This window comes from Paenibacillus sp. FSL L8-0641 (assembly GCF_038006265.1).
GTDB lineage: Bacteria > Bacillota > Bacilli > Paenibacillales > Paenibacillaceae > Paenibacillus > Paenibacillus polymyxa_D.
The window spans coordinates 4,645,969-4,703,639 of the sequence record NZ_JBBOUW010000001.1 but is presented as its reverse complement, the minus strand read 5'-3'; the positions used below and the strand labels follow the sequence as shown (position 1 = coordinate 4,703,639).

Annotated in this window: 54 protein-coding genes (2 of these 54 only partly in view); 37 read left to right on the top strand and 17 right to left on the bottom strand. The window is 45.0% G+C overall.

Annotated features, from left to right (window positions below):
• On the top strand, nucleotides 1-2,145 hold the 3' portion of the coding sequence (locus tag MKY16_RS21380) for a pectinesterase family protein (protein WP_340956945.1). 1,164 nt of this gene lie to the left of the window's left edge; 2,145 of the gene's 3,309 nt are visible here — the last part of the coding sequence; the start codon falls outside the window, past its left edge; it ends in the stop codon at nucleotides 2,143-2,145.
• Between the two features lie 191 nt (nucleotides 2,146-2,336).
• The gene (locus tag MKY16_RS21375; RefSeq protein ID WP_340956944.1) at nucleotides 2,337-3,554 is read left to right on the top strand and encodes a macrolide family glycosyltransferase; all 1,218 of its coding nucleotides are present in this window, start codon (nucleotides 2,337-2,339) and stop codon (nucleotides 3,552-3,554) included.
• 8 nt (nucleotides 3,555-3,562) lie between these two features.
• Here MKY16_RS21375 and MKY16_RS21370 read toward each other — a convergent pair whose 3' ends face one another.
• Nucleotides 3,563-4,789 carry a sugar efflux transporter gene (locus tag MKY16_RS21370; protein WP_340956942.1) on the bottom strand — a complete coding sequence of 409 codons (1,227 nt, stop codon included), beginning with the start codon at nucleotides 4,787-4,789 and terminating at the stop codon, nucleotides 3,563-3,565.
• A 223-nt stretch (nucleotides 4,790-5,012) separates the two neighbouring features.
• Nucleotides 5,013-5,786, bottom strand: a complete 774-nt coding sequence (locus MKY16_RS21365) for an alpha/beta fold hydrolase (protein WP_340956941.1) — start codon at nucleotides 5,784-5,786, stop codon at nucleotides 5,013-5,015.
• Nucleotides 5,787-5,971: 185 nt separating this feature from the next.
• Between MKY16_RS21365 and MKY16_RS21360 the strand changes: the two genes are divergently transcribed.
• The 4 genes from MKY16_RS21360 to arsC all read left to right on the top strand — a co-directional run bounded on the left by MKY16_RS21360 (nucleotide 5,972) and on the right by arsC (nucleotide 9,817).
• Nucleotides 5,972-7,564 carry an alkaline phosphatase family protein gene (locus tag MKY16_RS21360; RefSeq protein WP_340956939.1) on the top strand — a complete coding sequence of 531 codons (1,593 nt, stop codon included), beginning with the start codon at nucleotides 5,972-5,974 and terminating at the stop codon, nucleotides 7,562-7,564.
• Nucleotides 7,565-7,645: 81 nt separating this feature from the next.
• Nucleotides 7,646-7,996, top strand: a complete 351-nt coding sequence (locus MKY16_RS21355) for an ArsR/SmtB family transcription factor (RefSeq protein WP_318628112.1) — start codon at nucleotides 7,646-7,648, stop codon at nucleotides 7,994-7,996.
• 86 nt (nucleotides 7,997-8,082) lie between these two features.
• The gene (locus tag MKY16_RS21350) at nucleotides 8,083-9,372 is read left to right on the top strand and encodes an arsenic transporter (RefSeq protein ID WP_245249103.1); all 1,290 of its coding nucleotides are present in this window, start codon (nucleotides 8,083-8,085) and stop codon (nucleotides 9,370-9,372) included.
• Between the two features lie 25 nt (nucleotides 9,373-9,397).
• Complete coding sequence (gene arsC, locus MKY16_RS21345; RefSeq protein WP_340956936.1) at nucleotides 9,398-9,817, top strand: arsenate reductase (thioredoxin); 420 nt, start codon at nucleotides 9,398-9,400, stop codon at nucleotides 9,815-9,817.
• 46 nt (nucleotides 9,818-9,863) lie between these two features.
• Here the strand turns inward: arsC and MKY16_RS21340 are convergent, their stop codons facing one another.
• Complete coding sequence (locus tag MKY16_RS21340) at nucleotides 9,864-10,262, bottom strand: winged helix-turn-helix transcriptional regulator (RefSeq protein ID WP_209949880.1); 399 nt, start codon at nucleotides 10,260-10,262, stop codon at nucleotides 9,864-9,866.
• Between the two features lie 162 nt (nucleotides 10,263-10,424).
• Here MKY16_RS21340 and MKY16_RS21335 point away from each other — a divergent pair, with 162 nt between their 5' ends.
• Entirely contained in the window at nucleotides 10,425-10,985 is a 561-nt protein-coding gene (locus tag MKY16_RS21335; protein ID WP_029519338.1) for an NAD(P)H oxidoreductase, read from the top strand.
• Nucleotides 10,986-11,107: 122 nt separating this feature from the next.
• Here MKY16_RS21335 and MKY16_RS21330 read toward each other — a convergent pair whose 3' ends face one another.
• Together MKY16_RS21330 and MKY16_RS21325 are read right to left on the bottom strand one after the other, a co-directional pair.
• The gene (locus tag MKY16_RS21330) at nucleotides 11,108-11,623 is read right to left on the bottom strand and encodes a hypothetical protein (protein WP_340956935.1); all 516 of its coding nucleotides are present in this window, start codon (nucleotides 11,621-11,623) and stop codon (nucleotides 11,108-11,110) included.
• Nucleotides 11,624-11,646: 23 nt separating this feature from the next.
• Nucleotides 11,647-11,973: a hypothetical protein gene (locus MKY16_RS21325; protein WP_340956934.1), complete on the bottom strand. Its 327-nt coding sequence runs from the start codon at nucleotides 11,971-11,973 to the stop codon at nucleotides 11,647-11,649.
• 89 nt (nucleotides 11,974-12,062) lie between these two features.
• Between MKY16_RS21325 and MKY16_RS21320 the strand changes: the two genes are divergently transcribed.
• A complete protein-coding gene (locus MKY16_RS21320) occupies nucleotides 12,063-13,238 on the top strand; it encodes an alanyl-tRNA editing protein (protein WP_340956932.1) in 1,176 nt (391 codons plus the stop codon).
• 12 nt (nucleotides 13,239-13,250) lie between these two features.
• Here MKY16_RS21320 and MKY16_RS21315 read toward each other — a convergent pair whose 3' ends face one another.
• Nucleotides 13,251-13,952, bottom strand: a complete 702-nt coding sequence (locus MKY16_RS21315; RefSeq protein ID WP_029519333.1) for a YoaK family protein — start codon at nucleotides 13,950-13,952, stop codon at nucleotides 13,251-13,253.
• A 193-nt stretch (nucleotides 13,953-14,145) separates the two neighbouring features.
• Nucleotides 14,146-14,664, bottom strand: coding sequence for a DJ-1/PfpI family protein (locus MKY16_RS21310; protein WP_340956930.1), 519 nt, complete (start codon nucleotides 14,662-14,664; stop codon nucleotides 14,146-14,148).
• Nucleotides 14,665-14,812: 148 nt separating this feature from the next.
• Between MKY16_RS21310 and MKY16_RS21305 the strand changes: the two genes are divergently transcribed.
• Nucleotides 14,813-15,205, top strand: coding sequence for a winged helix-turn-helix transcriptional regulator (locus MKY16_RS21305; protein ID WP_013312050.1), 393 nt, complete (start codon nucleotides 14,813-14,815; stop codon nucleotides 15,203-15,205).
• 148 nt (nucleotides 15,206-15,353) lie between these two features.
• On the opposite strand, the gene MKY16_RS21300 is transcribed toward MKY16_RS21305, so the two are convergent.
• Nucleotides 15,354-15,689, bottom strand: coding sequence for a winged helix-turn-helix transcriptional regulator (locus MKY16_RS21300; RefSeq protein ID WP_013312049.1), 336 nt, complete (start codon nucleotides 15,687-15,689; stop codon nucleotides 15,354-15,356).
• Between the two features lie 266 nt (nucleotides 15,690-15,955).
• Between MKY16_RS21300 and MKY16_RS21295 the strand changes: the two genes are divergently transcribed.
• The 5 genes from MKY16_RS21295 (at nucleotide 15,956) to MKY16_RS21275 (ending at nucleotide 24,487) form a co-directional block, all read left to right on the top strand.
• Nucleotides 15,956-17,053, top strand: coding sequence for an FAD-dependent monooxygenase (locus MKY16_RS21295; RefSeq protein ID WP_208332598.1), 1,098 nt, complete (start codon nucleotides 15,956-15,958; stop codon nucleotides 17,051-17,053).
• An 83-nt stretch (nucleotides 17,054-17,136) separates the two neighbouring features.
• Nucleotides 17,137-17,901, top strand: a complete 765-nt coding sequence (locus MKY16_RS21290) for a GTP cyclohydrolase II (protein ID WP_029519329.1) — start codon at nucleotides 17,137-17,139, stop codon at nucleotides 17,899-17,901.
• A complete protein-coding gene (gene ribD, locus MKY16_RS21285; protein WP_069011587.1) occupies nucleotides 17,898-18,998 on the top strand; it encodes a bifunctional diaminohydroxyphosphoribosylaminopyrimidine deaminase/5-amino-6-(5-phosphoribosylamino)uracil reductase RibD in 1,101 nt (366 codons plus the stop codon). The genes MKY16_RS21290 and ribD overlap by 4 nt, the downstream gene beginning before the upstream one ends.
• A 618-nt stretch (nucleotides 18,999-19,616) precedes the next feature.
• Nucleotides 19,617-22,535: a glycosyl hydrolase gene (locus MKY16_RS21280; protein ID WP_340956927.1), complete on the top strand. Its 2,919-nt coding sequence runs from the start codon at nucleotides 19,617-19,619 to the stop codon at nucleotides 22,533-22,535.
• 833 nt (nucleotides 22,536-23,368) lie between these two features.
• Nucleotides 23,369-24,487 (top strand): slipin family protein, encoded by a 1,119-nt coding sequence (locus MKY16_RS21275; protein WP_029519326.1) that lies wholly within the window; start codon nucleotides 23,369-23,371, stop codon nucleotides 24,485-24,487.
• A 60-nt stretch (nucleotides 24,488-24,547) separates the two neighbouring features.
• Here MKY16_RS21275 and MKY16_RS21270 read toward each other — a convergent pair whose 3' ends face one another.
• Nucleotides 24,548-24,961 (bottom strand): chemotaxis protein CheW, encoded by a 414-nt coding sequence (locus MKY16_RS21270; protein ID WP_029519325.1) that lies wholly within the window; start codon nucleotides 24,959-24,961, stop codon nucleotides 24,548-24,550.
• Nucleotides 24,962-25,236: 275 nt separating this feature from the next.
• Here MKY16_RS21270 and MKY16_RS21265 point away from each other — a divergent pair, with 275 nt between their 5' ends.
• The 15 genes from MKY16_RS21265 to MKY16_RS21195 all read left to right on the top strand — a co-directional run bounded on the left by MKY16_RS21265 (nucleotide 25,237) and on the right by MKY16_RS21195 (nucleotide 40,105).
• The gene (locus tag MKY16_RS21265; protein WP_023990386.1) at nucleotides 25,237-26,172 is read left to right on the top strand and encodes a sugar-binding transcriptional regulator; all 936 of its coding nucleotides are present in this window, start codon (nucleotides 25,237-25,239) and stop codon (nucleotides 26,170-26,172) included.
• A 209-nt stretch (nucleotides 26,173-26,381) separates the two neighbouring features.
• Nucleotides 26,382-27,044, top strand: coding sequence for a deoxyribose-phosphate aldolase (gene deoC, locus MKY16_RS21260; RefSeq protein ID WP_340956925.1), 663 nt, complete (start codon nucleotides 26,382-26,384; stop codon nucleotides 27,042-27,044).
• Nucleotides 27,045-27,074: 30 nt separating this feature from the next.
• Entirely contained in the window at nucleotides 27,075-27,470 is a 396-nt protein-coding gene (locus MKY16_RS21255) for a cytidine deaminase (protein ID WP_029519322.1), read from the top strand.
• A gap of 75 nt (nucleotides 27,471-27,545) precedes the next feature.
• The gene (locus MKY16_RS21250) at nucleotides 27,546-28,724 is read left to right on the top strand and encodes a NupC/NupG family nucleoside CNT transporter (RefSeq protein ID WP_340956924.1); all 1,179 of its coding nucleotides are present in this window, start codon (nucleotides 27,546-27,548) and stop codon (nucleotides 28,722-28,724) included.
• A gap of 32 nt (nucleotides 28,725-28,756) precedes the next feature.
• Complete coding sequence (gene deoB / locus MKY16_RS21245; protein ID WP_340956922.1) at nucleotides 28,757-29,938, top strand: phosphopentomutase; 1,182 nt, start codon at nucleotides 28,757-28,759, stop codon at nucleotides 29,936-29,938.
• Between the two features lie 97 nt (nucleotides 29,939-30,035).
• Nucleotides 30,036-30,743, top strand: coding sequence for a purine-nucleoside phosphorylase (gene deoD / locus MKY16_RS21240; protein ID WP_013312036.1), 708 nt, complete (start codon nucleotides 30,036-30,038; stop codon nucleotides 30,741-30,743).
• Nucleotides 30,744-30,775: 32 nt separating this feature from the next.
• Nucleotides 30,776-32,077, top strand: coding sequence for a pyrimidine-nucleoside phosphorylase (locus tag MKY16_RS21235; RefSeq protein WP_029519318.1), 1,302 nt, complete (start codon nucleotides 30,776-30,778; stop codon nucleotides 32,075-32,077).
• 205 nt (nucleotides 32,078-32,282) lie between these two features.
• Complete coding sequence (locus MKY16_RS21230; protein ID WP_029519317.1) at nucleotides 32,283-32,855, top strand: TetR/AcrR family transcriptional regulator; 573 nt, start codon at nucleotides 32,283-32,285, stop codon at nucleotides 32,853-32,855.
• Between the two features lie 48 nt (nucleotides 32,856-32,903).
• Nucleotides 32,904-34,100, top strand: a complete 1,197-nt coding sequence (locus tag MKY16_RS21225) for an MFS transporter (protein ID WP_069011941.1) — start codon at nucleotides 32,904-32,906, stop codon at nucleotides 34,098-34,100.
• Between the two features lie 131 nt (nucleotides 34,101-34,231).
• Nucleotides 34,232-34,726, top strand: a complete 495-nt coding sequence (locus tag MKY16_RS21220; protein WP_029519310.1) for a hypothetical protein — start codon at nucleotides 34,232-34,234, stop codon at nucleotides 34,724-34,726.
• Between the two features lie 116 nt (nucleotides 34,727-34,842).
• Nucleotides 34,843-35,526 carry a hypothetical protein gene (locus MKY16_RS21215; protein WP_029519308.1) on the top strand — a complete coding sequence of 228 codons (684 nt, stop codon included), beginning with the start codon at nucleotides 34,843-34,845 and terminating at the stop codon, nucleotides 35,524-35,526.
• Nucleotides 35,527-35,879: 353 nt separating this feature from the next.
• Entirely contained in the window at nucleotides 35,880-36,932 is a 1,053-nt protein-coding gene (locus MKY16_RS21210; RefSeq protein ID WP_069011943.1) for a sulfate ABC transporter substrate-binding protein, read from the top strand.
• A gap of 79 nt (nucleotides 36,933-37,011) precedes the next feature.
• On the top strand, nucleotides 37,012-37,845 hold the full coding sequence (cysT, locus tag MKY16_RS21205) for a sulfate ABC transporter permease subunit CysT (RefSeq protein WP_103048302.1): 834 nt from the start codon (nucleotides 37,012-37,014) through the stop codon (nucleotides 37,843-37,845).
• 91 nt (nucleotides 37,846-37,936) lie between these two features.
• Nucleotides 37,937-38,812, top strand: coding sequence for a sulfate ABC transporter permease subunit CysW (gene cysW / locus MKY16_RS21200; protein ID WP_069011947.1), 876 nt, complete (start codon nucleotides 37,937-37,939; stop codon nucleotides 38,810-38,812).
• Nucleotides 38,813-38,974: 162 nt separating this feature from the next.
• The gene (locus MKY16_RS21195) at nucleotides 38,975-40,105 is read left to right on the top strand and encodes an aminotransferase class V-fold PLP-dependent enzyme (protein WP_340956916.1); all 1,131 of its coding nucleotides are present in this window, start codon (nucleotides 38,975-38,977) and stop codon (nucleotides 40,103-40,105) included.
• 85 nt (nucleotides 40,106-40,190) lie between these two features.
• Here MKY16_RS21195 and phnE (MKY16_RS21190) read toward each other — a convergent pair whose 3' ends face one another.
• From phnE (MKY16_RS21190) to MKY16_RS21175, 4 genes are all read right to left on the bottom strand, one after another.
• Entirely contained in the window at nucleotides 40,191-40,988 is a 798-nt protein-coding gene (gene phnE / locus MKY16_RS21190) for a phosphonate ABC transporter, permease protein PhnE (protein WP_013312028.1), read from the bottom strand.
• The gene (phnE, locus tag MKY16_RS21185) at nucleotides 40,985-41,839 is read right to left on the bottom strand and encodes a phosphonate ABC transporter, permease protein PhnE (RefSeq protein WP_340956915.1); all 855 of its coding nucleotides are present in this window, start codon (nucleotides 41,837-41,839) and stop codon (nucleotides 40,985-40,987) included. The genes phnE (MKY16_RS21190) and phnE (MKY16_RS21185) overlap by 4 nt, the downstream gene beginning before the upstream one ends.
• A complete protein-coding gene (gene phnC / locus MKY16_RS21180) occupies nucleotides 41,836-42,606 on the bottom strand; it encodes a phosphonate ABC transporter ATP-binding protein (protein ID WP_029519296.1) in 771 nt (256 codons plus the stop codon). Before phnC ends, phnE (MKY16_RS21185) begins: the two co-directional genes overlap by 4 nt.
• Before the next feature lie 133 nt (nucleotides 42,607-42,739).
• Nucleotides 42,740-43,708, bottom strand: coding sequence for a phosphate/phosphite/phosphonate ABC transporter substrate-binding protein (locus tag MKY16_RS21175; protein ID WP_025722520.1), 969 nt, complete (start codon nucleotides 43,706-43,708; stop codon nucleotides 42,740-42,742).
• A gap of 217 nt (nucleotides 43,709-43,925) precedes the next feature.
• Between MKY16_RS21175 and MKY16_RS21170 the strand changes: the two genes are divergently transcribed.
• The 4 genes from MKY16_RS21170 (at nucleotide 43,926) to MKY16_RS21155 (ending at nucleotide 50,431) form a co-directional block, all read left to right on the top strand.
• The gene (locus MKY16_RS21170; RefSeq protein WP_340956913.1) at nucleotides 43,926-45,836 is read left to right on the top strand and encodes a bifunctional 2',3'-cyclic-nucleotide 2'-phosphodiesterase/3'-nucleotidase; all 1,911 of its coding nucleotides are present in this window, start codon (nucleotides 43,926-43,928) and stop codon (nucleotides 45,834-45,836) included.
• A 246-nt stretch (nucleotides 45,837-46,082) separates the two neighbouring features.
• Nucleotides 46,083-47,489: a DNA-binding protein gene (locus MKY16_RS21165; RefSeq protein WP_340956912.1), complete on the top strand. Its 1,407-nt coding sequence runs from the start codon at nucleotides 46,083-46,085 to the stop codon at nucleotides 47,487-47,489.
• 197 nt (nucleotides 47,490-47,686) lie between these two features.
• Nucleotides 47,687-48,496, top strand: coding sequence for a bifunctional hydroxymethylpyrimidine kinase/phosphomethylpyrimidine kinase (thiD, locus tag MKY16_RS21160; protein ID WP_029519291.1), 810 nt, complete (start codon nucleotides 47,687-47,689; stop codon nucleotides 48,494-48,496).
• A gap of 237 nt (nucleotides 48,497-48,733) precedes the next feature.
• Nucleotides 48,734-50,431 (top strand): M3 family oligoendopeptidase, encoded by a 1,698-nt coding sequence (locus tag MKY16_RS21155; RefSeq protein ID WP_029519289.1) that lies wholly within the window; start codon nucleotides 48,734-48,736, stop codon nucleotides 50,429-50,431.
• A 157-nt stretch (nucleotides 50,432-50,588) separates the two neighbouring features.
• Here MKY16_RS21155 and MKY16_RS21150 read toward each other — a convergent pair whose 3' ends face one another.
• Nucleotides 50,589-51,563 carry a ring-cleaving dioxygenase gene (locus MKY16_RS21150; RefSeq protein ID WP_029519287.1) on the bottom strand — a complete coding sequence of 325 codons (975 nt, stop codon included), beginning with the start codon at nucleotides 51,561-51,563 and terminating at the stop codon, nucleotides 50,589-50,591.
• A 260-nt stretch (nucleotides 51,564-51,823) separates the two neighbouring features.
• Here MKY16_RS21150 and MKY16_RS21145 point away from each other — a divergent pair, with 260 nt between their 5' ends.
• Nucleotides 51,824-52,354: a GNAT family N-acetyltransferase gene (locus tag MKY16_RS21145; protein ID WP_340956911.1), complete on the top strand. Its 531-nt coding sequence runs from the start codon at nucleotides 51,824-51,826 to the stop codon at nucleotides 52,352-52,354.
• Between the two features lie 109 nt (nucleotides 52,355-52,463).
• On the opposite strand, the gene MKY16_RS21140 is transcribed toward MKY16_RS21145, so the two are convergent.
• Nucleotides 52,464-53,024: a thioredoxin domain-containing protein gene (locus tag MKY16_RS21140; protein WP_340956909.1), complete on the bottom strand. Its 561-nt coding sequence runs from the start codon at nucleotides 53,022-53,024 to the stop codon at nucleotides 52,464-52,466.
• A 418-nt stretch (nucleotides 53,025-53,442) separates the two neighbouring features.
• On the opposite strand from MKY16_RS21140, the gene MKY16_RS21135 reads away from it, so the two are divergent.
• The 3 genes from MKY16_RS21135 to MKY16_RS21125 all read left to right on the top strand — a co-directional run bounded on the left by MKY16_RS21135 (nucleotide 53,443) and on the right by MKY16_RS21125 (nucleotide 56,836).
• The gene (locus MKY16_RS21135) at nucleotides 53,443-54,474 is read left to right on the top strand and encodes a S8 family serine peptidase (RefSeq protein WP_340956907.1); all 1,032 of its coding nucleotides are present in this window, start codon (nucleotides 53,443-53,445) and stop codon (nucleotides 54,472-54,474) included.
• A 328-nt stretch (nucleotides 54,475-54,802) separates the two neighbouring features.
• Nucleotides 54,803-55,537: a LytR/AlgR family response regulator transcription factor gene (locus MKY16_RS21130; protein ID WP_340956905.1), complete on the top strand. Its 735-nt coding sequence runs from the start codon at nucleotides 54,803-54,805 to the stop codon at nucleotides 55,535-55,537.
• Entirely contained in the window at nucleotides 55,538-56,836 is a 1,299-nt protein-coding gene (locus tag MKY16_RS21125) for a sensor histidine kinase (protein ID WP_340956903.1), read from the top strand.
• A 123-nt stretch (nucleotides 56,837-56,959) separates the two neighbouring features.
• Here MKY16_RS21125 and MKY16_RS21120 read toward each other — a convergent pair whose 3' ends face one another.
• Complete coding sequence (locus MKY16_RS21120) at nucleotides 56,960-57,580, bottom strand: ABC transporter ATP-binding protein (protein ID WP_340956902.1); 621 nt, start codon at nucleotides 57,578-57,580, stop codon at nucleotides 56,960-56,962.
• Nucleotide 57,581: 1 nt separating this feature from the next.
• Nucleotides 57,582-57,671, bottom strand: partial view of an ABC transporter ATP-binding protein gene (locus MKY16_RS21115; protein ID WP_340956901.1) — the end only. It continues 870 nt past the right edge of the window; only the last 90 of its 960 coding nucleotides appear in the window; the start codon falls outside the window, past its right edge — the gene reads right to left on this strand; its stop codon occupies nucleotides 57,582-57,584.

Sequence of the window (57,671 nt, the reverse complement as noted above, 5' to 3'; positions counted from 1 at the left end):
ACGCTGCCAAGAAGAGATGCGGTGGACGCCCGAATTATGAATGATGTGAAGAATGGAACGGGTGCATTTATTAACTCTCCGCGTGAAGCAGGGTGGATTTATGACGATTCTAACGTAACGACGACGGAGCTTTCTGACAGTGACCATGATGGAATGCCGGATGAATGGGAACGTGCCCATGGGCTGGACCCCAATAATGCAGATGATCGTAACGGTCAGGGGCTTGCCGGCACAGGGGCGTATGCTCATTTTGCCAAGGGTTATACGAATCTGGAGGTCTATTTAAATGATCTTATTGAGAAGCTGTCGAATGGAAATGAGGTGAATAATCCAGAGGCTGTCGTTCAGGTGTCGGATGCAAACGGACGTTCACTAAAGCATAACGATATTTTGGAAGCAGGCCGGGATGCGACCATAACAGCAACAGCCAAGGACAAAGATGGTATTGCTCATGTTGAATTTATCATTGACGGCAAACTCGCTGGAAAAGTAGAGACCGCACCTTATCATCTCGATTGGAATCATGTAACAGACGGTACCCATTATATTATTGTACGGGTGACCGACCGCAAGGGGAATGCTGCATTTTCCAATCCTGTTACCATTCACGTCAATACGACTGCGCCGTCGGGAAGTTGGCTCAGCGAAGAGATTGGCTCTGAGGGCAATGATGGTTATATAAAAGGGCATACTCAGGTCTTAAAAGAAGATGCAAGCGGCAGCAGTATAAGACTGAAGTCAGCGGGAGACGTTGACGGTAAGGCAGATATTTTCCATTATGCTTATCAAAAATGGGAAGGTGACACTGAAATTACAGCCCGTGTGGAACATATTACCCCAGTGGATGATAATGCCGAAGCGGGTGTAATGATTCGTGAATCGCTGAAGCCTGGATCAAAAATGGCTTTTATGTCTTTAGCATTTGTTAAATATGGCAAACAGGGTATTCTTATCAGTCGTGATCAAACGGAGGGTAAGACGAAACGTGCGTCAATGGAGACGTTTATTACAACGCCATATTCGGTTCGTCTGGTACGACAAGGACCAAAGGTTACCGGCTGGGTGTCCGCAGATGGTGTGACGAACTGGGAGAAGGTTGGTGAAACGGTTATAGATGTGCCGGATCATCAACCGCTATTGTTCGGGTTGGCTACTGATGCATCCAAACCACAAAACGATGTATGGAATTACAATACGTCGGAATTCAGCCATGTCACCATCCGCAACCTGACAGACTCAGGAGGAACTCGTCCTACTAGTGTGGTGGTAGCGACCTATGGTCCTGCTGACTTTACATCTCTCCAGGCAGCTATTGACGCAGTCCCTGACGACAGCAATACAAGGACAGTTATCCATCTCAAAAACGGTACGTATCGTGAGAAAATAAAGGTGAATTCCTCTAAGAAAAACCTGAGTATTATCGGAGAAGATCGGGATAAAACGATCATTGCTTTTGATGATACGGCCAAAACCGTGGTGGATGGAAAAGAATTAGGAACAAGCAACAGCTATACCATGCGTGTGCAAAGTCCTGATTTTGTGTTGGAGAATGTCACGGTTGCCAATACAGAAGGAACCGGGCAGGTGCAGGCTGTAGCGTTATATGCTGAAGGCGATCGTGGTAAGTATCACAATGTCAAAATTACCGGTCTACAGGATACGTTGCTTGTGAACCGTGGCAGACAGTATTTCAAGGACAGCTACATCAGTGGCAGTGTAGATTTTATATTTGGCAATGCACCCGCTGTGTTTGATAATTCGATCATACACAGCCTGCGTGCCGGATATGTGACAGCAGCTTCAACAGAAGAGAACAAGCCGGGCTTTGTATTTATTCAATGTCGTCTGACAACAGAAAATGGCTTAACAGGCAAGGTGGATCTCGGACGGCCATGGCGCCCTCACGCTCATGTTACTTTTTTGAAGACCTATATGGATGACCATATCAAGCCGGGCGGCTGGAATAATTGGGGCAAGGAATCCAATGAGCAGACCGCAAGATTTGGAGAGTTTGATAACTTTGGACCAGGTGCAGGAAGTAGCGAACGTGTACCTTGGGCCAAACAGCTTACTGCCGATGAAGCAAGCCAGTACACCGTTGAAGCTGTTCTGAGTGGACCAGATCATTGGGATTGGCGTCTTTAAATTTGATGTTCAGTGGTTAAGCGGGGCAAGCGCTTCTAGCGTTCAGCCTCGCTTATTTCTATCGTTTGAGTGGAGGATACATATTTAATTTTTAGGTATTGAAAATACTTGTTTATATGGTAAATGTTTGCTATGTTTAAAGTGTATTTATTTCAAATTGTAATTTATTTTTGATTTTGGAGGTGTAACGTATGGCACGTGTGTTAGTAGTGATCACGCCTGCTGAAGGCCATGTTAATCCGACACTAGGATTAGTGAAAAGGTTGGTAGACAGTGGGGAGGATGTTGACTATGTGTGTACGGAAGAATATCGTACGAGAATTCAACAGACAGGAGCGCAGATGATCACCTACCCTTTTGTGGATGATGCTTTTTCCAAAGACTCTGATTTAAAGCCAGCAGAATACAAACATCATTATCAATTTGTATACATGATGGTAAAAGGTATGATTCTTCCGATTATTCCAGAGGTTTTGAGAGTGATCGAAAACAGAACCTATGATTATTTAATCTATGATTCATTGATGGGCTGGGGAGGCACGATTATTGCAGAGAAGCTAGGAATTCCTGCTGTATGCTCTATCGCTTCTTTTGCTTTCGTAGAGCCATTGGGATCGGGGCAAGGCATGAATGACAATGATCCGGAGGTAAAGAAGTTATACACGGCTACGATGCAAATAACGCATCAACTAGCTAATGAGCTTCAGGTTGACACTCCGGCTATAGAAGAGATTGCTCCTCATGGCGGGGACTTAAGAATCGTTTATACAAGCCGCTATTTTCAACCGCAAGCCGAAAAACTGGATCACAGTTTTATTTTTACAGGTCCTTCTATTGTACCGCGTAAAGATGCTCCTTCTTTCCCGTTCGAACAACTTCGTGTTCTGCATCCACAGGTGGTTTACATTTCTATGGGCACTATTTTGAATAAAGACTTGGAATTTTATAAGCTTTGTTTTGCAGCATTTCGCGATTTGCCTGTGCAGTTTGTGCTGTCTTCAGGCAATTATACAGATATGGAGCCACTGGCCCCGTGTATCCCTGACAATTTTATAATCAAACCTTATATTCCGCAATTGGAAATGCTCCAGCATGTGGACGCTTTTGTTACACATGCGGGGATGAACAGTACAAGTGAAGCACTGTATTACAATGTGCCGCAGGTCATGATTCCTTTAACATCGGATCAGCCCATCGTAGCTAGTCGGGTGCAGGAACTGGGAGCGGGTGTTGTTGTGGATAAAAATGAGCTTACACCCGCTAGTTTGAGAGCTGCCTTATTAGAGGTATTGAGTCATCCAACCTATAAAGAACAGGCTCATGTGATTGGCGAATCATTACGCCAGGCTGGTGGGTACAGTCATGCGGCAGATACAATCATGAGCCATTTCTCTACCATAGAAAAATAAGCGGCAGTCTATATACTGTGATTCCTTTCTTTTAAAGTAGCAGATTTTTCAAACTCTAGTTTCTTTGAAATCGCCAGAAGACCAAGGGAGCAGATGATCAGGGCCAAACATACCCAATAGCTGTTTCGGTAACCAATCCATTGAGCGGTTAATCCGCCCATCAAGCTCCCCACCAGTCTTCCGATGGTTGTCGCATTGGAATATAGCGTCGATGCGTACCCTGGAAGAGAGGGCAACAAATCCTGCATGTAACTAATGCCAATGGCAGAAATCACTGCAACAAAGAAGGCTAGAAGAAGCTGCCCCACGAATAGCTGCCACATCTCCGTAGACATAAGGACAAGGAGATAATAGACAACTCCAGTTAATGCTCCTAAAAATATAAGCAAACGGTTGGAGTATTTAGCTGCTAGTACGCCTAACATGAGCATCAAGGGGATTTCTACAATTGCGCAAATACTGGATACTAGAGCAACGTCACTCGTGTCGCCTTGTAAATTGTGAATGATGAACAAGGAAATATTCAAATTATTCATCCAGTGAGACGTATAGAGCAGAGTAAGAACGGAAAAGGGAATCAGAATCTCAATATTTTTATGTAATGTAATGTGATGAAGTGAAAGTTGATTGTTATGTTTAAGTTGAGCGGGAGGCTGCTTGATAAAAAGGAATAGAAGCACAGCAATGAGAACAAAAATAGAGGTCGTTCCCATAAAGATACCCTTAAAGCCCGTATGTGCAATCAAAAAGGAACCAAAAAGCGGCCCGGTAATAAAGCCAAGAGAAAACATAGACCGAAGCGTTGAATTCGCAAAGGCGTGATCCGCAGATTTACTGCGATTTACTGCTTCACGTGCACTGGCAAATAACTGCGGCATCCCAGGAGCACCAATGGCCGTAAAGATCGTCATATAAACAAAAAGCACATAAAAATTTTGGATTACAAGATATCCTGCAAAGGCTACGGCATTAAATAACGTACAAATCACCAAAATTTGTTTGCGATCTAATCCGGTATCAGAACGTTTGGCAATCAGAGAGCTTATCCATATGCCACAAATCAAACTCACCGCTGTAAACACACCAAAGGTTCCTACAGATACGCCAAGTGTACTTGTAAAATATACAGCTAAAAAAGGTGCGCTGATGGATATAGCCATGCCTTGCAATAACATGCAGATCATGAACAATGGGTAGTTAGGTATAACAAAAAGATTTTGAATACGCTTTAGCATTTCATTTTTACACCCCTTCAGATTTAGAAGCAGAATAATACATACCTATCCCATCTAAACTATATATGAACTTAGCATAATTTGTATATTTACATGGTATAAAATATTATATATTATTTTTTACTTATTTGAGTAGGTCATATGCAAGGTCATATACAGGCAAAGATACAGTATCAGGAGTGGGGTGTAGATGTGTATGCGGAATTCTCCTGTAGAATTTGCCTTAAAGACTGAAGCGATCTACGAACTGCTTAATCAGTTCATTCAATGATCCGGCGGCCTTCGTAGGAAGGCGGTGATCGACTTTTTCGATGAAAACAAGCTCACTCTTCGGTAATTGTTGATGCAATATTTTGGCATAGGGATGAAAGTGCTTATCCGCTTCACCATAAACGAGCAGGACAGGAAGGTGGATTTCTCCGAGCCGTGAGGTACAATTGTACTTCAAGCTGTAACGGTAATATTGTTCGACATTCCTAGGATTTCCCTGTTTCGCATCGTTGAATAACTTACGGAACAAAGATAGCTGTTTCGTTTGTGACCAAGCATTAGAGAGCGCAATCGTACCGACTGCGCCGATCTTGGAAAGAGCAATGCCCAAAGAAATTTTGTTTTTTAGCCGCCATTCGTTGACTTCCGACATTCCACTAATAACAATGCCTCCCCATGCCCGATCCGGATAAGTCAAGAGAAATTCAAGTACTATCGAACCTCCGGTAGAATATCCACATAAAAACACTTTATCCAGGCTCAACCGGTCCATCAAATGTTTAATATCCTGGGCGATGAGAGGATAAGTAACCGTTTGTTCGGAAGGCTGACTTTTACCGTGTCCTCTGATGTCAAAAGCTATGGTTCGAAAATGGGGCGATAGCCCTTGGATTTGGTATGTGAAATTTAAGCTTGTGAGTACTGGAGGGTGAATGAATAGGATGGCCATTCCTTCACCGGAATCCATATAATGCATGGAGTATTCGTTTATGTTTGTAGTCGTCATGGTTATGTTCCCTCCCTGAATGGTTTGATCTTAAATTTGGCCTATTAGATCCAAAAAATTCATGGAGGTGTAACTTTAATTGCTTGTATGAGATACCTTTGTCCCGATGATCCAATGCAGGAATAATTTTTTTAGTACAAGAAAAAAATAAGAGGATCAAGTTTTTCTAAGAAAGGGACACATACATGGGCATGAAAAATAAAGTTACCATAGCACTAGTGCTAGGTTTATTGTTGTTGGTCTTGGGGTGTAGAGCGGACTCCAGTCAACAGCTAAAACAACAAAGTGTGAAGCCACCTATCACAGTAAATCAAATGGGCAAAAAACCTGTCATTGTGATCTTGATTGATTCTTTAATGGATAAGCCTTTGCAAGATGCAATTCAAGAAGGCCGTGCACCCGCAATGCAATATCTCTTAAATCAAGGGCAATATTTTCCGCATGTAGTGAGTTCATTTCCCACGATGTCTGTGACAATCGACAGTACATTATTAACGGGAACGTATGCAGACCAACATCATGTGCCCGGACTCGTTTGGTACAGCAACCAAAGGAAACGCATGATTCTCTACGGCAATGGTGCCAAAGAAGCCTTAAAGATAGACCAACTACAAGTATTCTTAGACGCAATTTACCAATTAAACCAAGTCCATTTGAACAAAAAAACGAAAACCATACATGAGGAATTGGCTGACAAAGGAAAAGAATCCGCGTCCATCAATGCTATTGTCTTTAGAGGGAAAACGAAACATGCCTTAAAAGTGCCTGACTTCATAGCGAATAGCAACAGGGTGCCAGAAAAAATGATAGTAACAGGGCCTAAATGGTTATCTTATGCAGCTCTGGCACAATTGAATCCGAAAAATAACTGGAATACTCCTTTGTGGAAAAAATTTGGGATGAACGACGAATTTTCCGCAAAAGATGCCGCTTTTCTAATCAGCCAGAAGAAACTTCCAGACGTAACCATCACATACTTTCCAGAGAATGATAATTTGGCGCATAGAAAGGGCCCGACTCAACTGGAGGGAATCGAAGAAGCAGATCAAGCACTGCAAACTGTGTTGAACGCATATGGTTCGTGGGAACAGGCTGTAAACAATGCGATATGGATTGTCATGGGTGACAGTGGACAAAGTGCGGTTTATGATGATCGACAGGCAGCAACGGTTGATATAAGGCCTCTTTTGAATCATTACCGCATTGCAAAATTAAATCAACCCGTAAGAACTGAAGACCAAATCGTGATTGCCGCTAATGAACGAATGGCGTATATCTATGCGATTAACGATAAGGTGGAGTTATCTGACGTGGTGAAGTTTTTACAAAATGAGGACAAGCTCGACATTATCGCTATGAAAGATGGTAAAAACAATATTCATGTTACAAAGGGGAAAACGGGTAAGCTGTTTTCTTATCATCCCGGTGGAAAATTCATCGATGAATATGGACAATCGTGGACCTTGTCGGGCGAAGAGGACCTTGTGGATATTAAGGTGAATAACAACCGGATCAAGTATGGAAAATATCCAGACGTTTTGGCGAGGTTACACGGGGCAATGAATTCACATGAAGGAAGATATGTTGTCGTCACGGTCCAACCCGGATATGAACTCGTCGGTGAAAGTTCTCCCACCCACATCGGTGGAGGTGCTCATGGATCGCTGCATGAAAAGGATTCCCTTGTCCCATTAATTATTTCCGGAACGAATACACGCCCCAAAACACTGCGAATCGTTGATATAAAAGACTGGATTCTGCAATTGGTAAACGAATAAGTATTATTCGGTTCTTGATATTAAGATTGAACTCCATTAGCATATAAGCATGTAGTTATATAAGCGGAAGGAGGTCACACATTGGAGCAACTTGGTTATGTAGCCGATCATTTAAAGCTACTGGGGGATAAAACCCGGTTGGCCATGCTTTCCCTGCTAAGAGAAAGAGAATGGTGTGTTTGCGAATTTGTAGATATCTTTGATATGTCGCAGCCAGCAATTAGCCAACATTTGAGAAAACTAAAGTCGCAAGGGATTGTAAAAGAAGAACGACGAAGTCAGTGGGTATACTATTCCTTAAACGTAGACGACAAGCCGCATATTCAAGCTGTTCTTGAGCGTATGCCAGACTCCAAGCAAATTTTAAAATGGCTGAATAAAGAGGAGCCGATCACATTTTGTGAACCGGATTCCTCAGCTTGTTCATCCTAAAGAGAGTTCCGTGTATCTCCTTGAGGGATAACGGTGCTATTATATAAGTATATGTTTATAAGGTAATATATTGGAGGTTTAGAACATTGATTTTGTTGGCATGCATTATATTTTTAGCCACTTTAGTATTGGTGATCTGGCAGCCTAAAAATCTGTCCATCGGATGGTCTGCCTGTGGCGGTGCCATACTCGCCTTGCTGGTGGGTGTCGTCGATTTGCATGATGTTTGGGAAGTTACTCATATTGTCTGGAATGCGACACTGGCTTTTGTAGCCATTATTCTGATTTCGTTGGTACTTGATAAAATCGGCTTCTTCGAATGGGCGGCGCTTCATATGGCACGAGCTGCGCGAGGAAGCGGAACCCGGATGTTTGTTTATGTGACCATTCTTGGCGCCGTTGTTGCTGCTTTTTTTGCGAATGACGGTGCGGCCTTAATACTGACACCGATTGTACTGGCGATGGTTCGGGCACTTAAATTGGATGAGAAAATGATTTTTCCTTTTATTATAGCGAGCGGTTTTATTTCAGACACGACCTCGCTTCCGCTTGTGGTCAGCAACTTGGTCAACATTGTGTCAGCCGATTTCTTTGGGATCACCTTTATGGAATATGCGAGTCGCATGATTGTACCTAATTTATTTTCTTTAGCAGCCAGTATAGGAGTACTGTATCTTTTTTTCCGTAAAAGAATTCCGAAAACGTTTGATACGGCACAATTAATCACGCCTGCGGAAGCGATTAAAGATCCAAAAATGTTCCGTATGTCTTGGATCGTTCTCGCGGTTTTGTTCGTTGGCTACTTTGCATGCGAATTTTTTAACATTCCCGTTTCGGTGGTGGCTGGTATTATTGCTATCTTTTTCTTATTGATGGCGCGTAGAAGCCCTGCAGTGCCGATGAAAGAAGTCATCAAGGGTGCTCCATGGGCTATCGTATTTTTCTCCATTGGGATGTATGTTGTGGTGTACGGTCTACGTAATGCGGGTTTGACAGATCTTCTGTCTCATGTGATTCAGGCGGCTGCCGATCAAGGTATGTTTGTGGCCACCATGGGCATGGGTTTTATTGCGGCGATTATCTCGTCGGTCATGAATAACATGCCTACGGTCATGATTAATGCGCTTGCCATTGATGCTACCCATGCAACCGGTATGGTCAAAGAGGCGTTGATTTATGCTAACGTCATTGGTTCTGATCTGGGACCGAAAATAACTCCGATCGGTTCATTAGCCACGTTGTTGTGGCTGCATGTGCTCCGTTCGAAAAACGTAAAAATTTCTTGGGGTACTTATTTTAAGACAGGTATTATCTTAACCATTCCTACACTTTTTATGACCCTACTGGGCTTATATCTATGGTTAATCATTTCATAATGGAACATTGAAGGAGACGGTAATGATGGAAAAAAAGACAATTTACTTTTTATGCACTGGTAACTCTTGCCGCAGTCAAATGGCAGAAGGCTGGGCCAAAAAATACTTGGGAGACCGTTGGAATGTATACAGTGCGGGTATTGAAGCACACGGCCTTAACCCTAAAGCGGTGCAAGCGATGAATGAAGTAGGGTTGGATATTTCCGGTCAAACTTCAGATATTATTGACTCTGTTTTGCTGAATGGTGCGGATTTAGTTGTGACCTTGTGCGGAGATGCTGCTAATAAATGTCCTATCACACCTCCGCACGTTCGTCGCGAACATTGGGGATTTGATGATCCGGCTAAAGCACAAGGAACAGAAGAAGAGAAATGGAGCGTATTCCAGCGTGTACGGGATGAAGTAGGGGCTCGTATTCGGAAATTTTCGGAGACTGGTGAATAAACAAGGTACACAGCTTAGGTATAGTATTTCAAACAAGCACGCCTCCTTAAAGGGGTGGTGCTTGTTTGGCGTTTTTTTCCTCCCTAGCAGAATACTCTTCCAGTACCTTTGTTTTATCTCCATAGATCCTATCCAAATGATCCTCTCCCCATAAGCAAAAACGATCAAGCAGATCTTTAAAATCCCATCCATATTCACTAAGCTCATATTCCACTTTGGGGGGAACTTGGTTATAAATGATGCGGTGGATGATTCCATCCTTTTCAAGCTCTCTAAGCTGTTGGGTGAGCACTTTTTGGGTGATTTTCGGAATGAGTTGACGAAGTTCGTATGTACGTTTTCTGCCGTTGGTTAAATGGTGTAGGATAATGCCTTTCCACTTTCCACTGATGACCTCCAAAGTTGCCTCGATCCCGAGCATATAGGTTTTGGCTTTGTCTTCCATAGACTTTTCCCCCTCTCCGATCTGTAGTACAAAAGGCACTAAGGAACCTTAAAGTACCTACAGTACATTGAAGTGCGTACTTCACACTTTAATGTATAACATCCATAATAGCATCTGTAGACAGGGTTCACCAATTATGAGGAGAAAGAAGGTTTCGGATACATGAAAGTTCTATTGGTCGTCACGCATCCTAGAGAAGATTCACTAACCCTTGCGGTCATGAATCGTTTTGTAGAGGGATTGAAAGAGAATAAGCACGAGGTAGATATTTTGGACTTGGATCGGGATGGATACAATCCAGTGTACAGCGCTGCAGATGAGCTGGATTGGAATACGACCCATAAACAATATGCTCCTGAAACACGGAAAGAGATGGATAGAATAGTGGCTGCGGATGCTCTGGTCTTTGTGTTTCCATTATGGTGGTATAGTGTCCCGTCCATGCTAAAAGGGTACCTGGATAAAGTGTGGAACATAGGTTTACTTCAGGAGTTCACGTCAAAGCAGGTTCTGTGGATGTGCTTGGCGGGGGGGACGAAAGAACATCTGATCAAGTATGAATATCACGATTTGGTTACTAATTATTTGAATAAAGCCATTGCTGGTTACGCAAGAGTAAGAGAGTCCAAGGTGGAGTTCTTCTATGATACTTTATCCGAATCGAAAGAATACATTGAAGGTTTACTGGAGCACGCTTATCAATTAGGTCGGGCATATAAGTGAATTTTATTCTGATAACAATGATAATTTAATATTATTGAGGATTTTACAAAATCCTGATTATTGAAAAAGGGTTAAGGATCGTTAGACGGCACTTAACCCTTTTTTATTTTGTAGACGAGACTCTATCCTTTTATAGGCTCGTGCATAGGTGCTGATGGTGCCCCTTGCATAGATAACCCGCCGCCAGTTGTGCTTGCTGGAACAACGGGATGTGGTAATCCCTTTTCAGAAGCAGTGCCCGCAGTCTGCTTGGCCAGCTTCTGTTTCTCCCATAGGGCTCTGGCGATCACCAGCAAGGAGAGTACACCCACATATAGTAACATAGAACCGAGTTCGGGAAGCATCTCCTGCAAAGGTGCACCACGCAGACCCATAGTGCGCAGGAATTTATACATCCATACAAAGGGGAAGAAATCACCGATTTGAATCGCTAAAGGTGGAAACAGTGATCTGGAAAGAACAGCCCCTGATAGAACAAAAGCAGGCATGAGTATCATCACCATTCTGCCAATGGCTATTCCCGGATGTGCAGCGCCCCATGCAACCAGGACATTGATACAAACGGTACCGAATACATACAGGACAACTGGAATTATAAAGAGAATTGGATTGGCCTCGAAACGGCCTCCCCCAAACACTTTAAGCATCCCGAGAGAGAAGATTAAGCCAGCCTTTTGGAAACCCTGAGTCTAGCGACCAGAGGTAAGCTATTTATATTCAGTATCATAAAAGAGAACATACAAGTGAAGGCAAGTATCGTCGTATTCTGATAGTCATTGGTTGGGTTAAACAGGGAACGCACTTCCAAGGCGATACCATTGAGGGCCCCTTGGGCCTGGTCTGCGTTCATCCCGGTTTTCAACATAGCTGGAACAGACAGTTCCATATTCTCGGAAACGCTAATTTCCTGCATAGCTGTACGAATCGAAGTAATAGATTGAACATTGGTATTATCGAGAATGAGACCCACGCGGCTAGAATGGTTCAAGCTTTTCCCTACATTGATATTTACAATGAAGTGCTTGATAATAAGTGGATATCGCACGAGACCAAAAACCCAAAAGTGAGGAACCTGGAATGACGACAAAATTATACTACACTGCTCCAAATCTTACGGAGTGGGACACTCATATTACACAGAGCATGGAAAGAGACGGAAAATATTTGGTTACGCTGGAGGAAACGGCCTTTTATCCGCATGGTGGAGGCCAGCCTTGTGATACAGGAACAATTCAGGGCGTCCGTGTATTAGATGTTGTTCTCGAAGAAGGGGATATTTGGCATCAGGTAGAGCGTTTGCCGGAGGATCGGAAAGTAGCCTGCCGATTGGATTGGGAACGCAGATTTGATCATATGCAGCAGCATAGCGGGCAGCACTTGCTGTCAGCGGTTTGTCTAGAGTTGTTGGGTGCCCGTACGGAAAGCTTTCATCTGGGACAAGAATATGACACGATTGATGTGAACTGTTCGGATATAACGCCTGCGCAGCTATCGGCAATCGAGCAGGAAGTAAATCAGCAAATCTATAGTAATCGCAGCATAAAAAGTTATTTTGTAACCCGTGAGCAATTGAAGGACATTCCGCTTGTGAAAACGCCCAAAGTGACAGAAAATATTCGGATTGTCGAGATCGAGGGCATTGAATATAATGCTTGCGGCGGCACACATGTAGCTCAGACCGGGGAAATCGGGATCATTAAATGCTTAAAATGGGAGAAGCAGAAGGGGATGGCAAGAATCCATTTCAAATGTGGCGTTCGCGCACTCCAGGATTTTAACGATAATGTTCAGATATTGGACGTGTTATCTACGAAGTTCAATACCGGGCGAAAAGATATTTTGACCCGATTCGAAAAGTGGGAGCAGGAGCATAAGCAGCTTAAGGCGCAAGTGGAGCTCCTACAAGAGGAAAATGCTTCGTACCAGGCGAAAGAGTTGCTATCTGCTGTGCAGGGGCATGTTCTTGCTCATGTATTCGAACAAAAATCCCTGCAGGACATGCAGCAATTGGCTACCAAGCTGACAGCTGAGCATGATTTGCTTGTTCTATTTGCCACAACAGCAGAAAACAAAATCCTTCTGGCACATAACGGCACCCAGTCTGTTAGCTGCGGAGCATTTTTGAAAGAGAATCTGGGGGCATTTCACGGTAAGGGGGGCGGTAGCAACCAATCAGCTCAGGCTGCATTCCCGTCCCGTGAAGACCTTTTGAATTTCTTTGAAACGGCCCAGCGCCAGTTCGTTCAGGGCTGATGTAATGGAGGATTAGTGGCGTAGGGGAAGCTTCCACTTTTCCTTTTCCGTAAATAAAATAAAAGAAAAAATAAGTGCAACAACAGCGCCCCAAACGGCTTTATCCCCAATTGTCAAAGTTAGAAATCCCCCCAGCAAGGCTCCTACCAAGAAGGCTGCCAGGATGACACCATAACGCATCGCTCGAATGGCAGCGTTCGTGTCCTTGGTCGTTACGGCGACATACACAGCCTCGATAGCTGATCGGAGGTTACCGGTGCTGACCGTGGAGGTGTACGGCACATCAATGAGCTTGCGGAAGGAAGTCATTTGCACGGAAGCGACGAACGAGACGATCACCACCACTACCGTATTGGGAACTCCTTGCGGAATCAATCCCACGATGAAAAAAATCGCAATTTCCAGTAAAAGAATTGCGCGGGTCCAGTCCGGAGTTAAACGGTGGGTTGATTTTCGTTTAATCCCTTCAGCAACAAAAACCCCCAGTGAAAAGGCGATCAGGGGCGGGATATAGGATAACGCCTGAATCCAGTGCCCCTGAATGACTTTGACAGCCAGCAGCACGATATTGCCTGTCTGTGCGTTGGCGAAAACACCGCCTCTTCCAACAAAGGTATATGTGTCCAAAAAGCCCCCTACTAATGATAGTAAGGCGCCCAGTCGCAACGATTCGGACGTTACCTGATGTAAATGTATTTTGCCTTTCATAAACACGGCATATAAGCCTCCTATGCTAAACGTCGATTGTTTAAAGCTAACACGAAAATCCAGGACCATACAATTAAATTAATCACTTAAGCATGAAAATGACACAAAAAAGCCACATCAGGTCCCATACAATAGAAAGGACGTGATGCGGCTTGTTGGAGTGCTGTTTAAAGTGTCATCTGGAACTTCGAGAATGTGCTTATTGCAGAGCTTGAACGAGGGCTGCGCCGAATTCCTGTGCACCATCTGGGCCATCGGCTGTAATAATGTCGCTATGCGCAACGACATGCTGAGCGAGATATTCGGCTTGATGCACTTGAAGCTGATCCTTTTGTACATCCACTGGATAGCATGTAGCCGTTCTACCAGAGAGTAGTCCGGTTTGAGCCACGGCTACAGAGCCTGCGCAGATGCCAGCCAATAAAGTTTTTTGCTCATGGGTTTGTTTCAGCACAGCTTGGAGATCCGCGTTATTCCACAGATGGTCATTCGTTCCTGAGCCGCCGATCACAGACACCACATCATAATCAGCCAGCACAGCGTCTGTAAAAATAAGATTAGCGGTTGCTTTACCGTTGTAGTCACCGATGATTTCGCCTGTTTTTGTACTAGCTAACATCACAGTAACGCCTGCTTGTTCCAGCGCTTCCTTCGGTTTAAACAATTCATCCTCATTAAAGCGCTCTGGGGGTATAATAAAAAGAGCTTTTTTACTCATACTTTATTCCTCCTTGAATGTGTAACGTTATCTACTATTGTAGGATGGCTTCGTCAGGCTGTGAAGAATGCACTTTCAAGTACGGAGGTTACCTGCAGGTTACTACTAGAGTGCAAGACCATGATGATTTAGAAGGAGTTAATTATATATGTCTGATACGCTAAGAGAAGAAATACGGGAGAAGATCGTTAACGGAGACTATAACTGCGAAAAGGAACTAACCTTGTCAGTGTTAAGCGGAAAATGGAAGGTCGTCATTTTATGGCATCTGGGTGTGGAAGGAGCGCATCGTTTCAGTGACCTGCAAAGGCTGTTTCCGAAGCTGTCGCATAAAGTGCTGACCAATCAGTTGCGGGAGTTGATGGAGGACGGTATTGTGCACCGGGAAGTGTATCCCGAGGTACCTCCAAAGGTGGAGTATTCGATGACCGAGCTGGGGATGACGATTTTACCCATTGTGGAGATGATGTATGACTGGGGGAAAAAACGGGTGCAATCCATACGTGAGGAAATGCAACGCAGCGGTGAGGGAAACGTTTAAAGTTCCTTCATATGAAAAATAGAACGCCTTGCACTATGAGTACAATTGTACTTAGAGCAAAGGCGTTCTTTGGCATGTTAGCAGTCTGTGTTTTTATCATATTAGTCTAGGAACAATAGCGGTAGACGTGAAGCTGCTTCAATAAGAATCATTGCTGTTCAAGTGCTGGTAGAACCTCAATCCAGCGTGTAGCCCAAGTACCGATATGGTCAAACAAAGGAGCTAAATCGCGTCCTTTATCCGTAAGAGAGTATTCAATCCGTACGGGCTTCTCAGGATAAACCATACGTTGTATGATTCCTTCTTCCTCCAGCTCTTTCAAACGGTCCGAAAGGACCTTTCCACTTAAATTAGGAATTGAATTCTCAATAGCGACGAAACGTTGCGGACCATTCGTTAGTTGAAATACGATCAATACCGTCCAACGCTTACTCAGTAGTTCCATAGCCTTTTCAAACCGTGGACACATCTGCGGAATGTTCATGTGATCACCTCATGCTTATTATTAACGATTCACTGTTAAAAGTAAATGATTTTACTTTACATAAATTTATTACTTGACGAAATGATATGATATAAATATACTTTGTTACATAAAGTAACTTGTTAGCTTTGAGACGGAGCTTAAGATATGAATACTTAAAATTTAAACTTAATTTGATGTTATTTTTGATATTATTAATGATGTAATTAAATGAACAGGTACGAACTAATCGTTGAGGTTATGGTTTGGGTGTAGGGGGAAGTCGGATGAAGCTGGAATGTGAAGTGTGCGTAGTTGGAGGGGGACCCGCAGGGACTTTGTTGTCCTGTCTACTGGCGGCGCAGGGTGTATCCACGATATTGATTGAGCGGCAGAGCATAGCGGGAAAGGCCTTTCGCGGTGAAATCTTGAATGATGAGGGTCAGGAAGTGATCCAAAGGCATAAGCTGCTCGAAAAAATTCATGAGAACTATGTTCTCGCCTCCACAAGGATCGAATATTGGGGGCATCAGCGGCAAGTGAAGACGGTCAAGCCAGTATCAGTTGATGGTAATGTGGGGGTTCATATTCCACAGCCTCGATTTTTGGAGGCTTTGCTCAAACAGGCGTCAACCTACGAGTCCTTCCGTTACCTGGCGGGTACAACTGTGACTGCGTTGGAAGGTAACAGCGAGCAGGGGTACACGGGCTTGACCGCCCGCGATAAGAACGGTCATGAGATCACGATTCACAGTTCGTTGATTGTAGGGGCAGATGGTCGCTATTCGACTGTGCGCAAGCTGGCGCAGATGCCTGTGACGAACATTCGACACGGCTATGATCTGCTATGGGCGAAAATTACGGCACCTGCTGGGTGGGAGCCCGTCACTCGTCTGGCATGGGTCAACGGAGGACAATTGGCTTTATTCTCGCAGGCTGAGGGCTATATTCAAATTGGCTGGAATGTGGAGGAGGGTAGCTTTCTAACCCTGTTTAAGCAATCCTTTGAACCATTTATACAACGGTTTACAGAGGCTTTTCCAGATTTGAAGCATAGTGTGCATGATCATATTCGTTCATGGAAGGACTTCGTACCGTTGGATATTTTCAGCAGTCGTAGTGACACCTGGACGCAGAACGGACTGGTCCTTATTGGAGATGCGGCGCATACCATGACACCTACCGGAGCTTTTGGCTTGAACGCAGCTTTGAAGGATGCCGATGTGCTAGCCAGTGAGCTTCTTCGTTTACGACAGAAGAGCTATACCGCCGGAGACCTAAAGGCGTTCGAAGACGGACGACGGCAGGCTGTCACCGAGCTTCAGGAACGGCAACTGACGATGGAATCCACGTTTCATGAACATTTCTTACACAGAGTTCAATGATTTATGACCCTAACAATAACGATTAGCCTTTGAAGAATTAGGCATTTTCTATATAGAGCTTATATAAAGGATGGTGCAAAGAGATGAACCAAAAAGATGTAGCTACGCTACTTAACGATAAAATTCAAACCGTTCGTGGAGAACAATCTTCGACGATTTTGGTTGGACCGATCAAGCTGCCAGTTAATTTGGAAGGGGAAACGGTTGTTTTTCAGTGGTACTGCTGGTTGCCTGTACGGGATGAGGAAGATCGTCAGGACTTACTGAATGCCACCGCTGAGACGATTGTGAAGCGATTGTCCACACTGGATTTGGCAGAGGGACAACAGTCAAGCGTTTTGGTGTACGGCGATCTCGAGCAGTCGGAAAATGCATTAGTTCGCATGCATAGTATTTGCCATACTGGAGATATTTTTGGTAGCAAGCGTTGTGATTGTGGATTTCAACTCCACCAGTCCATGAAAATGATCGTGGAACATGGAACGGGTGCATTGTTCTATCTGGCTAACCATGAAGGCCGCGGAATTGGTTTGTTTAGTAAAGCCATGGCTTATATTCTGCAGGAAGAAGGCATGGATACCGTGGAAGCCAATCATCAATTGGGTTTTGAAGATGATACACGCAACTATGCGGATGCCATTAGTGTGCTCCGTCACCTGAGACAAAAGCCGGTAACCCTGATTACAAATAATCCTAAAAAACTGGATGCCTTGAAAAAATCGGGTATGAATGTGGCGGGTCGTATGCCGCTCTGGGGCGATGTGTCGCAATATAATGAACGGTATTTGAATACAAAAGTGGAACGATCCGGCCATTTGCGGGATTCCGATCTCAGGGAGGTTCTATGACCACTCACGAAAAATATATGCGCCTGGCACTGGAAAATGCCAGAAGTGCTAAAGGGCAAACAGAACCGAATCCGCTCGTCGGATCAGTCATTGTCAACAACGGCCGTATCGTTGGGATCGGCGCTCATCTGAAGCCCGGCGAGCCACATGCCGAGATTCATGCGTTGCGTATGGCGGGTGAACACGCTCAGGGAGCGACGATTTACGTAACGCTGGAGCCGTGTTCCCATCACGGCCGGACAGGCCCGTGCGCGGAAGCGATTGTGAAGGCTGGCATTCGTCGAGTGGTGATTGCAGCGCTGGACCCGAACCCGCTGGTTTCCGGCAGAGGGGTGCAGATTTTGAAAGATGCAGGCATTGAGGTCATTGTCGGCGTATGTGAGCAGGAATCCATCCGCATGAATGAAGTGTTCAATCAATATATCGTGAGCAAGCGTCCTTTTATTACGATCAAATCAGCAGTAACGCTGGACGGTAAAATTGCAACTCGAACCTCTGAAAGCAAGTGGATCACATCTGAGGCTGCACGGGAGAATGTGCATCGTCTTCGTCACGAGCATGTAGGAATCCTGGTCGGTGTACAGACCGTGATTCATGATAATCCTCAGCTTACGACTCGTCTACCAGAAGGACGGAATCCGATTCGTATCATTCTGGATAGTAAGCTTCGAATTCCATTGGATGCTCGTGTCATTACAGATGGGGAGGCTCCGACCTGGATATTCACAGGACGGGCCTACGATGAAGGCAAGCGAAGCCAGCTGGAACAGCTGGGTGTAAAAGTATATCCGACACAGGATGAAAACAGCGATCGGGTTAACCTGCCGCAAATGTTGGATATTCTGGGGGCAGCGGAGGTGTCATCGGTGTTCGTGGAAGGCGGAGCCGAAGTGAACGCTTCGTTCGTGCAGCAAGGGCTGGCAGACAAGCTGGTGCTGTATATGGCGCCGAAGCTGGTTGGAGGACGTGCAGCCCCGGGATTTCTCGGGGGAGAAGGCGTGTCTGCGATGAGCGATGCGGTGGCATTGCATGATTTGAGCGTGACACAGGTTGGTGTAGATTGGAAAATAGAAGGGTATTTTGAGCGGGGAAAATGAGTGAGTTGTTTTCGGGTGGAGGAGGCGCTTCGCGGAGAGGTTGATCTTCCGATCGCTGTTGCAGTGGGATTCTTCGGATTGTATGAGAGATTTAAAGGTAAGAATCCCACTGCAAAGGCGAACGCTTCCGCTTCTCCAGATGCAACCCCTTCGCTCCGCTGCTGCCCACCGCAAAGTCACTCTTTTTCCGAAATGTTGTGGAGCATGGGAAGGGCATAAGAAACTAAATACTCAAAAACTCAAAGGCTCAAAAACTTATAAATTCAAAACAGAGGATCTGAAGGGCTAAAAGGCCTGGAGGATTCTTTTTTTATATACTAAACGTTTATTAGGGTGAATGGTTAATGGGATGAATAACTTATAGGGTGAATGTCTTATGGGGTGAAGAGAATCCTATTAGTCTATTAGTTTGTATAACATAATTACGCATATTCGGGTTTTTCGTACTGGTTTCTTTTGTGTTTTTTAGGGACTTTCGCCTCGTTTAGTTGAAATATAGAAATGAAAGGATTGACCTGGAAATTGGGATCAAGCACAATGAAGTTGAATTCAGCTTGGAAGAAAAGGGAAAAACCTTGCAGTGAAAGGGATTTGAGAATTCAAAGGAGGATGTAGGTTGTGAAAAAAATGATATTATGCTTGTTAAGTGCCAGTATGATGTTTTTAGCTGCACCGGTCTCTACTAAAGCCTTTTCGGGTGAGGTCACACAAGGCACAGGCTCATATTCAACCACACTACCTGCCGGAGCAGCAACACCGCAAAATGAGATTTACAAAACAGCGAATGTAACCAGCCCAATGCCTACCAATGACTGGTGGAGCAGCCTGGCCTGGGTACCATACTCTGAGGCTCAATATCCGCATCCACTTGCCTTGAAAAATCAGCAAAAAGGTTTACGCATCTTTAACCCGAGTGGGAAAATTACAGTAAATCCGGGATACATCGCAGGCTGGATGGATGATGTGAACGATTTTACCATCGGCCATTCTGTAAGCGCTTCATTTCCGGATGCCAAGGTGGATGGTTTCAGTGATTGGTTTGTCAAATCATTATTTCAAAGCGGTAGCAATAAAATGAGTGCTACCTACGGACACGGCTCCCCCTATGTATTTTTTGAGTTTGGCGGCGGCAATCCCAAGCTTTCATTTAATGGGGTGCCAGAGGTTTGGTCTGGGTCAGCTAGTTCCTCTGTGCTTGGCATTACGGTCAATGGCTCACACTATGGTCTGTTTGGCCCGTCTGGCAGCACCTGGTCTGGTCTCGGGACGAGTACGCTGATCAATCAATTGAACGGGAAAAGCTATTTTACAGTGGCGGCTTTGCCTGACAAAACAACCGCGACCTTGGACAAATTTCAGCAATACGCCTATTCTTTCGTTACAAACTCCAAAGCGCAGTACAGCTACAACGAAGCTTCTTCCGAGGTAACGACCACCTTTACTGTTGCAACAACAGCGAAGGAAGGCGCACAAAGCGGCACTATTTTTGCCTTATACCCGCATCAGTGGAAAAATTCACCACAACCTCTGCTGGGCTATACGTACAATTCCGTACGCGGTCTGATGAAAACAGCAGAGGGTGCGTCTTTTCAAACGAAAATGAAATTTACAGGAGTATTACCTTCCTTGCCCGACTTGGGGTCCTACGATAAAAATACACTCAACAATTATATAAACGAAGCGAAAGCAGAAGTCTACTCCGGCGATAGAGATACGTACTGGACTGGAAAACGTCTGGGCAAGCTGGCAGCGCTGGCGCCGATTGCCGACCAGGCTGGCAATACCACAGCAGCGACCCAGTTCCGCAATGAGATCAAAAGTCGGTTGCAGGACTGGTTTAAGGCTAGTGACAGCTCGGGGAATCTGAAAAGCTCCAGTCTATTTGTGTATAACAACAATTGGGGAACATTGATCGGTTATCCCGACAGCTTTGGCAGTGCAATAGAGTTAAATGACCATCATTTCCATTATGGATACTTTATTAAGGCTGCGGCCGAAATTGCGCGTGTAGACAAGAACTGGGCATCTGAATCCCAATGGGGACAAATGGTACAACTGCTCATTCGCGACATCGCAAATATCGACAGGTCTGATTCGAAATTTCCGTATTTGCGTAATTTTGATCCCTATGCCGGACACACTTGGGCTTCCGGCCATGCCAAATTTGGCGACGGCAACAACAATGAATCCTCCTCGGAGGCGATGAATGCTTGGGCCGGTCTTATTTTATGGGGCGAGGCGACGGGAAATACTCAAACTCGTGATCTCGGCATTTATCTATATACAACGGAAATGAATGCGATTAACGAATACTGGTTTGATGTGCATGGCACAAACACCCCTGCAGGGATGCAAAGCGCGACGGCCAGTATGATCTGGGGAGGTAAAACGGTGGGGGATGCAACCTGGTGGACCAATAATCCCGCAGAGGTGCACGGTATCAACTGGCTGCCAATTACCTCGGCTTCCTTGTACCTGACACAATATCCGGAATATGCGGCTAAAAATTTTAGCAATCTGCTGCAAAAAAGCGGAGGGAACTTCAGTCCGTGGGAAGATATTGTGTATATGTACAGGGCGATTTCAGACCCGTCCGATGCCAAGGCCAAATTCAGTGCACGCGTAGCGACGATGACACCGGAAGCTGGGAATTCCAAGGCGAATGCCTACCACTGGATCTATAATTTGGATGCTGTAGGCAACATCGACCGCAGCATCACCGCTAATTCACCTATTTATGCCGTATTTCATAAGAACGGTGTAAAAACTTATGTGGCCTACAATTTTACAAACCAGGTCAAAACGGTAACCTTCTCAGATGGGCACAGTATTACCGTGCAGCCGAATAGCTTTAATGCCGGAAATGGAAGCGGCGGTGGCAATCCGCAGCCTGATACGGAGGCTCCGTCCATCCCGACGAATGTACGAGTTACGACCAAAACGGCTTCGACAGTCACTCTGGAGTGGGATGCAGCTACAGACAATGTTGGCGTTACGGGGTATATCGTTTATAAGGACGGGGCTCAGGCGGCAGAGATAAGCGGTATTTCCGCATCAATTACAGGGCTGCATGCAGCTTCCACTTACAGCTTTACCGTTAAGGCTCGCGATGCAGCTGGTAACCTATCTGCAGCAAGCCATGCTATATCGGTAACTACGGAGGCAGCATCTGGCGGTAATGAGGGTGGCGGAGAAACGGAGGATTATAAAGCAGGAGCTCGTTTTGTCAGCGATCGTGAAGCATTGCTTCAATTTACACCTAAAACAGCCTCGGCCTATGTTGACGTGCATTATACTTTAACGGATGGACAACAGCTCAATTACCGAATGACCAACAACGGCGGTGTCTGGGAGCAGCGGGTAACAGACCTCGATATCGGGAAGGGTGTCAGCTATTGGTTTACCTATGAAAAGGCGGGATTGCAATACGAGACCCCTCCATTCAGCTATACACACCAGCAGATTGCCTCAACAACGACAGACGTTCCAGAACTTCCAACACCAGGCGCTGATCCCGTTTTCGAAAAAACATTCTAGTGGATCAGGCCTAAGATACGAACGCGACTAGTTAACTATAGAAAGAAAGACACGAGGGAAGCACATATGCTTCTCCTGTGTCTTTTTCGTTTTTTATAGGGTCGTAATACTTTCGCCATGTTCGCGAGCTCTAGATTACGCGATAATGATAAAGGCTGATACAGGAAGATATTACCGAGGCGCGGATTTCCAAAGGTCCCGCAGTGCCTGCCCTGATGGGGTCAGGTATCCTGTAATCTTGTGTATCCACCAACAATTAGGGTTCGATTCCCAATCGCCTTCCACGCGACTTCTGGTAGAGTATTCGAATGATCGAATAAAAACAATGAAAAGACCCGGATAAGAGCATCCCATGTCTGGTCTTGATGACAGATACCGGGGCGATGGCTATGTGGCCAGCGGATACCGGAGAGAGCAAGCACCGACAGGGCTCGAGGCTTCGGGGATACAGATTCACAGTCGATGTTGGGCTGATGAATCCCATCCCTAGAACACGAAAACAGGCGGTATCTTTCTTTTTCCTCAAGCTTGACCCCGCCGTTCACACCGGAGGGATGCTCTGTAAGGGTCCTAACCCTACTACAACAAATAAAAATAAAAAAATCCTCATTTTAAAAATGTGTTTTGACTCAACGTGCGAATAAGCGGAGCGGTCCGTTTGAATCTGGAGAAGCGAAGCGTTCGCCTTTGCCCCTGAAGTTTAACCCTATAAGGGGTTCATCAAATCCAAAAATTCAGGGGCAACAGCGATCGGAAGATCAAATGGATCGCGGAGCGCCACAAGAAAAAAACACTCTTTTAAGTTGAGGATTCTAAATACTAGGAGTGATACGATGTTTAAGAAGATAACAATTAAATCCGATGAGCGCGGATTACTGTTCAAAAAAGGAAGCTACCACAAATTGTTGCAACCAGGAACTTACCTATTGAAGACATTTCAGCAGGAAGCGGTTGAAATTTTGAATGTAGCCGAACCATTTTTTGTACCTGACCATGATATTCGTTTGTTTTTGACAGATCCCCTATTGCTTGAGCAATTGAATGTCATTGATGTAGAGGACCATGAATATGTGCTGCATTATGAGGATAATCGGTTTGTGGAGCTGCTGACGGCTGGGAAATATGCTTATTGGAACGTGCTCAAGGAACATCGTTTTGTTCGTGCAGATACTCGGCAGCCTGCAATTGATAAGGCATTGGGGCAAGCATTCTTGTCCAAGACACCGGGCTTCTGGAAGGCGCTTCAGGTGGGCAGCTATGAATTAGGATTTTTGTATTACGATAATGTGTTGCAGGGTGAGCTGAAACCGGGTAAATATTATTTCTGGATGTCCACGGTGAATACAGAGATCAAAACGATAGATATGCGCCAACAGCAAATGGACTTGATGGGACAGGAAATCATGACAGAGGACAAAATTACGCTGCGCCTCAACTTCGTCTGTCAGTACCGTATCATCGACCCATTGCGGGCATTAGAATTCCGGGCATACGAGGAGCAAATGTACATTATGCTTCAACTGTTGTTACGCGAATACGTTGGCACGATGAAGCTGGATGATTTGCTGAAAATGAAGCAGGAGATTGCGGTATATGTTTTGACTCGACTGAATGAGCAGAGCGACGAATATGGAGTGACTTTTACGTCAGCAGGGGTGAAGGATATTATTTTGCCGGGGGATATCAAGGATATTCTGAATACGGTGCTGTTGGCAGAGAAGAAGGCACAGGCCAACCTCATCACACGACGTGAAGAGACGGCATCCACTCGTAGTCTGCTCAATACGGCCAAGCTGATGGACGAGAACGCCACTCTCTATCGTCTCAAAGAGCTAGAATTCATGGAAAAAATCTGCGAGAAGATTGGCACGATTTCGCTAACTGGCGGGAATACGTTGCTGGAGCAGCTGAACACGCTGGTTCACATGAAAGAGGGGCAGGGACTCCAATAACTGAAAATACTCCCGAACGATGAGTGCAAGCCGCCTCAAGGTTCGGGAGTATTTTGCGTTTTAGTTCGTCTTGGTGGATGCGAGAAAAGCGTCCATATCGATCACCGGAATGAGGGTACCCTGATGCTCCATCACGGTAGGGAACAACTCGCGCTGCCACTCTTCCTCATTGCTTTGTAGCTGACTGTCCTCGGCAGAAGCCGTGTCCTCCACCTGATCGACAAGCAGAGCAATCTTCGCACGGCTGAGCAAAATCATTTTGTCCTCGGAGGAATCGCTGGATGCAGGAAGAAGCAGTTTTTTGCGTAAATTAAGGATCGTAAATACATTGCCGCGAATAGTCACCATTCCTTCATGCCATGCTTCGGAAAAGGGAAGCGGAGTTCCCTTCTTAGCATTCATGACTTCTTCTACTTCCACAAAGTTTAAAGCGAACTTTTTGTCCGCTAGACTGCACACAATAAATTCAGACATAACAATTCTCCTTATCTATTCAGATGAGCCATCACAGGTTGTGATTGAGCGGTAAAATGGGTTAACTATTGCGTTTTGACAGATGGAACGATAAAGTTGAGGATGCGGTAAAATGGTTGTAGTTACTCACAGAATATCACAAACGAGCAGTTAAATCTTCCAAAATAACAACCATACGGCCAAGGCGTGGCTTCAAGTTTCCCTTCATATATAATGTTTGGGACTAAAGCTGTGTCCGATGGCACTACATTTTAAGATAAGCGGGTTGAGGTAGAGTGGATCATGAAAAGCAGCGATTAAGTATCGAAGCAGCCAGATTATACTATCTAAACGACTACAGCCAGCAAGATATCGCGGTCAGACTCGGGGTTTCGCGTCCTACGGTATCGCGGTTACTTCAGGCTGCCAAGGAACAAGGATACGTGCGGATTAGTATTGTGGACCCGATGGAGGATATGGACGCGCTCGGAGAGCAGGTGAAGAAGAAATACGGACTGGATACTGTGTTAGTCTGTTATTCGCCGTTAAATGAATATCAGGAGATCAAGAAGCATATTAGCAAAAAAGCAGCCGATTATTTGCATGAAACGGTACAGGATGCTGATATTATTGGAGTGACATGGGGAACAACCATGCATGCCGTGGCGCTTCATCTCCAACAAAAGCAGGTCAAGGGAGTTGAGGTGGTTCAGCTCAAGGGAGGCGTGAGCCATTCACATGTCAACACATATGCTGTGGAAACCGTGAATTTGTTCGCAGAAGCCTTTCATACCATAGCAAGGTATTTGCCGCTGCCTGTAATTTTCGACAGTCACGCCGTTAAGAAAATGGTCGAGGAGGATCGGCATATCCAGCGTATCATCGAACTTGGCAAGCAGGCGAACATCGCGGTGTTTACGGTGGGGACGGTCAAGGAGGATGCGTTGCTGTTCCGATTGGGTTATTTTAACGGGGAAGAGCAGAAGCTACTGCAAAGAATTGGCAAGGGCGATATTTGCTCACGCTTTTTTGACGCTGAGGGCAACATATGCAGTCAGGAAATTAACAGCCGTACCGTTGGGATTGATTTGCCTGATTTGCGAAAGAAGGAGAAGTCCATTCTCGTCGCTGGAGGCCAGCGCAAAGTGGAGGCCATTCGGGCATCGCTGCGTGGCAAGTATGCGAATATCTTGGTGACGGATCAGTTTACGGCACAAGCCCTTTTACAATAGAGCAAGTCGCCTCCATCCAGCAAAATACACGGTTATGGCGTGTGCCTACAGGGTAATATGAATGGTAGGTGAACGCCTTATGTACAAGCGTGAACATAATTTCAAAATGTGTTTTACATATGTTCAAAGCCGTGCTATGATGATCTCATCACAGAGAAATAAAGGACTTTTGTCTTCACACTATTTATCTAATGAAGGAGCTTTTAGATATGAACATTGCAGCATTAATCGACCATACATTGTTGCGTGCAGATGCGACGAAGGATGAAATTACGAAATTGACTGCCGAGGCAAAAAAATATCAGTTTGCTTCTGTATGTGTAAACCCGGCGTGGGTAGCTTATGCAGCAGAACAGCTCGCAGGCACAGGCGTAGCCATCTGTACAGTTATCGGTTTCCCGCTGGGAGCGAGCACGTCCGCAACGAAAGCATTTGAAACGAAAGATGCTATTGCTAACGGAGCGACTGAAATTGATATGGTTATTAACATAGGCGCTTTGAAGGAACGTGATGTACAGCTCGTCGAGCAGGACATCCGTGCGGTCGTGGAAGCAGCTGCTGGTACACTGGTAAAAGTGATTATCGAGACCTGCCTGCTGACTAACGAAGAGAAGGTACTGGCATGTGAGCTGTCCGTCAAAGCGGGGGCGAATTTTGTGAAAACCTCGACAGGCTTCTCAACAGGTGGAGCTACTGCGGAAGATGTGGCTTTGATGCGCAAAACGGTAGGACCTGAGATTGGTGTCAAGGCTTCAGGCGGTGTACGCAGTCTGGAAGACGTGCAAAAATTAGTAGAAGCTGGCGCAAGCCGGATCGGTGCAAGTTCCGGTGTGAAAATCATCGAGGGCGAGCAGTCTACATCTTCCTACTAAGTTTATTTTAAAGTCATGGAGGGATTCGCAATGAAGGATCAATTGATTCAGAAAGCGCTTGAGGCGCGTAAACAGGCGTATGTTCCGTATTCGAATTTTCAGGTGGGTGCTGCGGTTCTCGGAAGCGATGGCACGATTTATCACGGATGTAATGTGGAAAATGCCTCCTACGGCTTATGCAATTGTGCAGAGCGGACAGCGATTTTTAAAATGGTATCCGAAGGCTGCCGGAAAATTGATTCGATTGCGGTTGTAGCTGATACGGAAGGGCCTGTGTCTCCATGTGGGGCCTGTCGTCAGGTCATTTCCGAATTTGCTCATCAAGATACCAAAATTTATCTGACAAACCTTCATGGCAACACGGAAGAGTGGACGGTGGATCAATTACTGCCGGGTGCCTTTCGACCTGCGGATCTGGGGAAATAAAAAAAAGAATGCCTCTTTGGGGCGCGTTCTTTTTATGGGGAATGTAAGCGCTTAATGTAATAAGGGGGAAATTAAATGAAATATGTAATCGCTCTGGTAGGACTGCTTGTTGTATTTGCACTTACTTACGTTGCCAGCAGTGACAAGCGCAAAATCAGGTATCGTCCGCTGGTGGTTATGGTTGTGTTGCAGGCGGCGCTAGCTTTTGTATTGCTGAATACAGGGATTGGCGAAATTCTAGTCAAAGGTTTTGCAAAAGGGTTTAAAAGTCTGATTGATTATGCTATGGAAGGGATTAACTTTGTATTTGGCGGAATTGCGAATGAAGGAGCAGCACCGTTCTTTATCGGTGTACTGCTGCCAATCGTGTTCATATCCGCGCTGATTGGTATATTGCAATATGTAAAAGTGTTGCCTTTTATTATTAAATATATCGGGCTTGTCTTGAGCAAAGTAAACGGAATGGGTAAACTGGAATCCTACAACGCTGTAGCTTCGGCTATCTTGGGTCAATCCGAGGTGTTTATTTCCGTTAAGAAGCAAATTGGTCTGCTGCCAAAACATCGGTTGTATACGCTGTGTGCGTCTGCGATGTCTACGGTGTCCATGTCGATTGTGGGAGCTTACATGCAAATGTTAAACCCCAAATATGTGGTCACAGCTTTGGTATTGAACCTGTTCGGCGGCTTCATTATCGCTTCTATTATTAATCCGTACAAGATTGAGAAGGAAGACGATTTACTGGAGGTTCAGGAGGAAGAGAAGCAGTCCTTCTTCGAAATGCTCGGGGAGTATATTATGGACGGTTTCAAGGTTGCGATTACGGTAGCTGCGATGCTGATCGGTTTTGTGGCGCTGATTGCCATGGTTAACGGGATTTTCTCCTGGTTGTTTGGAATCAGCTTTCAGGCGTTGCTTGGATATGTGTTTGCGCCTTTCGCTTTTGTCATGGGTATTCCGTGGAACGAAGCCGTTCAGGCGGGCAGCATTATGGCTACCAAACTCGTATCCAACGAATTTGTGGCTATGCTGGATCTGACCAAGCAAACAGGATTGTCCGAGCGTACAATCGGGATCGTATCGGTATTCCTCGTATCCTTTGCTAACTTCTCATCCATCGGTATCATTTCCGGGGCTGTGAAGGGTCTGCATGAAAAACAGGGAAATGTGGTGGCCCGCTTTGGTCTGAAGCTGTTGTACGGGGCAACGCTGGTTAGCGTGCTGTCGGCAACGATTGCAGGGTTGTTTTTGTAAAAAAAACAGCGAGTCAGGAAAGGATTTTTATAATGTCTAAATTTAAACGGATTCACTTGGTCGTTATGGACTCGGTTGGTATCGGCGAAGCGCCGGATGCTGCCCAGTTTGATGATTATGATGTAGATACACTCGGTCATATTGCGCGCGAACGCGGCGGTCTGAACATGCCGAATATGGGTAAGCTCGGTCTGTCCAACATTCGTTCCATAGAAGGGGTGCCAGCGGCCGACAAGCCGCTCGCGTATTACACTAAGATGCAGGAAGCCTCCAATGGCAAGGATACGATGACGGGTCATTGGGAAATTATGGGCTTGAATATTGCAGTTCCTTTCCGTGTATTCCCGGATGGGTTCCCGGATGAGCTGATTCAACGCATTGAGGAGCACACAGGTCGCAAAGTGATTGGCAATAAGCCTGCCAGCGGAACGGAAATCATTGATGAGCTGGGCGAAGAACACGTGAAAACTGGAGCGCTCATCATCTATACCTCGGCGGACTCTGTACTGCAAATTGCGGCGCACGAGGAAGTTGTACCTTTGAAGAAGCTCTATGAAATTTGCGAGTTCTGCCGTAAAATCACGCTGGAAGATCCGTACATGCTGGGTCGCATTATTGCCCGTCCGTTCGTAGGTGAGGCAGGGAATTTCTCTCGTACCTCTAATCGACATGATTACGCGCTCAAACCATTTGGTCGCACTACAATGAACGAGCTGAAGGATGCAGGCCTGGATGTGATCGCCTTGGGTAAAATCTCTGACATTTATGACGGCGAGGGTGTAACGAAGGCGGTGCGTACGGTGTCCAATATGGACGGCATGGATAAGCTGGTGGCCACGCTCGACGAAGATTTCACCGGATTAAGCTTTCTGAATTTGGTGGACTTTGACGCTGTGTACGGTCACCGTCGTGATCCACAGGGATATGGTCAAGCTTTGGACGATTACGATGCGCGTTTGCCAGAGGTTTTTGCTAAAATGACCGATGACGATCTGCTGATCATTACTGCAGACCATGGGAATGATCCGACATATCGGGGAACGGATCACACCCGCGAATATGTACCTTTGCTGGTATATTCCCCGCGTTTTACAGCGGGGGGCAAGGAACTTGCGGTTCGTAAAACCTTTGCTGATATTGGAGCGACCGTAGCGGATAACTTTGGTGTAAAACTGCCTGAACACGGAACGAGCTTTTTGGCAGAGCTTCAGTAATCCAGGGCCCGCAAGAGTACAAGCAAGATTACAAAGATTAATGTAACGGTATAAATAACGATACAAGCACGGACAAATGGGACGGAGGAATAAAAACATGAGTGTACACATTGGAGCCAAACCTGGAGAGATTGCAGAAACGATTTTGCTGCCAGGAGACCCGCTACGGGCAAAATTTATTGCTGAAACATATCTGGAGGACGTGACCTGCTACAACGAGGTGCGCGGAATGCTCGGATTCACGGGTACGTACCAAGGCAAACGCCTATCTGTACAGGGAACCGGGATGGGGCTGCCGTCTATCAGTATTTATGTCAACGAACTGATTAGCGAATACGGTGTGAAAAACCTGTTCCGCGTGGGTACATGCGGCGGAATGAAGGAGCATGTACACGTTCGTGACGTCATTTTGGCACAAGCATCCTGTACGGATTCCGGTATGAATCGCCATATTTTTGGTGGCTACGACTACTCGCCGATTGCCAGCTTCGATCTATTGAAGGGCGCTTATGATCGTGGTGTTGCCAAAGGCTTGAACATGCATGTCGGCAATGTATTCAGCTCAGACAGCTTCTACCGTGATGATAAATCAGTGGTACAAAAGCTGATGGAATACGGCGTGCTGGGTGTAGAGATGGAAACTTCAGCTTTATACACGCTCGCAGCCAAGTTTGGCGTAAACGCACTGACGATTCTGACGGTAAGCGATCATTTGTTGACGGGGGAAGAAACGACCGCAGAAGAACGGCAAACGACCTTTAAAGAAATGATGGAAGTTGCACTGGATACAGCAGTATCTCTGTAAACGATCATACGCACAGTGAGGAGAAATGACATATGAGAATGGTAGACTTGATTGAGAAAAAACGTGACGGAAAAGAACTGAGTACGGAGGAAATTAATTTTATTATCCAAGGCTACACTCAGGGTGAAATTCCCGATTATCAAGTCAGTGCATTGGCGATGTCCATTTTCTTCAAAGATATGACTGAACGCGAACGCGCTGATCTGACGATGGCGATGGTTCATTCGGGTGATACCATTGATCTGTCCGCGATTGAAGGTGTAAAGGTCGATAAGCATTCTACTGGCGGCGTGGGTGATACAACAACGCTGGTACTGGCTCCGCTCGTAGCGGCCTTGGACATTCCGGTAGCCAAAATGTCAGGACGCGGCCTCGGACATACCGGAGGAACGATCGACAAACTGGAAGCTATTGCAGGCTTCCACGTCGAAATCAGCAAGGACGAATTTGTGGATTTGGTGAATCGCAGCAAAATTGCGGTCATCGGACAAAGCGGTAACCTGACACCTGCGGATAAAAAATTGTATGCCTTGCGTGACGTTACGGCGACGGTCAACTCGATCCCGCTGATTGCCAGCTCGATTATGAGTAAGAAAATCGCTGCTGGCTCCGATGCTATCGTGCTCGATGTAAAAACAGGTGCAGGCGCATTTATGAAAACTGTAGATGATGCCAAAGCACTGGCACATGCCATGGTGAGCATCGGTAACAATGTGGGTCGCAAAACGATGGCAGTCATTTCCGATATGAGTCAGCCGCTGGGTCTGGCTATCGGGAACTCACTGGAAGTGAAAGAAGCAATTGATACGCTGCGCGGCGAAGGACCCAAAGATCTGGAAGAACTGTGCATGGCTTTGGGCAGTCAGATGGTATTTTTGGCAGGGAAGGCAGATTCCCTCGATAACGCCGAAGAGAAGCTCAAAGAAGTCATTCGTAATGGCAAAGCACTGGAAAAATTCAAAGAGTTTATTGCGAATCAGGGCGGTGACGCTTCTGTAGTGGATCATCCTGAACGCTTGCCGCAAGCACAGTATCTTATTGAGGTGCCTGCGAAGCAGGACGGTGTGGTAGCTGAAATCGTGGCTGACGAAATCGGTACCGCAGCGATGTTGCTTGGAGCAGGACGTGCGACCAAAGAATCCGAGATTGATCTGGCCGTCGGCTTGATGCTGAACAAAAAGGTCGGGGATGCTGTTCAAAAAGGCGATTCGCTAGTTACTATCCATGCGAACCGTGAAGATGTAGCCCAAGTGCTGGAGAAAATCTACGCGAACATCCGTATTGCAGATCACGCGGAAGCGCCAGTGCTAATCTACGGAACAGTGACAGAGTAAGCGATAAGCCCTACTCATAAAGTCGTATTAGTAGCATGCATATGAAGCCGGAGGCCCTAAGTTTAGGGTGCTTCCGGCTTTTCTGTTGTCCTCGTTCTCAGACAATTGAACGGCAGAATTTAAAAATGGGGTTGTCAATTTCAAGTGAGGGTAATATACTGAACCCATAAACTGACGACCGTTCGTAAGGTATTGGAGGAAAAGCATGACACTACAGAAAATTAAAACAGTTAGCTTGCAGCAATTTGCGAAAAAGGGATACGATGCGTCCTCTCTGCAACTGATAGCTGATGAGGTAGGGATTAAAAAGCAGTCCATTTATGCTCATTTTAAAAGCAAAGATGATTTGTTTTTAGACATATTTAAGGATGCGGTGGATCAAGAGATTTTGGAACTGGATCGTTATTTTCAAGATCAATCCGAACAATCACTTGAAGTTGTCCTGCGCGGACTAATCGTTGAATTTAAGGAACGCTATGAGAGTGCTATGAATTTGCGTCTGATTCTGTATATCGGCTTTCTGATTCCATCTGCACTGGAAAGCCAGGTTCAGGCTTTGGTCACACGCTACGTACAGCATAAAACCAGCTTGGTACACGGGCGACTGGCAACTGAAACATCGGTTAAACTTCGTGTTCCAGCTCAATCTGCCGCGACAGCCTATATGAATTTGATTGAAGGCATGCTGGTAGAACTGGTGTACAACGGCACCGACGGTTTTGATCTGCGTCTGGAAAGCTCTTGGGATATTTACTGGCATGGCTTGATTCGGGCCTGAACAACTGAGCAGTCGAAGTAAACATGATTGTATTGGGGGAAGAGAACAGTGTCTGTGAAAGAAAGCTTTTGGTCCAGAAACTTTATTTTTTTGATGATATCCAACGCTTTATTGTTCATGGCATTCGAAATGCTTATGCCTACGCTGCCGCTGTTTGTGGAAAGTCTTGGCGGCAGCCCATCCCAGATTGGATTGGTGACTGGCGTGTTTATGTGTTCTGCTATATTGATTCGTCCATTTTCAGGTACGCTGATCCAGCTCTTGGACAAGAAGTATGTTCTGATTATCGGAGTTGTGATTTGTATGCTGGCAACGGGAAGCTACATGCTTTCCAGTAGTTTGGTACTGCTGTTAGTATTTCGGCTGGTACATGGCTTTGGATTCGGCATTGCGAGCACGTTGTATGCTACCTCAGCCTCAGATGATTTGCCGCCTCATCGTATGGGGGAAGGAATGGGCTACTTTGGCGTAGGTGAAACCGTAGCGATTTCAGTGGGGCCACTGATTGGTATATGGATGCTTCACGCATCAGGTTTTAACGGACTGTTTTCCACGGGAGCTATAATTCTACTGTTGTCGCTCGTGATGAGCGTATTGGTTCGTCGCCGTGCTCCGAAACCTATGTCGGCGGATACAGTGCAGGGCAAAAAGAAGGTTCCTTTTAAATTATTTGAAAAAAGAGTGCTGCTGCAATCCTGTCTTGCGTTGCTGGTTGGCGTGGTGGCAGGTGGAGTGATGTCTTTCGTGGCTTTATTTGCCAAGGAGCAGGGCTTTACCAATGCAGCATGGTTCTTCTTTACTGTGGCTATGGCAAGCTTCCTCGTCCGACTGGTGTCAGGTAGAATTTTCGATACCAAAGGCCCAGCTTATATCCTGATTCCTGCAGGGATTGTGCTTATCGCCGCCATCGTTATGGTGGCCTCATCGCGGACCGAGTTACAATTTTTGGTTGCTGCTGTGATGTATGGTTTGAGCTTTGGAGCTATTTTCCCAGCTTTGCAGGCTTGGGCAATCAGTGTGGTCGGAGAAGATGAGCGAGAGGACGCTGTAGGCTCCTTTTATAATTTCTTCGATTTGGGCATTGGAGGAGGCTCTTTGGTTCTGGGGATGGTTGCTGGATTAACCTCTTATAAAACAATGTATTTGTTCTCCACTTTGCTGATTGCGGCTTATCTAATTATATTTGTGACGTATATTGTATTGGATAAGAAAAAGAAAAAGTCCCATAACACGTTGAACGTATAAGCTATGATTACGGAATACGAAATATATGATGGAGCGCTTGCGTTTGGGTGCCTTTGATCAAGTTTGAAAAAAATGACAGCCGGACTCATAATAGATATGAGTTCGGCTTTTTTTACGAAGGAGGAAATCAAATGGTGGAGAAATGGGTTTGGGTTGGGGTTGCCGGAGCAATCGTGGGTTATGTCACTCTTGCCAATATATCGACTACCATGCATAGTACATCATCGGTGAGTCAGGCGCACTCGGCTGCTCCGTTAAGTGCACAGAGTGAGAATGGGAGCGCAGCGAAGCGTATCGTACATGATCAAAGAATGCATTTTGAAGGACAAGGCGGAACGAACTTTAAATTTGAAGAGGGGCGCAAGCTGTACATCAGTATCAAGAATGTTGGAAAGCAGCCCATACAATACAAGCTCAACAGTTCGAATGGATCGGACTTGCAAGGTACAACGAGCGGATTTTCCAGTCGAACGTTGCAGCCAGGAGAACGCCATGATCTGCTGTTTGTAAAGCCAGAAGGGCAGGATGAAGCAGCAAATGACTCCTTAAAAGAGCTGATTTTGAAAGTAAGTACGGACGATGGATCGCAAGGAAGCGTTAAAACCTTCGCCTATATCACACTGTAAGCTCCTTCCAGAAAGGGCACGACATGCGGTCATTAGTCTACTTATGTTACAATAGAACGGTTGAAGACTTAATGAACAGAATAGGTCAGAGCAGAAAGCAGAAAGGATGACCCGTTGTGCCCATAAACCATGAATTCGGTAATCAAAAGATGTCACGGAGGCTGTCACTCACAGCTATTTTACTTACACTTACTTTTGTGGCACTTACTGGCTGTGGTCAGGATAAGAATGCTGAAACCATTGATACTGGAAGCAGTACAAGCGTGATCGAGAATGGAGCCGGTGGTAATCGTAGCGGTTCAGCCCAAAATGACAAAGCAGCGAAAGAGAGCGAGAGTGCAGAAAACAGCGATACTGATGCACAAAAGTTAGCTCCTTCGGCTCCAGCTGCTTCATCGGATACTTCTTCTTCTCCGGCAGCCTCCAATCCATCGCAAAATCCATTTGAGGTAGCAGGTATTCAAGATCCTAAAGCGTTTTTGAACACGTTCAAAGCGCTGCAGAAGGCAGTTGCCGACAATGACAAGGAGAAAGTGGCCGATTATATTTTGTACCCTCTGCGTGTTAATGATAGTGAAAAGTCGTTAACGATTCCGAATAAGAAAGATTTTATTGCCAAGTATGATCAGATTTTTACGGACGCGATTCGCGAGGCGCTTGTGAATCAAAAGACAGATGATTTGTTTGTTAATTATCAGGGAGTCATGGTGGGATCAGGTGAACTGTGGTTGAGAAGGGCTACGGACAATCCGAAGCTTTTTGGAGTCTTTTCGATTAATCTTGAAACGGTTGCCAACTAAGTCGTACCCCGTGTGTAAATGACCTCTAAACGGTCGGAAACATATACAATGTTTCTGACTGCCCCCCTTAAAGAAAGAAAAGTACAGATAATGCATACCAAAAAAAGGTTTGACATCACTCCTAAACTCTCGTATTATATCCGTATAACTCATTAAACAGGTAGGAATTAAAGAATTAAAGTTTGATCTCGCCATTTTGGCGGAGAACCTCTAGGAACAGCAGGCAGACACTGTCCACACGACAGGTTTGACCTAACAGGGCTGCATCAGGGAATTCTCCGCTCTTTTTTTAATTATGTCTGTAAATAACAGGCGTAAATGAATACAAATTACATAGAATTCGGGGTGTCTTGATGAAGAGGCAATGGAAAAGTGGACTTATTCTCGGACTATCTTTGGTTTTAACGATGATGCTAAGCGCTTGCGGGGCAAGCAAGGGAGGGACGGAGGTAGATGGTAGCTCTGCTGCCGTGGAGTTGCTCAATGTTTCTTATGATCCGACCCGTGAGCTGTATGAGGCATATAATAAAGCATTTGCCGCCCATTGGGAGAAGGAGAAAGGACAGAAGGTTACGATTAAGCAATCTCACGGAGGATCTGGCAAGCAAAGTCGTTCTGTGCAGGACGGGCTGGATGCGGACGTGGTCACTCTGGCTCTGGGCTATGATATTGATGCGCTACAGGAAAAAGGACTCGTTCAAGAGGGATGGCAAAGTAAATATGAGCATAACAGCGCCCCGTACACTTCAACCATCGTGTTATTGGTACGCAAAGGGAACCCGAAAGGGATTAAGGACTGGGACGATTTAATCCGTGGCGATGTGCAAGTCATTACACCGAATCCTAAAACTTCGGGTGGAGCACGTTGGAACTATCTTGCAGCCTGGGCTTATGCGCTCAAGAAGAACAATAATGATGAAGCCAAGGCCCAGCAGTTTGTACAGGAGCTGTATAAGCATGTGCCGGTATTGGATAGCGGAGCACGTGGAGCGACAACGACTTTCGTAGAGCGTGGAATTGGCGATGTGCTGATTGCATGGGAAAATGAAGCACTGCTCTCGGTGAAGGAGCTGGGTGCGGATAAATTCGATATCGTATATCCATCGATCAGTATATTAGCTGAACCTCCGGTAGCAATAGTCGATAAGGTGGTAGATAAAAAAGGTACACGCGAGGTAGCGGACGCGTACCTGAAATATTTGTACAGTGAAGAAGGGCAGACCATTGCTGCTGAAAATTATTATCGCCCAACATTGGAGAGTGTGACGGCAAAGTTCAAGGATCAATTTCCTAAATTGGAGCTCGTAACCTTGAAGGATGTATTCGGGACATGGAAGGAGACGCAGCAGAAGCATTTCAGCGACAAAGGCATTTTTGACCAGATTTATGTACCCGGCAGTTCATAAAATAGGTGGACTGTGTAGACGATTGGATTGGTAGCCGCGAGTGTCATAGTGAATGAATTCAGAGAGGGATGGACAGAACATGAGTCAAGTGCAAGCCACTCGAAAACGCGTACTTCCCGGGTTCGGGTTAACAATGGGTTATAGTGTGCTGTATCTCAGTCTGGTGGTGCTGGTGCCTTTATCGGCACTGCTTCTGAATTCAACTGGACTGACGTGGGAGAAATTTTGGGACGTGGCGACTGATGTCAGGGTGCTGGCTTCCTACAAGGTTAGCTTTTTGTGTGCCGCGGCTGCGGCGCTGATCGACCTGTTTCTCGGTTTATTGATAGCCTGGGTGCTGGTGCGTTATGAATTTCCGGGGAAACGAATTTTTGATGCGGTGATTGATCTGCCCTTTGCTTTGCCTACTGCGGTAGCGGGGGTTGCTCTAACTGCCCTATATGCGCAGAACGGCTGGATCGGTTCGTTGTTCGAACCGCTTGGATGGAGGATGGCGTACTCACAGACGGGGATTACGCTAGCATTGATGTTTATTGGCATTCCGTTTGTCGTACGGACAGTTCAGCCGGTGCTGGAGGAACTGGACAAGGACGAGGAGGAGGTCGCTGCTACGCTGGGAGCTGGCAGATGGCGTATCTTCTGCAGCGTTATTGTGCCGGAGCTGGTACCACCGCTGCTGACGGGTTTTGCGCTCGCCTTTGCCCGTGGCATTGGCGAGTACGGCTCTGTCGTCTTCATTTCTGGCAATATGCCGATGAAGACGGAAATTGCTCCACTGCTCATAATGTCCAAGCTGGAGCAAAATGACTATGCAGGAGCTACGGCGGTAGCATTGATGCTGTTGGTGATTTCATTCGTGCTGTTATTCGTGATTAACAGCATTCAGCGCTGGTCACGGCGCCGTGCAGTTTAACGTAACTGCCTAAACGCAACTGTTAATATAATTGTTTAACGTTAATATGCAGGGCTGCGCATAATACCCGCGTTCTAAGGAGGGATACACCATGTCACAAGCAATAACTGGGCAGGAGCTTGCTTCTGCACCAGTGCCTTCATCTGCACCGCCCAACAGGGTCACAACCGAAGCCCCTTGGGTGAAGTGGACGCTGATTGGTGCTGCTTTTTTAGCTTTGCTCTGGGTACTGGTATTGCCGCTAATCGTCGTGCTTACCGAAGCGCTCAAGCAAGGATGGGGCGTATACGTCGAAGCGCTACGAGACCCAGATGCCATGTCTGCATTGCGGTTGACGCTGCTGGTGGCAGCGATCACTGTACCGCTGAATACGGTATTTGGTGTAGCTGCCGCTTGGCTGATCACGAAATTTCAATTTCGCGGCAAAGGCTTGCTGGTCACCTTGATTGATTTACCCTTTGCCATCTCTCCTGTCGTCGGAGGACTGATGTATGTATTAGTGTTTGGTGCACAGGGCTGGCTTGGACCGTGGCTGGACGAGCATGATATTAAAATTATATTTGCTTTGCCTGGTATTATTTTAGCGACGCTGTTCATCACCTTTCCATTTGTGGCGCGAGAACTCATTCCAATGATGGAAGATCAGGGACAGCAAGAGGAAGAAGCAGCGGTCACGCTGGGCGCGCGCGGTTGGCGTATTTTCTGGAAAGTGACGCTGCCGAACATCAAGTGGGGTCTGCTGTATGGCATCATTTTGTGTAATGCACGAGCCATGGGTGAGTTTGGTGCGGTCTCCGTTGTCTCTGGACATATCCGGGGAGAGACGAACACACTGCCGCTGCATGTGGAAATTTTGTATAACGAATATCAGTTCTCGGCATCTTTTGCGGTGGCCTCGTTATTATTGTTACTTGCTCTGGCAACCTTGGTGCTTAAAAGCTGGTTTGGACGCAAACGCGTGCATTAATTTATGATTTTGTATATGATCCCTCAGGGCCTCTCTTTGCATCTATCGTCTGTTAACGGCGAGAAGATGGGAAGAGAGGCCCTTGTTCTAAGGTGGCTGATATGGATAATAAAATGATCATATCAAGGCACGTTGGTGTGCCCAGGAGGAGCGAAGGGAAAAATGAAACATCCGTTTCAGTCCTACCGTCAGCTGTTTCCAGTGCTGTCCTCACATATCCATGTAGGGAGCTGTTCCCAAGGGGCCGTATCGAGGCCGGTTTCCGCTGCCATTGAGGAATATCATCGAAGTTTGCTGCAACACGGTCATAACGGTGATCTGTCTATGGCACGTTTGGAGGAGGCTAGAGGGCATTTTGCCAAGCTCATCGGGGCGGAGACTGACGAAATTGCGGTCCTGTCCTCAGCCTCTGAGGCGATTGCCGGGGTGGCCACAGCCCTTCCTTATGTATCGGGAAAAGAAGGCATTGTGTATGCGGACACCGACTTCCCGACAGTGGGACACATCTGGCAGGCACAGGAGATGTTCCGTGATCACATCTGTTGTATCCCCTCCATCGAGGGAGAAGTGATAATAGAACAGTATGAGGAGCATGTTACGGAGAAAACTGCGCTCGTTATGGTGTCACAAGTGAACTATACCAACGGATTTCAGCAGGATTTAAAATCCATTGCAGATATAGCTCACCGAAATCAGGCGTTGCTGTTTGTGGATGCCTATCAGTCAGTAGGGATTATTCCAGTGGATGTAAAGGCAATGGGCGTAGATATTCTGGTCGCTGGAGCACGCAAATATATGCTTGGAATTCCGGGCGTGGCTTTTCTTTATGTAAGCAAGGATCGAATAGACCGCTTCAAGCCCCGTCTTACGGGCTGGCTTGGGCAGGAGCCCGCTTCCCGGTTTGATATTGCTCACCCGGTTCCGGCGGCGGGAGCCCGACGCTTTGAGACGGGATTGCCTTCTTTCATTAGCATTTTTGCCGCCAATGCGGCCTTAAAGCTGCTGCTGGAGATTGGAGTCACGAGTATTCAGGCCTATATGAGTGAGTTGTTGGATTTTTCCGTTGAACATGGACGGCGCAAAGGGTTACACATACGTGTACCTTACAGGGGAGGCACATTACCAAGCCTGCTCGCTGTTGAAGTAGCCGACGTGTCGGCTGTAGAGAGGCGATTGAGAAGCCAAAATATGATCGTTTCAGCACGAAAGGATGTTATCCGTGTGGCTCCGCATTTTTACAATACGGCTGAGGAAGTCCGACGGATCATAGATGAATTGGCAGAGAGATGTTGAACGGCAAAAGCCTCTTCCGAGTGAATGGGAGCATAACGTGTCCCTTTTTACACAGGAGAGGCTTTTTGGGTGTTTAGAATTCTAATTATACGATCCGTTTGCGCAGCCAGCCGGAAATCAGATCCGTCAAAATGATCAGGACTACAATACCGAGCAAGATAACGCCTACACGGTTCCAGTTGCGCATTTGGAGTGCAAATAGTAGTGGAGTACCGATACCGCCTGCACCGACCAGACCGAGCGTGGTAGCGGAACGGATGTTAATTTCAAAACGATAAAGCGAATACGAAAGAAACTGTGGAATCACCTGCGGTAGCACGGCGAAGAAAATCACCTGCCAACGGTTGGCACCGCACGCGATCAAAGCTTCCTGGGGCCCGTGATCGACACTTTCGATCGTTTCCGAGAAAAGCTTCGCCAGCATGCCTATGGAGTGAATGCCGAGGGCAAGCACACCCGCAAATGAACCGGGTCCAACGGCTTTGATAAACAAGATGGCGACGATCATTTCGGGAAATACCCGGATGACACTAAGCACAAATTTTCCGCTACCTGACAAGGGACGCAGACGGGTCATATTGCTGGACGCCCAAAAGGCGAACGGAAGACAGACAAATGCGGACACGAAGGTTCCGAGCACTGAAATGACCAGCGTATCCAGTAACCCGCGCAGTAAATCCTCTCCCTCAGGAATGTAGACGAACGACCAGTCGGGATGAAGGAAGCCGTCCAATATAGCGACAGAGACACTTTTGGCCGTTCCCTGTAATCCTTCAAACTGCATCCCGCGAAAAGCCCAAATATAAATGATGATTAGCAGAATAGCTATCGCCCATAGGCGCAGGCGGGAGCCAATAGGTCTGCGAAGCGTAGGATCATTCATAATAATTTCCTCCGTAGCAGGTTACTGCCGTAATCAATCGCAAGGACGATGACGAGGGTCAGTAGAATAATGATGCTTGCCCGATCATATCGGAACAGCCCCAGAGAACGGTCAAGCAACAGACCGATACCGCCAGCGCCAACCAGGCCCAGAACGGAAGCCGCGCGCACATTGACCTCAAAGGTATACAGCAAGTACGACACAAAATAAGGCAGAGCCTGCGGAACCACACCAAAGGCGATGACTTGGATGCGGCTCGCCCCAACAGCAGTCATGGCCTCCAGTGGTCCGGGATCAATGGCTTCAATCGCCTCAAAGGTCAGCTTGGCTATAATGCCAAAGGAGAAGAAGAGCAGGGCGAGCATCCCTGCAAACGGCCCGATGCCGAATACCGCCACAAAGATCGAGGCGAACAGCAAATCGGGAATCGTCCGTACTAGATTTAGGATCGTGCGCATCGGCAGCGAAATCAGCTTGCGCGGCATTACATTATAGGCACACAGCAACGCGACAGGGATCGCCAATATGGCTCCCAGTGTCGTGCCGACAATAGCGATCTGGATCGTTTCCAGCATCGGTTTCCAGATGGTAGGCAAGTAACTCCAATCAGGAGGAAACATTTCCTCCAGCAATTTGCCCATCTCCGGTAAGCCAACGATCAATTGGTAAGGCGTGGCATCCGTATGAATGGAGCAGGCTACCAGCACTACGATAAAGATTATCCAGGTGGCGTAACGCTTATAGCGTCCTGGCAAAGGTGGCCCTGCGGGCGGCTTACTTGGCTGCGGCGGTCCAGCATGCGGTGACGGTTGCGTCGAAGAGAGCGGCTGGGCAGTAGAGTCGGGCTTCATGATCCCACTCCCAGCAGCTCATCATGCTTGATGGCCCGGCCGTAGATCTCCGCAAAGGCCTCATCCGTAGCCTCCTTCGGTGTGCCGTCAAAGACCACTTCTCCGGCGCGCAATCCGATGATCCGCGTTGCATATTCGCGCGCGAGATCAATGAAATGCAGATTGACGATGGTCGTAATCTGCATTTCACGGTTGATCCGCTGGAGGTCATCCATCACCTGGCGGGTGGTCAGCGGATCCAGCGAAGCGACAGGCTCGTCCGCCAGAATGATTTTAGCCTCTTGCGCCAGAGCGCGGGCGATGGATACGCGCTGCTGTTGGCCACCGGACAGCTCATCTGCCCGGCTGTAGGCTTTTTCGCGGATGTTCACGCGCTCCAGCGCTGTTAGTGCCAGTTCGATATCCTCCTTCGGGAAGAGGCCGAGAATGGTTCGCAGCGTCGAATGATAGCCGACACGGCCGGAAAGTACATTGCGGAGCACCGTCGAACGCTTAACCAGATTGAAGCTTTGAAAGATCATGCCGATATCACGGCGAATGCGCCGCAGCTCGCTGCTTCCAGCAGACGTGACGGACCTGCCACCCACGATAATGTCGCCGGACGTAATGTCATGCAGTCGGTTAATGGAACGCAGCAGGGTAGACTTACCTGCACCGGATAAGCCGACGATGACGACCATTTCTCCCTCCTGAATCGTCAAATTAATATTGTTCAACCCTTTGGTGCCGTTCGGGTATGTTTTCGATACGTTTCGAAATTCGATCATATGCTCCCAACTTTCTCCCCCGATGGGGTGGAATGAAAACAACACCGCCATGAATACATGGACGGTGCTGCCCTGTCATTCGTAAAGCCTGTTTCGTAGCTGTTACTTCATTACAGTACCTTGCTTGCTCCGATTACTTAACCGCTTGACCAACAGCTTCGGCGTATTCACGCACGGAGTCGAAGTTTTTATCGTCGCCCTTTTCATAACCTACATGGGTGTAAATCTCTTTAATGATTTCGCCGCCTGCTGGGTCTTTGGCAATGTCAATAAAGGCTTGGCTGATCTTGTCTCTCCACGCTTGATCCATATCAGAACGTACGCTGACGGTGTCATTTGGAATTTTAGCTGTGTAATGAATGACGCGAGTTTTTTCAAATACATCCGGGATTTCCTTCTTCACCGTGTTACGTGCATCTTGGAAAACAGCTACCGCATCAACCTGACCGTTCAGCAACGCCAGAATAGCAGCATCGTGGCCTTTGATTGTTACACCCTGCACATCCGTGTCCGGGTCCACGCCAGCTTTTTTCAGCTCTGCTGCAGGGTACACGTAGCCTGCGGAGGAGGTTACATTTTGCCAGCCAACCTTCTTGCCTTTCAGATCAGCTAGACTTTGAATCGGAGAATCCTTTTTCACTACGATCATGGCTTTATAAAAGTTCACTTTTTCAGTCGTGTCCTTGCCTGTGGCATCTTCAATTCCGTAGCGTTGAGCTTGCAACAGCAAGTCGGCTGCTTTACGGTTATCGTGGGCCAGTACATAAGCATTCGGCGGAAGGAATCCTACATCTACCTGTTTGGAAGACATGGCTTCCACAATCGTATTGTAGTCAGGAGATACGGTTACTTTCACCGGGATTCCAAGCTTGTCACCCAGTAGATTTTCGAGCGGTTTGGCTTTGGCTTCGAGCGTATCTGCATTTTGAGAAGGAACGAACTGTACCTTTAACTCCTTAGGAACATAGGCTGTGCTTTCGTTTTTAGAACCATCTGTACCCGGAGTGGACGCGCTGTTGTTATTGCTTGCATTGGAGCCACAAGCGGCTAGACCCGCTGCCAGTGTGAAGGTCATGCACAAGGTCAGTGCTTTTTTGAACAAAATAATTTCCCCCTAAACATCGTAATAACGAAAATAAAATTAAAAACCTGTAAATGCTGTGACAAACCAAATCTTAACAGCTAGTCCCGCTGCTAGGGTAAAAACCACTCCTGACTTTGGTAAAAATAATGTAAAATTTATCATATTAACATTCTCTTAACAGTGCTCTGTTAGACTTGTTCAAGCTCTATGACCGAAGCTGAGGGAGAGAACAAGATTGAATGTTTTGGATATTAACGAAAAGGCAGGCCATGAAAATGTAAGTCCTGTGAGAGTGAAATTCCGTATTATGGTTACAACCGATTTGCATGTCAGCTTGTGGAATTACGATTATTATACGGATCAGGAAACGCTGCATTACGGTCTGGCGCAAACAGCCAGCTTGATTCAAATAGCCCGGGCGGAGGCACCCAATCACCTGCTGCTGGATAACGGAGATGTGATTCAGGGGAATCCAATGGGAGATTATGCTGTACAGCGACTCCGACTGGACCCGAGCGCGGTGCATCCCGCCTATAAAGCCATGAATCTGCTTGGGTACGAGGCAGGTAATATCGGGAATCATGAATTTAACTACGGACTGGAATACTTGCAGACTTGCCTTCGAGGAGCGCAATTTCCATATGTGAATGCCAACATTTATATAACGGGAGAACAAGAACAAAACTACTTTACACCTTATCTATTGCTGGATAAGACGGTAGAGGATGAAGCAGGTGGTAAGCATCTGTTGAAGGTAGGGGTCATCGGCTTTGTCCCTCCGCAAATTATGCAATGGGACAAGGCGTGGCTGGAGGGGAAAATCATTGTCAAAGATATGCTGGAAACAGCAAGACGGTTTATTCCAGAAATGAAGGCAGCGGGAGCCGATCTGATCATTGCCATGCCCCATGCTGGCTTCGAAGATATTCCCGAAACACTTGATATGGAAAATGCGGTGCTGCATCTGAGCAGGGTGGAAGGGATTGACGCCATTGTGTTTGGTCATGCCCATAAAGTATTTCCAGGATCTTCGTTTATGGGAAAAACAGGTGTCGATCTAGAGCGAGGTACCATCCACGATATCCCAGCAGTGGAGCCGGGCTTTTGGGGGGATCATCTGGGGATCATTGATCTGGAGTTGACCTTTAGTGGAGGAAAGTGGCAGGTGGTTGCATCTGCTGTCGAGGTACGCCCGGTGTATGATCCGATACGCAAGGAGGCGCTGGTACAACCGGATACTGCCATTCAGCAGTCGGTAGCAGAAGAGCACGCCGGAACACTAGAGTATATTCGTGCACCTGTAGGTCAGACGACGGTGGCGGTGAACAGCTTTTTTGCTCAGGTGATGGATGATGCTTCGGTTCAGCTCGTGAATGATGCGCAAATGTGGTATGTGAAGCAGCAGATGCAAGGGAGCGAGTACGAAGGATTGCCCGTTCTGTCGGCAGCAGCTCCTTTTAAAACAGGCGGCAGATATGGCCCATCGTACTATACCCATATTCCGGTGGGAACGTTGGCGATCAAGCATATCGCCGATCTGTACAATTTTCCGAATACGCTGCATGTCGTTCGACTGACCGGAACGGAAATCCGGGAATGGCTGGAGTGGTCTGCTGGACAATTCCGGCAAATTGATCCTTCAGCAGAACAAGAGCAAGGGCTGATTAATTCTGATTTTCCAAGCTTTAATTTCGATATCATCGACGGTATCAGGTATCAGATTGATGTAACACAGCCAGCCAGATATGATGCTGACGGGGGCCTAAAGGATCCAGATGCACACAGAATCATTCAGATGTCTTTTGATGGCGAACCGATGGATATGCAGCGACATTATCTGGTTGTTACGAATAACTATCGCGCGTTTTCCTCTGCGCTGGTCAATCCGGGTGGAGAGCGAATTATACTTGCTTCACCGGATGAAAACCGTCATGTGCTGACCGAATACGTGCGGCATATGAAGACGTTGACGCCAAAAGCTGACGGCCATTGGTCCCTCGCCCCATGGTCAGGGCGTCCGCATGTGACGTTCCTGACCTCACCGCAAGCAACGGATGCCGCTAATGCCTATTCGGAGTTGCTTTATGAAGGGTTAACGGTAGAAGGGTACGCTAAGTTTGCCGTCGATTTCGGACGTTCACGGTAGAACTGCTAACTAGTTTTTGTCCTATAAGTCCACAGCATCAAAATAATAGAAATAGACTGTCCCGCAGAGGACGGTCTTTTTTCATAAAACAGATTTAAAATCGTACAAAACTCGTGATTTTATATGTCCTGAGTCGTGTTTAAAGTTATTGACCTCTCGTATAAATAGACATATACTTTGATTAAACAAATTTTGGTTTAAAAGGTAATGAAAAAGTCACCATCATTCGTTTGAGGGGGTGTCCCTTTGGAAAAAAACACCACGATCCGCGCAGAAATAGAAAAGTATATTCAAACTGAAGGCATTTCAATGCAGTCTTTTGCAGATGCTTCCAAGGTAAATCCGGGTACACTTAGCGGTATACTTAATCGGAACCCACCACGGCCGATCTCAGTCAATCAGCTTGATCTGATTACCGAGGCCATGGGATTGGAAGAAGGATCTTTGTTCGAGATGTATGTTGATGAATGTTTTATTCATTCCTTGCCGCACTGGAGGAGGTTGCGTCCGTTTCTCCTGCGTTGTTCAGAGTTGAACAAGCTGGAGTGTATACGCAGTGTACTTGCCTATTTGATGGACGATTTATCGAACGTTCCTGCCATTTTTGAGACCGCAGAAGCGATGTTTGAGGATGGCAGACATGAAGCCGCCATGCTTCTGTATGATTGTGTCATCGAAAGTGAGAAGTATACCCACTCTGAACGATTGGCGATCAGCTATTTCCGTATATTCCAGATTCAGATTAAGGATAACCAACGGAACTTGAAGGCTGCTGTACAATTCCATTTGTACCGTAGTCGTCTACCGGAAATTTACGCATTGGAAGGCTTACATATGCTATCTCAAGTGTTTGCTTTAAAAATGCAATGGTCCGAGATGGAAATGTATGCGGACGAGCTAAGAGAGCTGGCGCAGGCATTGTATCGCAATCGGAACCGTTTCGGAGATGAGCACCTGGAGCTGCTTAAGCCGCTCGTTTATTACTATGCTCAGGGGCATCTGCTCAAGGCCAGTTGCTATGAGTTTCAGGGTAGATATGAGGAATCCAAGCAATGGATTGAAGGTTATGCAGATTTGAGCTGGTTTGAGGGTTTAGACGAAGAAGGCTGGAAAGTGGTCAACTTGCATCGTGTATATGCACAGGGCAACCGACTTTGTATTGAAATTAAAATGGGCAACACTTCTGCAATCTATGAATATATTACTTACCTGCGCGAGCATCCGGATGAGACATTGGAAGGCTTGAACACCTTGCTCGAATCGGCGAACCGGTTCGGTTATTTCTTGGATGCCGAACTGGGACTGTTTAGTCAGCAACTCAAGAACTTCTGGGAGCTTGCACCGGAACGATGGGACACTCATTATCGCAAGCACTTTAATGCATTTCGTTTTGCATCCTTTTGTAAGGTGTTTGCAGAATATTATTTCCGAAAAGGCGATTACCCCGAGGGAGTGGGACAAACACTGCATTGCTTGCAATTGTCTGTTGATAATAGCTATACCGAACATATCATTGGTTGTATGGCTTTATTTGAGCAGCATCGGAATTTTGCTACACCGGAACAGCAGCAATTGTATCAGAGCCTATGCCTGGGCGTACGTGCAAATGAAAAGAATCATGCCTATGATCACAGTACCGGCGGATATTTATAATTCTAAATTTCCTTCAAATTCTTCATATAACACGTTATTGCGAGGATATTCCCGTTTCAAAAGGGGATGTTCTCGTTTTTTAGCTGCTGCCGTCGCTTGTGACTTTTAGCATAGAGAGGATCGTATTGCGCGTTGACAAGTTTCGCAAGCGGGATTAGGATAAATGCAGCACAGAAAGTGAAGGAGAGCATGAACAAATGACGATTCCCAAAACATTAACGATAGCCGGCTCCGACACAAGCGGTGGAGCGGGTATTCAGGCAGACCTGAAAACCTTTCAGGAGCTTGGCGTATATGGTATGACCGTATTGACAACCGTAGTAGCGATGGGGCCTAAAACCTGGGACCATCTTGTATATCCTGTTGCGTTGGATGTGGTAGAAGCGCAGCTGCGTACTGTATTGGAAGGTATCGGCTTTGATGCGATGAAAACCGGCATGCTTGGTTCCGTTGAAATTATCGAGCTGGTAGCCAGCCATTTGAAAAAGCATGATTTGAAGCGGATCGTAATTGACCCGGTCATGGTCTGCAAAGGCACGGATGAAGTGCTTCAGCCGGAAAATACAGAGGCGATGCTGGAATTGTTGATCCCTGGCGCTGACCTGGTAACACCGAACTTGTTCGAGGCTTCGCAACTGGCGAAGAATGGACCGATCACGACACTGGAGCAGATGCAGGAAGCGGCTGCGATTATCCATGAGCGTGGAGCTAAGCATGTACTGATCAAGGACCGTGGCAAAATTCGTGCAGGTAAAGCGATGGATCTGCTATATGACGGAATCACTTTTGACTGGTTTGAAGCCGATGTTGTAAAAACAAACTTTACCCACGGTGCAGGCTGCACCACTTCGGCAGCGGTAACGGCTGGTTTGGCACAAGGGCTGACTGTACGTGAAGCAGTGGATCAGGCCAAGAAATTCATTACACAGGCCATTGAAGGTAGCTTCAAGCTGAATGAATTCGTCGGTCCAACCCTGCATGCGGCACATCGTTTGCAAAACCAATAAAGCATGAAGGTCTGCGACATTAGGGAGACTTATAAATCCCCACCAGGCTGTATATATATTTAGGTTGCTTTAGGCAGCGACATCTATGATATATAAGTTAGATTAGGCTCAAAAGCCGCAATACATAGTATTGCGGCTTTTGAGGTTGTATTTTATTGGAATTTCAGCTTCCAGTTTGGTCTAATCGTACTGTATAATAGGCATCAGATTTATTACATTTAAGGAGGAACCGAAGCAATGACATTATTCAGCCAAATGGCTTACAGCCGACCAGAGCAACCTGAAATTGAACAGCGGTTTAAAACACTGTTGCAGCAGTTTCGTGAAGCGGACAGCGTAGAACGTCAAAATGAAGTGATTCATGCGATTAATAAGCTGCGCAGTAATGTGGAAACGCAATTGCAATTGGTGGAAGTTCGGCACTCCATTAATACGGAGGACGCCTTTTACAAAGCGGAGCAAGAGTACGCTGATGATTTCATGCCGGTTATTCAGGAGTATGTAACCGATTACTACCGGGCATTGGTGGATTCTCCATTCCGCAACGAGTTGGAGAGTCTATGGGGCAGCCAGCTTTTCAGTATTGCCGAGGTAGCCCTCAAGTCGTTCCATCCGGATATTATTGAGGATTTGCAGCAGGAGAATAAGCTGACTTCGGAATATGCTCAATTGATTGCTTCAGCGAAGATCCCGTTCGAGGGGGAAGAACGCACATTGTCACAGCTCCTGCCATTTGAAATGGCTACCAATCGGGAGACACGCAAACAGGCCTCCGAGGCTAAATATCAATTTATGAGTGAGCATGAGGACGAGCTGGATCGAATTTATGATGAATTGGTCAAGGTACGTACGCGCATGGCACACAAGCTGGGCTATGACAACTTCGTAGAATTGGGCTATGCCCGCTTAGGACGTACAGATTACAATGCCGAGATGGTAGCCAATTTCCGCGAGCAGGTGCTCAAGCACATCGTTCCTTTGGCAACCAAGCTGAAGGAGCGCCAGCGCGAACGGATTGGAGTAGATCAGCTTCGCTATTACGATGAAGGCTTCAACTTCCTGTCAGGCAATCCTACGCCTAAAGGTGACCCGAAGTGGATCCTTCGTAATGGAGCACGCATGTATGAGGAGCTTTCAGCGGAAACACATGAATTTTTCAGCTTTATGATCGAACGTGGATTAATGGATTTGATCAGCAAAAAGGGAAAACAAAGTGGAGGCTATTGTACATTTTTGAGCGAATATGGCACGCCGTTTATTTTCTCCAATTTCAATGGTACGTCCGGTGATATCGACGTATTGACGCATGAAGCAGGTCATGCCTTCCAGGTCTATGAAAGCCGACATTTTGAAATTCCCGAGTACCATTGGCCAACGATGGAGGCGGCTGAGATTCACTCTATGAGCATGGAGTTTTTTGCATGGCCCTGGATGAATCTGTTCTTCGAGGAAGATACGGACAAATATCACTTTGAACATCTATCTTCATCGTTGCTGTTCGTTCCTTACGGCGTAGCCGTGGATGAATTCCAACATGCTGTATACGAACATCCGGATTGGACCCCAGCCGAACGTAAAAGCGCATGGCGCTCCATTGAACGTAAGTATAAACCGCATCTGGATTATGAAGGCAACGAGTATCTGGAGCAGGGCGGATTCTGGCACAAACAGGGGCATATTTTCCAATCTCCGTTCTACTACATTGACTATACACTCGCGCAACTGTGCGCGTTCCAATTCTGGAAACGCATGAGTATCGACCGGACAGCAGCGTGGGAAGATTATTTGAAGCTGTGTCGTGCTGGGGGAAGTCGATCCTTTACCGGATTGGTTGAGCTGGCTGGACTCATCTCGCCATTCCAAGATGGTTGCATTGCCTCAGTAATCGGAGAAATCGAAGCATGGCTGAACAGTGTGGATGATAAAAAGCTGTAAGCTAACTAAAAAGGGCATTTCACTTACCTGTCAAAGCGGAAAAGCATGCAAATGACATGTTTTATAGGTAAAAGCAGGGCGGTTGCACGAAAAAAAGCCGGGAACCTCTACATGATGTAGGAGTCCCGGCTTTGTGTGATTTTAGAGCAAATATACCTTATTCATGTTTGGTGTTGAGTGGTTTGAGATTAGCCTCAATCGAAGCACGGCGCGACTCCAAAAATGGAGGCAGTGATAGGGATTCGCCCAGAAACTCCAATTCCTCATCGGTGTCAAACCCTGGTCCATCGGTAGCCAATTCAAACAGAATGCCGTTCGGCTCACGGAAGTACAAGGAACGGAAATAAAAGCGATCTACAAAACCAGAGTTGGAAATTTGCAGCTGACCAATACGCTCTACCCATTGTTTGAGCTCTTCCTCGGTTTCAACACGGAAAGCTACATGATGCACACTGCCGCGTCCTGGTCGCTCTTGTGGCAGATCGTTGCGCTCTTCCAGATGCACCTCAGTTCCTGTACCGCCTTCACCCGTTTCATAGATGACCACATCCGGTTGTCCAGCAACAGGGGAAGGATAGGAGCCCTTTTTGCGGAAGCCCATAACCTGTTCAAGAATGAGAATAGTATTCTCCGCTTTGGGAATGGTCAGATGAACGGGCCCAAGTCCTACAATGCCGTATTCGGCAGGGACAGGGCTTTTCTCCCAAGGCGTGCCGCCACGCATTCCGTGATCATGCTCATCTGAAACGAGGAAGAAGCGTTGTCCTTCAAAATCCTCAAACGAAAGTGCCAGGCGTCCTGCTTGATCCGTAATTTCGCCATGTTTTACATCCAGCTGCTCGAAGCGGTTTTTCCAGTAATCCAGTGCCTTGTCATTTGGTACCCGTAGGGAGAGAGCTGAAATGCTGTTATTTCCTGTACGAGTTTGTCCCGCATGTGGAATTTCAAAGAAAGTGACTTCTGTACCCGCAGTTCCACGCTCATCTCCGTAAAAAAGGTGATACACACTAACATCATCTTGGTTCACCGTTTTCTTGATCAACCGAAGTCCCATTACCTGAGTGTAAAAATCAACATTTTTAGCCGCTGCTGCTGTAATCGCCGAAACGTGATGCAATCCTAATAGTTTCATGTCATTATCCTCCTTGGTTTTTATATGATTAGGTTTTTCTAAACAAAATAAACAGTCGAAAAACTTTTCTTTATATTTATTATCTTGATATTAAGATATATTATTTTTGATTGTTTGTCAACTTAAATTACGGTCTTGCTACAATACAGTTTCATGACGGACAATAATAGAAATTCGAAATAATGCAAAAGCAGATACAATAAAGCTCAATATAGCCCAAAGTAGATAGAATGAATTTTATTATAAAAGGAGTGTACTCGATGTATACGGATAAGGATTTAACAATTAGGCCCGTTAGAGAAGAAGATCTACATGCCCTTTGGACGTTAACTTTTAAGGAAGAAGCACCGGAATGGAAGCAGTGGGATGCACCTTATTATGAACATAAGCCACTTTCTTTTGAGGAGTATTTAAAAGAGAAGGAAAAGCGAATCGGGCAAGATGACTTTTGGATCATTGAAGTGGAGGGTAAGGTCATTGGATCGGTTAGTTACTATTGGGAGCATAAGCCGTCCCTATGGCTTGAGATGGGGATAGGTATCTTTGATTCGCAGTATTGGAGCGGTGGGTATGGTACGAGGGTACTCCGACTATGGATCACGCATTTGTTTAATACATTGCCTCTAGTAAGAGTAGGCTTTACAACATGGTCAGGAAACCATCGGATGATGAAGGTTGGAGAGAAGCTGGGTATGACCCTCGAAGCCAGGCTTCGCAAGTGCAGATATTATAATGGAGAGTATTATGATTCGATCCGAATGGGGCTACTGCGGGAAGAATGGGAACTGTGATTAAAATATAAAGTATAGAAGACTCGCAAGAAGGATCTTTTTTCAAAGAACTCCATCTTGCGAGTCAAAGTTTCAATGATTTGGATCGATCATTTTGAAATGCGAAAGGTTACTGAGGGCAATCAGCGAAAATAGTTTGCAATTCATCCGCATTTGGTCCTGTGCCCACTTGTTGGGCAACAACTTTTCCATCTTTAATATATGCTAATGTTGGAGTCCCTTGTAAATCGATATGATCTCTAAGAAATTGTCCGATAATCGGTCCCCAGTCTCCACCATCCATATTATAGTAGTAAATGGGCTGTGATATATGTGTAGAAAATTCTTTTAAAATAGGAGAAAATTCACGACAATGGGAGCAGCTAGGTCTACCAATATAAAAGTAAAAACCTTCTCCCGAGTTGAATTTGTCCATGGTTTCATTCGCATTCAGTCTAGGCAGATCTTTTACATTATTCTCGTATTCTTCAACAGTCGGATTATTGTCATTTTGCTCTATCGCCGCAGAATTCTTATATTCTGCGTTATATTTATTGTCATTTTGCTCTATCGCCGTAAAATTCTTATGTTCTGCAGCATAGTTAGTATCATTAGCAATGAAAAAGCTTGTCAAACACATACAAAATATAAAAGCTATTTTGAACGGTAGAAATTTTTGTTTTTTTATCATAAGGAACCTCCAAATTATTTTTTTTTGCGTGATTAACTAATTTTCCGGACATATAATTATTTTGATTATCACCTTCTTAAAATATTTATACGGAGCCTTAACAGACTATTGAGATTAATTGCTTCCAGATAGCCTGTATTCTTAAGTTGTAGTTAATCTATGAATAAGGTTACTACGGTTGATCTATGTAGAAATATTACTGTAATAATCAGCGCATATTGTGTCATTTTTCGTCTTGCTGAATACTCTAGTAACTCGTAATTATAAATGGTCAGCATTGAAATTTTAATACATTTTTATCGGAAATTTGCTTTTTATAGCATTAAATTGGTTATTTTATCACTTACACATTCTATATCAAACTAAAGTGCTAATTTATATATAGCATTCTATAAATTTGATAGGATAGGTGAAGACTATGTTTAACAACAAACAAGTAGTCATAATTGATACTGGAATAGACATGACGAATCGTAGCTTAAGTAAACATGTTATAGACGGAGTGAGATTTCAATATTCAGGAGACGAAATCATCGAGGATAATGATTTTCAGGATGACCATGGGCATGGAACTTCTGTGGCAGATACGATTGTGCAAATTTTTAATGAGGCTCAATTTTACATCATAAAAATAGCAAATGAAGAAGGGAAAACGAGTACCAGACTCTTGCATGTGGCGTTGAAGAAATGCCTTAATCTGAATATTAAATATATATGCATAAGCATTTCCGTTACTTCAGAAGGATACTATCAGCAACTTAGCCAAATTACACAGCAGTTAGTGGATCAAAATAAACTTATTTTTGTATCTGTAAAAAATGGTAGTCAGAGTAGCTATCCAGCTAGTTTGCCAACCGTCATTGGTGTAAATGGACAAATGTTCTGTTCAATTGATTCATTTTTGTTTTCAAAAAATAAAGAGATCCAAGCCGTATTTGATGAGGCTCCAATTTTTGTCTATACACTTGCCGAACGATTTGCCTTTTTTAGAGGTACTTCTAAAGCCAACGCTTTTTGTGTCGGATGGAGTATGCGAATTCTATCTTCCAATAGTCATAAAGATAAAATCACATTTGCTGATTATAATCATGTACTTGAACAGTATGCGTTACTACATAAAGTGGAGATACCTATAGTCAAAGATATGTCAGAAAATAAAATTGATAGTAATTTGGTGAAAAAATTTGGAGGGTCTATTGAAAAAGCAATTTATGAAGCTACTAATCATAAAATTGACATCTCTTCCTTATATGAAGGGCCATTTATTTCTCGGTTATCTGGAATAACCTTTTATAATTTTGTGGATTTTTGGAGCAACCTAGAAAAAGAGTTGAAGTATAACTTAATCGATTATCACAGTATAAATATATTAAATGTATGTTCTCTTTCTAGGCTATTGAAATACTTGGAAGAAGTTGTCATTTACTCAAGTACTAAGATAGAGGATTAGCTAATCACATAATCTTCTGTGTTAGTACTTACTTGATATTTAGTTTTAGGTAGTCTTTTAGAGGCGCAGCAGCTTAATGCTTCCTAAATTTTTCATTTTAAATAAATACATAAAAATGTATTTATTTAGAAATATAGTATTGTATGTATATTACTTGAAATGGTATACTATATGTGTGATTATTATTACTTTTTTTGATACATATTCCGATTATTCAGGATTTGAATTATTCCTTACATCTCAGAATTAATTCATTTATGTGAAGTTCACAATTTTATTTATAGACGATACTTTGCGATTAATAATGATTATGCAGGGATGTGTGAGGATGTTAAACATTGCTTTGTGTGATGATACAAATGTCGAATTGGGTCGGATTGAAGAATTAGCACTAAAATATCCTTTTACCAAAGTAGAAGTAGATACCTTTGGAAATGGTGAAAATTTGCTTCAATATGTAACAAAAAATAAAGTTGAGTACAATATCTATCTTCTTGATATTGAGATGCCCGATATGGACGGAATTAGTCTAGCTAAAAAGATAAGAGAGTTTGATAAAAGAGCTGTAATTATTTTTGTGACCAATTATAGTGAATATATGCCAGATGTATTTAAAGTACAAACTTTTGATTATATACTAAAACCAATAAATGAATGTAATTTTTATGAGATTCTCCAAAGAGCGGACCATTATTTACATAGCACGCACAGTTACTTTGAGTTTAGTTGCGAACGAAATAAGCTCGTTTTAAATGCAGATGACATTATTTACTTTGAAAAATGCGGTAGAGCTGTTCGCATCTATACTGAGACAAAAAAGTATACGTGCAATCAGACTACTTCACAAATACTATGTCAACTTGATCCGACGATTTTTTCTCAAATTCATGCTTCATATATTATTAATCTGAAATACGTGATAGGAATGAAGTGCGAAAAAGTTCTAATTAAACAAATTATAAACAAAGAAGTTCAGGATACTTATCTGGAATTACCGATCAGTAGAAAATTTAAGAAGGAATTTAAACAAAAAATGATAAATTATATGAGGAAGAGATACTAGTTGAAAAAAGTCATTTTTGATTTTATATTAAATTCTTTTGATCTTATTACCATAAGTGGACTTCTTAATAAGGTACTTGTTGTTAGAAATATTTCCCGAACAACCAAAAATCTAATATTAACATTTATAGTATTATGTGTTGTATTGGTGAATAATAATTTTCTAAATATGAATTCGAATGTAATCTCAAATATTATTTTAATAGTCACAGTGCTTTTTTTTTACTATGACTCTCTGAAGAAAAAGTTTTGGTGGGGTTTAAACGTTATACTAGTAGGTATAGCATCTCATGGGCTATCTTTTGTTATTATTAAAATTTGTTTTCCTGATTTACTTTTTATAACTAAGCATTCATCCTACTATTATGAAATGCAAGTTATGTTATCAGAAGTCATTAAGTTTTTTATATTCTTATGGATACCCTTCATATATAGAGTAGATGATTATCGAAAGAGAAATACATCTAAATGTTTAGATGTATTTTTGATTTCCCTTCCTATAGTTACTCTTATTATGCTGGGCAGCCATTGTGAGTTAATTCTAAAATCTGGTGAGCGTCCTAACCCAATTTTAAGCCTGATTTCTGTAATGGGAGTGCTATCAATTAACATCGCTATGCAATGGACTCATGAGAAACTAAACAAGGCTTATGGAGAAATGATGGAGCAAGAATTAGTGAATCTCAATAATGCGAAAAAAAATAATTATTATGATAACCTGGAGAAATCTCAAAAAGAAATTCGTGTGATTAGGCATAATATGAAAAATGAATTATTGACTTTACAAGGATTGTTGAAAGATCAAAGGAACAAAGAAGCAGATGCTTTTATAAAAGAAATTCTTTCAGATATTGGAAATACTGTAACTCAGAAATATACACCAAACTATGTGCTTAATTATTTGCTCACTGAAAAGATAAGTTTAGCTACTGAGAAGAATGTATTAGTAACTATAGATTGCTTTCTTCCAGAAAAATTTTCTTTGAGCAATAATGTCATAGCTAATGTATTTGGGAATTTGTTGGATAATGCAATAGAGGCCTGTGACAAGATTATTGAAGGTGAAAAATCAATTGATATAAAAATTAAGTATCATGAAAGGCAACTTTATTTAGAAGTTTCGAATTCCTATAATCCAAAGTTTTTAAATAGCAGTCTAGTAACTAAAAAAAAGGATAGGAAAAACCATGGCTTTGGTCTAAAAAGTGTTAGGAAGATTGTGAATGAGAATTCAGGAATCATAGACATAAGAATCGAAGAACATAAATTTTACGTTAATATTGTGTTGTGGGATCTGTAATAGCAGTGAAGAGGGGCAGTCTTCCCGTATTGATTTCAAAATTTCTGTACAAATATCCTACCACTTCTAAGCGGTTTAGGAGAGAAGGATTTATACGGGAAAGGACTGTAGCTTGATCTGAGCTTACAGCAGTACCTGCTCATAATTATTCACAATTTCACTGTCGTGTGTAATTAATATAATAGTATGACTCTCTTTGAGATCATCTAATAGCGAAATAAAGTTCTTTTTTACAACACTATCTAAATTTGAAGTTGGTTCATCAAAGATTAATACTTCTTTATTGGTATAGATATTCCGCAGTATTGAGATTAGTTGTTGTTGCCCTCCAGATAAAGAGAGATTCTTACCAATAATTTGCTGTTGGTCATTATTATGAATGAAATTATTGGTATCTAATAATTGGATGTAATAATTTAACTTCTCAACCGAGATACCCTGTTGGCCCAAAGTTATATTATTAAATAGGGTATCCACATACATTACAGGTTCTTGGAAACAAATTGCTATTTTTTTGATAATATCTTTACGCTTCCAATCCCTTAATTCTCGGCCATTAATTATAATTTTACCGGTGTAATTACAATTGATTTTTATAAGTAATTTTAGTAACGTGCTTTTTCCTGCTCCATTGTGACCCGATAGACAAAAAATAGTATGGCCGTGAATAACGAAAGAGACATTTGAAAGTGCCATTTCCAAACCGTTATAACTATAACTGACATCTTTAAACTCTATATTCATGTTAAATCACCTCATCTGCTTTCATAATGGTCTCAATTCTTTCGATAGATACTTTTGCTTGCTTCCAAGCAGCCACATAGTTTGTCACACT

Excerpts from the sequence above, each read along its gene's own strand:
- MKY16_RS21310 (WP_340956930.1), bottom strand. The coding sequence starts at position 14,664 with ATGAGTAAAAAAGCTCTTTTTATTATACCCCCAGAGCGCTTTAATGAG.
- MKY16_RS21270 (WP_029519325.1), bottom strand. The coding sequence starts at position 24,961 with ATGTCTGAATTTATTGTGTGCAGTCTAGCGGACAAAAAGTTCGCTTTA.
- MKY16_RS21295 (WP_208332598.1), top strand. The coding sequence starts at position 15,956 with ATGAAGCTGGAATGTGAAGTGTGCGTAGTTGGAGGGGGACCCGCAGGG.
- MKY16_RS21305 (WP_013312050.1), top strand. The coding sequence starts at position 14,813 with ATGTCTGATACGCTAAGAGAAGAAATACGGGAGAAGATCGTTAACGGA.
- MKY16_RS21220 (WP_029519310.1), top strand. The coding sequence starts at position 34,232 with ATGGTGGAGAAATGGGTTTGGGTTGGGGTTGCCGGAGCAATCGTGGGT.
- ribD (WP_069011587.1), top strand. The coding sequence starts at position 17,898 with ATGACCACTCACGAAAAATATATGCGCCTGGCACTGGAAAATGCCAGA.
- deoD (WP_013312036.1), top strand. The coding sequence starts at position 30,036 with ATGAGTGTACACATTGGAGCCAAACCTGGAGAGATTGCAGAAACGATT.
- thiD (WP_029519291.1), top strand. The coding sequence starts at position 47,687 with ATGACGATTCCCAAAACATTAACGATAGCCGGCTCCGACACAAGCGGT.
- MKY16_RS21340 (WP_209949880.1), bottom strand. The coding sequence starts at position 10,262 with ATGGAAGACAAAGCCAAAACCTATATGCTCGGGATCGAGGCAACTTTG.
- cysW (WP_069011947.1), top strand. The coding sequence starts at position 37,937 with ATGTCACAAGCAATAACTGGGCAGGAGCTTGCTTCTGCACCAGTGCCT.
- MKY16_RS21145 (WP_340956911.1), top strand. The coding sequence starts at position 51,824 with ATGTATACGGATAAGGATTTAACAATTAGGCCCGTTAGAGAAGAAGAT.
- MKY16_RS21140 (WP_340956909.1), bottom strand. The coding sequence starts at position 53,024 with ATGATAAAAAAACAAAAATTTCTACCGTTCAAAATAGCTTTTATATTT.
- MKY16_RS21135 (WP_340956907.1), top strand. The coding sequence starts at position 53,443 with ATGTTTAACAACAAACAAGTAGTCATAATTGATACTGGAATAGACATG.
- MKY16_RS21150 (WP_029519287.1), bottom strand. The coding sequence starts at position 51,563 with ATGAAACTATTAGGATTGCATCACGTTTCGGCGATTACAGCAGCAGCG.
- MKY16_RS21370 (WP_340956942.1), bottom strand. The coding sequence starts at position 4,789 with ATGCTAAAGCGTATTCAAAATCTTTTTGTTATACCTAACTACCCATTG.
- MKY16_RS21230 (WP_029519317.1), top strand. The coding sequence starts at position 32,283 with ATGACACTACAGAAAATTAAAACAGTTAGCTTGCAGCAATTTGCGAAA.
- MKY16_RS21120 (WP_340956902.1), bottom strand. The coding sequence starts at position 57,580 with ATGAATATAGAGTTTAAAGATGTCAGTTATAGTTATAACGGTTTGGAA.
- phnC (WP_029519296.1), bottom strand. The coding sequence starts at position 42,606 with ATGATCGAATTTCGAAACGTATCGAAAACATACCCGAACGGCACCAAA.
- MKY16_RS21155 (WP_029519289.1), top strand. The coding sequence starts at position 48,734 with ATGACATTATTCAGCCAAATGGCTTACAGCCGACCAGAGCAACCTGAA.
- MKY16_RS21375 (WP_340956944.1), top strand. The coding sequence starts at position 2,337 with ATGGCACGTGTGTTAGTAGTGATCACGCCTGCTGAAGGCCATGTTAAT.
- MKY16_RS21290 (WP_029519329.1), top strand. The coding sequence starts at position 17,137 with ATGAACCAAAAAGATGTAGCTACGCTACTTAACGATAAAATTCAAACC.
- MKY16_RS21130 (WP_340956905.1), top strand. The coding sequence starts at position 54,803 with ATGTTAAACATTGCTTTGTGTGATGATACAAATGTCGAATTGGGTCGG.
- MKY16_RS21365 (WP_340956941.1), bottom strand. The coding sequence starts at position 5,786 with ATGACGACTACAAACATAAACGAATACTCCATGCATTATATGGATTCC.
- MKY16_RS21360 (WP_340956939.1), top strand. The coding sequence starts at position 5,972 with ATGGGCATGAAAAATAAAGTTACCATAGCACTAGTGCTAGGTTTATTG.
- phnE (WP_013312028.1), bottom strand. The coding sequence starts at position 40,988 with ATGAATGATCCTACGCTTCGCAGACCTATTGGCTCCCGCCTGCGCCTA.
- cysT (WP_103048302.1), top strand. The coding sequence starts at position 37,012 with ATGAGTCAAGTGCAAGCCACTCGAAAACGCGTACTTCCCGGGTTCGGG.
- MKY16_RS21300 (WP_013312049.1), bottom strand. The coding sequence starts at position 15,689 with ATGAACATTCCGCAGATGTGTCCACGGTTTGAAAAGGCTATGGAACTA.
- deoC (WP_340956925.1), top strand. The coding sequence starts at position 26,382 with ATGAACATTGCAGCATTAATCGACCATACATTGTTGCGTGCAGATGCG.
- deoB (WP_340956922.1), top strand. The coding sequence starts at position 28,757 with ATGTCTAAATTTAAACGGATTCACTTGGTCGTTATGGACTCGGTTGGT.
- MKY16_RS21235 (WP_029519318.1), top strand. The coding sequence starts at position 30,776 with ATGAGAATGGTAGACTTGATTGAGAAAAAACGTGACGGAAAAGAACTG.
- MKY16_RS21210 (WP_069011943.1), top strand. The coding sequence starts at position 35,880 with ATGAAGAGGCAATGGAAAAGTGGACTTATTCTCGGACTATCTTTGGTT.
- MKY16_RS21275 (WP_029519326.1), top strand. The coding sequence starts at position 23,369 with ATGTTTAAGAAGATAACAATTAAATCCGATGAGCGCGGATTACTGTTC.
- phnE (WP_340956915.1), bottom strand. The coding sequence starts at position 41,839 with ATGAAGCCCGACTCTACTGCCCAGCCGCTCTCTTCGACGCAACCGTCA.
- MKY16_RS21250 (WP_340956924.1), top strand. The coding sequence starts at position 27,546 with ATGAAATATGTAATCGCTCTGGTAGGACTGCTTGTTGTATTTGCACTT.
- MKY16_RS21255 (WP_029519322.1), top strand. The coding sequence starts at position 27,075 with ATGAAGGATCAATTGATTCAGAAAGCGCTTGAGGCGCGTAAACAGGCG.
- MKY16_RS21195 (WP_340956916.1), top strand. The coding sequence starts at position 38,975 with ATGAAACATCCGTTTCAGTCCTACCGTCAGCTGTTTCCAGTGCTGTCC.
- MKY16_RS21320 (WP_340956932.1), top strand. The coding sequence starts at position 12,063 with ATGACGACAAAATTATACTACACTGCTCCAAATCTTACGGAGTGGGAC.
- arsC (WP_340956936.1), top strand. The coding sequence starts at position 9,398 with ATGGAAAAAAAGACAATTTACTTTTTATGCACTGGTAACTCTTGCCGC.
- MKY16_RS21335 (WP_029519338.1), top strand. The coding sequence starts at position 10,425 with ATGAAAGTTCTATTGGTCGTCACGCATCCTAGAGAAGATTCACTAACC.